The 47,246-nt window shown below is 56.9% G+C and carries 49 protein-coding genes and 4 pseudogenes; 16 read left to right on the top strand and 37 right to left on the bottom strand.

The window, feature by feature from the left end; translation table 11 throughout:
* Nucleotides 1-33: 33 nt before the first annotated feature.
* The 6 genes from DSM25558_RS29505 to DSM25558_RS29495 all read right to left on the bottom strand — a co-directional run bounded on the left by DSM25558_RS29505 (nucleotide 34) and on the right by DSM25558_RS29495 (nucleotide 2,783).
* Nucleotides 34-570: an MDR/zinc-dependent alcohol dehydrogenase-like family protein gene (locus DSM25558_RS29505; RefSeq protein WP_244554293.1), complete on the bottom strand. Its 537-nt coding sequence runs from the start codon at nucleotides 568-570 to the stop codon at nucleotides 34-36.
* A complete protein-coding gene (locus tag DSM25558_RS29860) occupies nucleotides 519-719 on the bottom strand; it encodes a hypothetical protein (protein ID WP_371480481.1) in 201 nt (66 codons plus the stop codon). Before DSM25558_RS29860 ends, DSM25558_RS29505 begins: the two co-directional genes overlap by 52 nt.
* Nucleotides 720-1,008: 289 nt before the next feature.
* A complete protein-coding gene (locus DSM25558_RS23770) occupies nucleotides 1,009-1,407 on the bottom strand; it encodes a DoxX family protein (RefSeq protein WP_077107129.1) in 399 nt (132 codons plus the stop codon).
* 31 nt (nucleotides 1,408-1,438) lie between these two features.
* On the bottom strand, nucleotides 1,439-1,819 hold the full coding sequence (locus DSM25558_RS23765; RefSeq protein WP_077107128.1) for a glutathione S-transferase N-terminal domain-containing protein: 381 nt from the start codon (nucleotides 1,817-1,819) through the stop codon (nucleotides 1,439-1,441).
* 13 nt (nucleotides 1,820-1,832) lie between these two features.
* Nucleotides 1,833-2,153, bottom strand: a complete 321-nt coding sequence (locus DSM25558_RS29500; protein WP_244554292.1) for a class III extradiol ring-cleavage dioxygenase family protein — start codon at nucleotides 2,151-2,153, stop codon at nucleotides 1,833-1,835.
* Between the two features lie 288 nt (nucleotides 2,154-2,441).
* Nucleotides 2,442-2,783: a hypothetical protein gene (locus tag DSM25558_RS29495; protein ID WP_244554291.1), complete on the bottom strand. Its 342-nt coding sequence runs from the start codon at nucleotides 2,781-2,783 to the stop codon at nucleotides 2,442-2,444.
* A 26-nt stretch (nucleotides 2,784-2,809) separates the two neighbouring features.
* Between DSM25558_RS29495 and DSM25558_RS23755 the strand changes: the two genes are divergently transcribed.
* Nucleotides 2,810-3,706, top strand: coding sequence for a LysR family transcriptional regulator (locus DSM25558_RS23755; protein ID WP_200800794.1), 897 nt, complete (start codon nucleotides 2,810-2,812; stop codon nucleotides 3,704-3,706).
* A gap of 146 nt (nucleotides 3,707-3,852) precedes the next feature.
* On the opposite strand, the gene DSM25558_RS29490 is transcribed toward DSM25558_RS23755, so the two are convergent.
* Nucleotides 3,853-4,011, bottom strand: coding sequence for a helix-turn-helix domain-containing protein (locus DSM25558_RS29490; RefSeq protein ID WP_256387092.1), 159 nt, complete (start codon nucleotides 4,009-4,011; stop codon nucleotides 3,853-3,855).
* Nucleotides 4,012-4,057: 46 nt separating this feature from the next.
* On the opposite strand from DSM25558_RS29490, the gene DSM25558_RS28625 reads away from it, so the two are divergent.
* Nucleotides 4,058-4,261, top strand: a complete 204-nt coding sequence (locus DSM25558_RS28625) for a hypothetical protein (RefSeq protein WP_077107127.1) — start codon at nucleotides 4,058-4,060, stop codon at nucleotides 4,259-4,261.
* Nucleotides 4,262-4,383: 122 nt separating this feature from the next.
* Here the strand turns inward: DSM25558_RS28625 and DSM25558_RS23740 are convergent, their stop codons facing one another.
* Nucleotides 4,384-5,196: an NYN domain-containing protein gene (locus DSM25558_RS23740; protein ID WP_077107126.1), complete on the bottom strand. Its 813-nt coding sequence runs from the start codon at nucleotides 5,194-5,196 to the stop codon at nucleotides 4,384-4,386.
* Between the two features lie 301 nt (nucleotides 5,197-5,497).
* Nucleotides 5,498-5,701, bottom strand: a complete 204-nt coding sequence (locus tag DSM25558_RS23735) for a cold-shock protein (protein ID WP_011654114.1) — start codon at nucleotides 5,699-5,701, stop codon at nucleotides 5,498-5,500.
* A gap of 145 nt (nucleotides 5,702-5,846) precedes the next feature.
* Here DSM25558_RS23735 and DSM25558_RS23730 point away from each other — a divergent pair, with 145 nt between their 5' ends.
* Nucleotides 5,847-6,233 (top strand): type II toxin-antitoxin system RelE/ParE family toxin, encoded by a 387-nt coding sequence (locus DSM25558_RS23730; protein ID WP_077107125.1) that lies wholly within the window; start codon nucleotides 5,847-5,849, stop codon nucleotides 6,231-6,233.
* 30 nt (nucleotides 6,234-6,263) lie between these two features.
* On the opposite strand, the gene DSM25558_RS29485 is transcribed toward DSM25558_RS23730, so the two are convergent.
* Nucleotides 6,264-6,950, bottom strand: a complete 687-nt coding sequence (locus DSM25558_RS29485; protein WP_244554290.1) for a helix-turn-helix domain-containing protein — start codon at nucleotides 6,948-6,950, stop codon at nucleotides 6,264-6,266.
* 187 nt (nucleotides 6,951-7,137) lie between these two features.
* Here DSM25558_RS29485 and DSM25558_RS23720 point away from each other — a divergent pair, with 187 nt between their 5' ends.
* A complete protein-coding gene (locus DSM25558_RS23720) occupies nucleotides 7,138-7,317 on the top strand; it encodes a hypothetical protein (RefSeq protein ID WP_077107123.1) in 180 nt (59 codons plus the stop codon).
* 305 nt (nucleotides 7,318-7,622) lie between these two features.
* Here DSM25558_RS23720 and DSM25558_RS23715 read toward each other — a convergent pair whose 3' ends face one another.
* On the bottom strand, nucleotides 7,623-7,925 hold the full coding sequence (locus DSM25558_RS23715; RefSeq protein ID WP_077107122.1) for a putative quinol monooxygenase: 303 nt from the start codon (nucleotides 7,923-7,925) through the stop codon (nucleotides 7,623-7,625).
* Between the two features lie 71 nt (nucleotides 7,926-7,996).
* Nucleotides 7,997-9,013, bottom strand: a complete 1,017-nt coding sequence (locus tag DSM25558_RS23710; protein WP_077107135.1) for an NADP-dependent oxidoreductase — start codon at nucleotides 9,011-9,013, stop codon at nucleotides 7,997-7,999.
* A 105-nt stretch (nucleotides 9,014-9,118) separates the two neighbouring features.
* Between DSM25558_RS23710 and DSM25558_RS23705 the strand changes: the two genes are divergently transcribed.
* Nucleotides 9,119-10,009 (top strand): LysR family transcriptional regulator, encoded by an 891-nt coding sequence (locus tag DSM25558_RS23705; protein ID WP_077107134.1) that lies wholly within the window; start codon nucleotides 9,119-9,121, stop codon nucleotides 10,007-10,009.
* Between the two features lie 532 nt (nucleotides 10,010-10,541).
* Here the strand turns inward: DSM25558_RS23705 and DSM25558_RS23700 are convergent.
* On the bottom strand, nucleotides 10,542-11,453 hold the full coding sequence (locus tag DSM25558_RS23700; RefSeq protein ID WP_077107121.1) for a LysR family transcriptional regulator: 912 nt from the start codon (nucleotides 11,451-11,453) through the stop codon (nucleotides 10,542-10,544).
* A gap of 147 nt (nucleotides 11,454-11,600) precedes the next feature.
* On the opposite strand from DSM25558_RS23700, the gene DSM25558_RS23695 reads away from it, so the two are divergent.
* Both DSM25558_RS23695 and DSM25558_RS23690 read left to right on the top strand, forming a co-directional pair.
* Nucleotides 11,601-12,179 carry a flavodoxin family protein gene (locus DSM25558_RS23695; RefSeq protein WP_077107120.1) on the top strand — a complete coding sequence of 193 codons (579 nt, stop codon included), beginning with the start codon at nucleotides 11,601-11,603 and terminating at the stop codon, nucleotides 12,177-12,179.
* 104 nt (nucleotides 12,180-12,283) lie between these two features.
* Complete coding sequence (locus DSM25558_RS23690) at nucleotides 12,284-12,604, top strand: DoxX family protein (protein ID WP_077107119.1); 321 nt, start codon at nucleotides 12,284-12,286, stop codon at nucleotides 12,602-12,604.
* 67 nt (nucleotides 12,605-12,671) lie between these two features.
* On the opposite strand, the gene DSM25558_RS23685 is transcribed toward DSM25558_RS23690, so the two are convergent.
* The 11 genes from DSM25558_RS23685 to DSM25558_RS23635 form a co-directional block, all read right to left on the bottom strand.
* Nucleotides 12,672-13,028 carry a cupin domain-containing protein gene (locus DSM25558_RS23685; RefSeq protein WP_077107118.1) on the bottom strand — a complete coding sequence of 119 codons (357 nt, stop codon included), beginning with the start codon at nucleotides 13,026-13,028 and terminating at the stop codon, nucleotides 12,672-12,674.
* 21 nt (nucleotides 13,029-13,049) lie between these two features.
* Complete coding sequence (locus tag DSM25558_RS23680; RefSeq protein ID WP_077107117.1) at nucleotides 13,050-14,123, bottom strand: tartrate dehydrogenase; 1,074 nt, start codon at nucleotides 14,121-14,123, stop codon at nucleotides 13,050-13,052.
* Nucleotides 14,124-14,152: 29 nt separating this feature from the next.
* The gene (locus DSM25558_RS23675) at nucleotides 14,153-15,622 is read right to left on the bottom strand and encodes an NAD-dependent succinate-semialdehyde dehydrogenase (protein WP_077107116.1); all 1,470 of its coding nucleotides are present in this window, start codon (nucleotides 15,620-15,622) and stop codon (nucleotides 14,153-14,155) included.
* Between the two features lie 91 nt (nucleotides 15,623-15,713).
* Complete coding sequence (locus DSM25558_RS23670) at nucleotides 15,714-17,141, bottom strand: aldehyde dehydrogenase family protein (RefSeq protein WP_077107133.1); 1,428 nt, start codon at nucleotides 17,139-17,141, stop codon at nucleotides 15,714-15,716.
* 18 nt (nucleotides 17,142-17,159) lie between these two features.
* On the bottom strand, nucleotides 17,160-18,854 hold the full coding sequence (locus DSM25558_RS23665; RefSeq protein ID WP_077107115.1) for a GMC family oxidoreductase: 1,695 nt from the start codon (nucleotides 18,852-18,854) through the stop codon (nucleotides 17,160-17,162).
* Entirely contained in the window at nucleotides 18,851-19,648 is a 798-nt protein-coding gene (locus DSM25558_RS23660) for an ABC transporter permease (protein WP_077107114.1), read from the bottom strand. The genes DSM25558_RS23665 and DSM25558_RS23660 overlap by 4 nt, the downstream gene beginning before the upstream one ends.
* A gap of 3 nt (nucleotides 19,649-19,651) precedes the next feature.
* Complete coding sequence (locus DSM25558_RS23655) at nucleotides 19,652-20,524, bottom strand: ABC transporter permease (RefSeq protein ID WP_077107132.1); 873 nt, start codon at nucleotides 20,522-20,524, stop codon at nucleotides 19,652-19,654.
* Between the two features lie 25 nt (nucleotides 20,525-20,549).
* Nucleotides 20,550-21,590, bottom strand: a complete 1,041-nt coding sequence (locus DSM25558_RS23650) for an ABC transporter substrate-binding protein (RefSeq protein WP_077107113.1) — start codon at nucleotides 21,588-21,590, stop codon at nucleotides 20,550-20,552.
* Nucleotides 21,591-21,649: 59 nt separating this feature from the next.
* Entirely contained in the window at nucleotides 21,650-22,957 is a 1,308-nt protein-coding gene (locus tag DSM25558_RS23645) for an NAD(P)/FAD-dependent oxidoreductase (RefSeq protein ID WP_077107112.1), read from the bottom strand.
* 15 nt (nucleotides 22,958-22,972) lie between these two features.
* Nucleotides 22,973-23,704 carry an HAD-IA family hydrolase gene (locus tag DSM25558_RS23640; protein ID WP_077107111.1) on the bottom strand — a complete coding sequence of 244 codons (732 nt, stop codon included), beginning with the start codon at nucleotides 23,702-23,704 and terminating at the stop codon, nucleotides 22,973-22,975.
* 42 nt (nucleotides 23,705-23,746) lie between these two features.
* Entirely contained in the window at nucleotides 23,747-24,838 is a 1,092-nt protein-coding gene (locus DSM25558_RS23635) for an ABC transporter ATP-binding protein (protein ID WP_077107110.1), read from the bottom strand.
* Nucleotides 24,839-25,071: 233 nt separating this feature from the next.
* Here DSM25558_RS23635 and DSM25558_RS23630 point away from each other — a divergent pair, with 233 nt between their 5' ends.
* The gene (locus DSM25558_RS23630; RefSeq protein WP_077107109.1) at nucleotides 25,072-26,031 is read left to right on the top strand and encodes a LysR family transcriptional regulator; all 960 of its coding nucleotides are present in this window, start codon (nucleotides 25,072-25,074) and stop codon (nucleotides 26,029-26,031) included.
* 193 nt (nucleotides 26,032-26,224) lie between these two features.
* Here the strand turns inward: DSM25558_RS23630 and DSM25558_RS23625 are convergent.
* Nucleotides 26,225-27,212, bottom strand: a pseudogene (locus DSM25558_RS23625) (LysR substrate-binding domain-containing protein).
* Between the two features lie 102 nt (nucleotides 27,213-27,314).
* Here DSM25558_RS23625 and DSM25558_RS23620 point away from each other — a divergent pair.
* Nucleotides 27,315-28,286, top strand: coding sequence for an MBL fold metallo-hydrolase (locus DSM25558_RS23620; protein ID WP_077107108.1), 972 nt, complete (start codon nucleotides 27,315-27,317; stop codon nucleotides 28,284-28,286).
* Nucleotides 28,287-28,656: 370 nt separating this feature from the next.
* Here the strand turns inward: DSM25558_RS23620 and DSM25558_RS23615 are convergent, their stop codons facing one another.
* Nucleotides 28,657-29,379, bottom strand: a complete 723-nt coding sequence (locus tag DSM25558_RS23615; RefSeq protein ID WP_200800793.1) for a ketopantoate reductase family protein — start codon at nucleotides 29,377-29,379, stop codon at nucleotides 28,657-28,659.
* Nucleotides 29,380-29,449: 70 nt separating this feature from the next.
* On the opposite strand from DSM25558_RS23615, the gene DSM25558_RS23610 reads away from it, so the two are divergent.
* Entirely contained in the window at nucleotides 29,450-30,043 is a 594-nt protein-coding gene (locus DSM25558_RS23610; RefSeq protein ID WP_244554289.1) for a helix-turn-helix transcriptional regulator, read from the top strand.
* An 84-nt stretch (nucleotides 30,044-30,127) separates the two neighbouring features.
* On the opposite strand, the gene DSM25558_RS28875 is transcribed toward DSM25558_RS23610, so the two are convergent.
* The 6 genes from DSM25558_RS28875 to DSM25558_RS23580 form a co-directional block, all read right to left on the bottom strand.
* The gene (locus DSM25558_RS28875; RefSeq protein ID WP_159442523.1) at nucleotides 30,128-30,412 is read right to left on the bottom strand and encodes a hypothetical protein; all 285 of its coding nucleotides are present in this window, start codon (nucleotides 30,410-30,412) and stop codon (nucleotides 30,128-30,130) included.
* Nucleotides 30,413-30,450: 38 nt separating this feature from the next.
* The gene (locus DSM25558_RS23600; protein ID WP_077107106.1) at nucleotides 30,451-31,230 is read right to left on the bottom strand and encodes an SDR family oxidoreductase; all 780 of its coding nucleotides are present in this window, start codon (nucleotides 31,228-31,230) and stop codon (nucleotides 30,451-30,453) included.
* Nucleotides 31,223-32,086, bottom strand: a complete 864-nt coding sequence (locus tag DSM25558_RS23595; protein ID WP_159442522.1) for an aldose 1-epimerase — start codon at nucleotides 32,084-32,086, stop codon at nucleotides 31,223-31,225. Before DSM25558_RS23595 ends, DSM25558_RS23600 begins: the two co-directional genes overlap by 8 nt.
* Nucleotides 32,083-33,030 carry an L-arabinose ABC transporter permease AraH gene (gene araH / locus DSM25558_RS23590; RefSeq protein ID WP_077107104.1) on the bottom strand — a complete coding sequence of 316 codons (948 nt, stop codon included), beginning with the start codon at nucleotides 33,028-33,030 and terminating at the stop codon, nucleotides 32,083-32,085. The genes DSM25558_RS23595 and araH overlap by 4 nt, the downstream gene beginning before the upstream one ends.
* Nucleotides 33,027-34,559 carry an L-arabinose ABC transporter ATP-binding protein AraG gene (araG, locus tag DSM25558_RS23585; RefSeq protein ID WP_077107103.1) on the bottom strand — a complete coding sequence of 511 codons (1,533 nt, stop codon included), beginning with the start codon at nucleotides 34,557-34,559 and terminating at the stop codon, nucleotides 33,027-33,029. The genes araH and araG overlap by 4 nt, the downstream gene beginning before the upstream one ends.
* A 67-nt stretch (nucleotides 34,560-34,626) precedes the next feature.
* Entirely contained in the window at nucleotides 34,627-35,610 is a 984-nt protein-coding gene (locus DSM25558_RS23580) for an arabinose ABC transporter substrate-binding protein (RefSeq protein ID WP_077107102.1), read from the bottom strand.
* 206 nt (nucleotides 35,611-35,816) lie between these two features.
* On the opposite strand from DSM25558_RS23580, the gene DSM25558_RS23575 reads away from it, so the two are divergent.
* Together DSM25558_RS23575 and dgoD are read left to right on the top strand one after the other, a co-directional pair.
* Entirely contained in the window at nucleotides 35,817-36,578 is a 762-nt protein-coding gene (locus DSM25558_RS23575) for a FadR/GntR family transcriptional regulator (RefSeq protein ID WP_077107101.1), read from the top strand.
* A gap of 28 nt (nucleotides 36,579-36,606) precedes the next feature.
* Nucleotides 36,607-37,755, top strand: coding sequence for a galactonate dehydratase (gene dgoD / locus DSM25558_RS23570; protein ID WP_077107100.1), 1,149 nt, complete (start codon nucleotides 36,607-36,609; stop codon nucleotides 37,753-37,755).
* A gap of 104 nt (nucleotides 37,756-37,859) precedes the next feature.
* On the opposite strand, the pseudogene DSM25558_RS23565 reads toward dgoD, so the two are convergent.
* Nucleotides 37,860-38,018, bottom strand: a pseudogene (locus DSM25558_RS23565) (integrase core domain-containing protein); the annotation flags it as partial.
* 399 nt (nucleotides 38,019-38,417) lie between these two features.
* Here DSM25558_RS23565 and DSM25558_RS23560 point away from each other — a divergent pair.
* Together DSM25558_RS23560 and DSM25558_RS23555 are read left to right on the top strand one after the other, a co-directional pair.
* A complete protein-coding gene (locus DSM25558_RS23560) occupies nucleotides 38,418-39,617 on the top strand; it encodes a GGDEF domain-containing protein (protein WP_077107099.1) in 1,200 nt (399 codons plus the stop codon).
* A gap of 207 nt (nucleotides 39,618-39,824) precedes the next feature.
* Nucleotides 39,825-40,013, top strand: coding sequence for a hypothetical protein (locus DSM25558_RS23555; protein ID WP_077107098.1), 189 nt, complete (start codon nucleotides 39,825-39,827; stop codon nucleotides 40,011-40,013).
* A gap of 72 nt (nucleotides 40,014-40,085) precedes the next feature.
* Here DSM25558_RS23555 and DSM25558_RS23550 read toward each other — a convergent pair whose 3' ends face one another.
* Both DSM25558_RS23550 and DSM25558_RS27940 read right to left on the bottom strand, forming a co-directional pair.
* Nucleotides 40,086-41,300, bottom strand: coding sequence for an IS701 family transposase (locus DSM25558_RS23550; protein WP_083716636.1), 1,215 nt, complete (start codon nucleotides 41,298-41,300; stop codon nucleotides 40,086-40,088).
* 6 nt (nucleotides 41,301-41,306) lie between these two features.
* Nucleotides 41,307-42,370 (bottom strand): annotated as a pseudogene (locus DSM25558_RS27940) (transposase).
* A 264-nt stretch (nucleotides 42,371-42,634) separates the two neighbouring features.
* Here DSM25558_RS27940 and DSM25558_RS23535 point away from each other — a divergent pair.
* Entirely contained in the window at nucleotides 42,635-45,775 is a 3,141-nt protein-coding gene (locus tag DSM25558_RS23535) for a PAS domain-containing protein (protein ID WP_083716635.1), read from the top strand.
* A 60-nt stretch (nucleotides 45,776-45,835) separates the two neighbouring features.
* On the opposite strand, the pseudogene DSM25558_RS28615 reads toward DSM25558_RS23535, so the two are convergent.
* Nucleotides 45,836-46,120, bottom strand: a pseudogene (locus DSM25558_RS28615) (IS701 family transposase); the annotation flags it as partial.
* Nucleotides 46,121-46,588: 468 nt separating this feature from the next.
* On the opposite strand from DSM25558_RS28615, the gene tnpB reads away from it, so the two are divergent.
* Nucleotides 46,589-47,026: an IS66 family insertion sequence element accessory protein TnpB gene (gene tnpB / locus DSM25558_RS28610; protein WP_077107094.1), complete on the top strand. Its 438-nt coding sequence runs from the start codon at nucleotides 46,589-46,591 to the stop codon at nucleotides 47,024-47,026.
* Here the strand turns inward: tnpB and DSM25558_RS23515 are convergent.
* Nucleotides 47,001-47,246: helix-turn-helix domain-containing protein (locus DSM25558_RS23515; protein WP_143240229.1), on the bottom strand; the 246-nt coding region annotated here is incomplete at its 5' end. The two genes, tnpB and DSM25558_RS23515, sit on opposite strands and share 26 nt — an antisense overlap.

Raw genomic sequence — 47,246 nt, 5'->3', positions numbered from 1 at the left:
AAGTCGTTGACAGGCAGGCGCTGTCTTGATCCCTCAGTGCTTGAGCACGACTTTGCCCGGTGCTCCCGCTGCTACGGTATTTTGCGCCAGACCAATCTCCTCAAGAGGAAAGATATGGGAAATCGGGATAATCAACAGACCGCGCAGGGCAGCATCAAGCACGGCGTCGAGCGTCACTGCATCGGTGCGGTGGAAGAGTTCATGAATGGTGACACGCTCTCCGTTTTTGGCGGCTTCCGGCACCGGAACGATGCTTGCAATCGTGCCGCCATCGCGCACATGACTGATCAGGTTGCCAGCCACCGGGCCGGCAGTGCTGATGGCATAGCTAAAAACCGGGCTTGCGGTGGGGAGAGTGATATCAAGCGCATCGCCCGCCAGTTCCCGGCCTTCGTTCAATCGCTCGGCACGGACGCCGGCAACCGGCTTCGCGCCAATCTGCTTGAGATATTGGATGGCGGAACGGCCGACGGCACCGAGGCCGCCGGAGACAAGAACCCGGTCGCCGGCCTTGACACCTAGTGCCTCGACGCCTGCCGCCCGGTCAACCGGCCTTGACCAGCGACGCACCCTGTTCGAAGCTCAGGCCAGCCGGAGTTTGGCGACGGATGTGCGGGAAGCACACCATATTCGCATGGGCCCTTTGCCGTTTGCCGCGAAATCAGCGACAACTCGCCCCCCGACTCAAAACCGGTGACGCCGTCGCCAAGTGCCGCGATGGTGCCGGCCGCGTCTCCCCCGAGTACGGCCGGTAGCGGAAGCGGGATGAGTTGGCCATGAACCCCTGGCGGAGAATAAGTCGAAAGGATTAACAGCGGATGCCTCGATCTTGATCAAGATCTCGCCCGGTCCAGGCTTCGGCGTCGGGATATCGCCGATCTCGAACGATCGATATCGCCGTAGGATTTGAGAAGGGCCGCTTTCATTTTGATCTCCAGATTTTCTCGTGCGTTTGTGTGCGGGACAGGGCTGCCATGTGCAGCCTGGTATAGGCCGACTCCTATCGCCTCATGCCTTAGCAGAACGACGCGTGGTATCGAGCGCCCATGCCCCGCCACCAGCAAAGGCAATGTAGAGGAAGATGAAACAGAAGAGGATCGCAACTTCGCCCATGTTCAGCGCCGGCCAGAAGCCATAGGGCAGGTGGCCCATGAAGTAGGCAGCCGCCATTTCGCCCGAAGCGATGAAAGCGGCGACGCGGGTTCGAAAGCCGACCAGCATCAGAGCGGAGGTGATCACCTCAATTGCACCTGCGATGAGCATGATGGTGGGAAGTGGATAGGGCACGCCTGGAACCGGACCCGGAAATTGCAGGAATTTCATGGTCGCGTGTTCTAGAAAGAGAAGCGCGGTAATGATGCGCAAGATTGCGAGGACGTATGGCGTCCATTTACTGTTATCGGTCATCGAGAGTTTCCAATGTGGGTTGTGTGAGAAATCAGGTGGCGGGTGCCGCCTTCTTCAGTTCTTGGTTTTCTTTCCAGAGCTTCATCGACATGGCGAAGACGCCGTCGACATAGTTCCGATAAACCGTCATGCTGGCCGGATCACGGCCTGCCTTGGCTGCAAGGAATGCGACGATGTCGTCGGATTCCGTGACGTATAGGCCGGGCTCAAGCTGAGCGGCGGGAAAGGTAACCTTGTCGAGATGCGGCTGAAGCTCGGCGCGGATCGTCTCTTCGTGTTCGCTGTCTGAAACAAAGTCGCGGGTTTCGACGTCTGAGGCCAGTCCCGCTTCCAGCAGGAAGAGGCGAACCTTGAGGCAGAATGGGCAGTTTTCCTTGAGATAGACGATCGGCCTGAATAGTGCGCTGGTCATTGCGCATCTCCTTTTAGTTGAGGGCTGAGGGAACATCGCCGAAGCGGAAGCTCGATGCGGTTAGGCCACCGGCGAAGTCGTTCTGGTGATAGGTAACAAAGCCCGGCTCGTCCTCGGCCGCACCCACCGCCACCATCAACGGGATCAGGTGATCTTCACGTGGATGGGCCGCGCGGGCAGCGGGCGCCTTCTCCCATTCGACAAGCCGCTCGGTTCGCTTAGCGAAAGCGAGGGACCAACGTTTCCTGCAGCCAGGCGTCAAAATGACGGGAGGGGCGATGTCCTTCTGTGCCCTGCATGGCCGACAGGTTGTGGTAGCTGAGACCGCTGCCAATGATCAGCACGCCTTCGTCGCGCAGCGGCGCGAGGCCCTGCCGACCTTGAGATGCAGCGCCGGATCGTAGCGGGCATCCAGAGAGAGCTGAACCACCGGAATATTCTCGTCTGGATAAAGCGGCTTCATGAGGCTAAACGTGCCGTGATCGAAGCCGCGGTTGGCGTCGGGCCTGGCGTCGATGCCGGTAGAGTGCAGAGATCAATCAATGACGCGCGAGCTGGGGGGAGCCCGGCGCGCCATATTTGATCTGATAGAGATAGTCGGGGAAGCCGCTGTAGTCGTAAATCATGCCTGGGTTGCTGCCCGAGGAGACGGCAAAGCCTTTTTCCTCCCAATGGCCGGAACAACTAGCACAGCCTTGGGCTGGTATTGAAGTTCCGCCCGCATCTCGATCAAGGACTGCTCAAGTTTGTCGAAATTGCTGCGAAAGCCACCGGTCATATAGGGCCAGGGGCCGCCGCCATGGCTGAGGAAATAAGTAGGTAATTTCGATGTCGTCACGTCGCCATTCCTTTCTGGGCCCCGCCGCTGCAGTCGGACGTTGGGCGGGTCAAGCACTTCCATCCGCCAGTCTTCCCCGCAACTGTTCTTGTTTTCCCTGGACTGATCAATAAGCTTTACCAACATGCATCATTTCCTCTATGTTGATGATCATGGATACGATGTTGAGCCTGCGGGTTTTTTGCCTGGTCGCCGAGTTCAAGAGCTTCACTGGGGCAGCAGGCCGTTTGAACCTGTCGCCAGCAATGGTGAGCAAACACGTTATGCGCCTAGAAAAGCGCCTAGGAAGCCGGCTGCTTAATCGGACCAGCCGGAGTGTCACGCTCACGGAAACCGGCGCGCTGTATTTCAGCCAAACCAAGCAAATGCTTGAAGGGCTCGACGAACTGGAAGCGTCGATCGGTAATGTCACGGTTGCGCCGCGCGGAACGCTCAAATTCAGTGCGCCGGTGTGGGCGGCCAGTTCAGGCTTTGTTAACCTTCTGGCCGAATACAACCAGCGTTATCCGGAAGTCAGTCTGGACATGGATCTGAGCGGCCGGATCACCAACATGGTCGACGAAGGCTTTGATCTTGCACTGCGAGCAATGTCTTCCGACCGGCTCGATCCGGGTCTCGTTGCGCGGCCACTCGCCACGATAGAATTCCGCCTGATGGCATCGCCGGATTATCTCAATCATGCCGGGCGACCGCAGACCATTGCGGGTTTGAACGGCCATGCGATGCTTCGCTACAATGGTACCAGTGTCAGCGACAGCATCCTCTTCGGCAGTCACAACGAACGCCTTAGAGTCACTGTCCGCAACGTGCTGCTGAGTAGCAACGAGACACTTCTGCACTTGGCGGCTTTACGGGGAATGGGCATGGTCTTCCTACCGGAATGGCTAGTGGCGGAAGATTTGAAAGCAGGCCGGCTTGAACTGCTGTTTCCGGATACGCTCGGCGTCAGCAACACCCTCCATGCCGTTTACCCAAGCAGGAAATATCTTTCCGCGAAAGTCCGCACGTTCATCGATTTTCTCGTGCTGCGCTCACCCCAGTTATTCTGACGTTCAACCACCGACGTCTTCCGGGCCCATACACATCTGTCGGTCATCACCCGTTTTGATGGTTTCCTGCCGTTTGGCAGTTAAACGGCCCAATCGGCCGGAAACTGCGATTTTGGCCAGCTAAGAGAACGAATAGCGAACGTGCATCATGTCGAAGCTGACTGCGAACCTTGACCTTCCAAGGCGCAGTAGACAGTCATCCTGGAAATGTTCAGTTCACGAGCGACGGCGGCTTTCATTGCGCCAGCCGCGATCCGCCTGCGGATTTCCGCGTCATCATCATTCTTTTTCCTACCCGTGTAGATGCCGTCAGCTTTTGCCGCGTCGATACCCGTTCATTGCCTGCCTTTGATGAACTTGAGTTCCATTACCCGCATCTTCATCACTAATTATCTGCCGGGTCTGCTTATCTCAGTGGCTATCGCCATCACCGTTGCCATTATGTCCAAGAAACGCAACTACAAGCCAAGCCGCGACAAGCGTGCGACCTGGCGCGAAATCGGTATCCGTCGCTCGATTCCAGCTGGGCGCTGTTTCTTCCTATCGTCATTCTAGGCGGTCTTCGTTACGGCCTCTTATACCCCTGCTCGCCGAGACGGGAATTAAGGGTTTTCCGCTGGACCTCGATCCGGGAGAGGCGTTCCTCGATGCTCTCGCGTGCCATCGGAATACTCCTTTCACCTTTTGGTCGCGGTCGATGCCGATTTGAGATGGATAAGGACGCCTTTCTGCGCCTTGCCGGATCGGTCGATGTCAAATTTCCCCGTCGCCTCGACGAGCTCACTGAGACGGGCAAAGCCGTAGTTTCTGGAATCGAATTCGGGTGACTGCTTTGCGACATGACTGCCGACAGCACCGAGATTGACCCAGCCGTCTTCGTCGGCGGTGGCGATGACGGCTTTGGTCAGCATATCGATCAGGGTCTTGTCGATCTTGCTCTTAACGGGAGTGACCGGGACAACAGGTGCCGCGCCTTGGACCGGGGTGTCCTTCTTGGCGACTTTTCGAACGGGATCTGCTGCTGCAACGACGGCAGCCGGTTCGTCGACCGACGCATTGAGGACGTCGAAATAGACGAACTTGTCGCAGGCAGTGATGAAGGGACGAGGGGTCTTGCGTTCTCCGAATCCGTAGACGGTCACACCCTGTTCGCGGATCCTCGCTGCAAGTCTGGCGAAATCACTGTCACTGGAGACGATGCAAAATCCGGAGAAGCGTCCGGTGTAGAGAAGATCCATGGCGTCGATGATCATCGCGCCATCGGTGGCATTCTTGCCGGTGGTATAGGCGAACTGCTGGACCGGCTGGATCGAATGTTCGAGCAGGCATTCCTTCCAGCCGTTGAGATTGGGTTTGGTCCAGTCGCCATAGACACGTTTGACGCTGGCGGTTCCGTAATTGGCGATCTCGGCGAGTAGGCCTTTGACAATTTTGGGCGTTGCGTTGTCGCCGTCGATGATCAGCGCCAGTGTTGCGTTTGCCTCTGCCATCGGATCGTTCCTTTTCCATAAATTCATTCGAGAGCCTAGCGGAAATAGACGACACGGATGGTTTCGACGACGTCCTTGTCAGCATCAGTCTGGTGCATCGTCTGTTCTGATACCAGCGTCCGACCGGAAATCTCGCGTCATAGGGAGCGGGCTCGGCATAGTCTCCAACTCGGGACAAGTGCCCGACTTGCACATCGATACGTTGAAGGTGACGAGCCGTAATCTTCAGTAAGCCCGGTTGAGCGCGGACGAGACCAGCTTGCCCAGATTTGACGAACAGGCTGGCCTCGCGGCCCGCAGGTCAGAGCACGCTAACGTTCTCAGCCTTCGATTTTCCGGTCTTGCGGTCCTGGCCAACTTCGAAAGTGACTTTGTCACCTTCTCTCAGCGACCCGCCTTGCTGCAAGGCAGACACGTGAACGAACACGTCCGTTCCGCCTGTCTCCGGCGTGATGAAACCAAATCCCTTATCGTCGTTGAAAAATTTAACAGTACCGGTTGGCATGACAGTTCCTTTTCAATTTTTGCGGCCTTCTGACGCAAAGCTGTGTTAAAGTTTGCATGTCTGGGTGTGCTTTGCATCCAGGCAAATCCAACCCCGCTTAGCGGGAGAAAGAGAGTCCTATAAGCAATGAGGAATTTGAAACTAGATGTCCAAGAAATTTAAGTTTGTGAACGACGGCGCCAAGCGCGCCTTTATGGACCTGCCGACCGATATTAGAATCAATTTTTCAGGCGAGATCCGGAGAGTTCAGGAGGAAGAGGACCCGCTGGATGACTTCAAGGTTCTCAGAGGCGAATGGAAGGGCGTCATCGAACTGCGCGAAAACGGTTCGCCCGCCTATCGAGCCGTCTACTGCGCAAAGCACCTCGACACCGTCTACATTCTCCACGCCTTTACCAAGACCAGCGAAAAGGCTGATCAGAAGGAAATGGACACTGCACTGTCCCGCTACAAGGAAATGATGGCCGAGGTTCGGGAAGTGACCCAGGCTGAAGCGAAGGCGGCTAAAGACAAAAAACCGACGAAGAAATAACACTCCGAAATTGGAGCAAGGAGAGGCCGTTTATGCGGCCTCTTTTTGTTTTTCTTCGACACGGCAAACCACGTGATGGTTTCCATCAAGCGACGGCTTGAAGCGATAGCCGAGGATTGCCAGGTAGCCAAAAAGCTTCTGGACCGAAAGGACGGCGATCTTACCGCGCACGAGTTCACTGACGCGCGACTGCGGGATGTCGAGGGCAGTGCCGATATCGGCGTTCTTCCAGCCGCGCTCCTTGAAGATGGCGACAAGCGTGTTGACGAGATCCGATCGCAATGTCAGATCCGCTGCTTCGATCGGATCGTCCGTAATCGCTTCAAAGATGTTATCGTATTCAAGCTGAGTCATCGCACAATTCCGGACTTCAAAAATTACAGAATTCTGTAAATAGGTCAAAATGACGGAGCCGTCAAGTTGGCAACGCTGAATCGTGCGAACGAGTGCGGAACGCTGCAAGGCTGTCGCCCTTTGGGCCGGGCAGGTGGCTGAGCCAAAGTCTTGCTGCCACCAAGTCTCCACCGCGCGGGCTTTCATTCCTGGTGCCTGTCTTGGCGAGGGCGTTCGGAGCGCATCAGGAGCGACTTTGACAATTCCGCTGTCATACGGAAGGCAGAACTCACCCAATGCTATCCGGGGTTTTGTACGCCGACGGATCGAATGATCGGATGATTGGCCTGCAATTCGGACGGGATCGATGAACGCTCCAACCATTGGCGTTTCCGATCCCGCTCTCTTGTCTGGCATCCCTAATCCAGTCCCGTCCTTGGACGGTCAACCCACGAGGGGTTCGCAGTTCCTGCGACCTCTCTGGCTGCGCCGCCGAGGTGACCGCGGCCGGGCCTGGACCAAACGGGCGCCATCGAGCGGGGATCGGCCCCGCCAACGGATGGAGCCTCACATGTCGGATCTCAGCCTCGCACAAAACCACGCATTCGATCTTGCCCGGACCCTGATGGTCCCGGTCACCCTCTTCGAAATAGACGGCGAAATCGGCGTCATGCCTTCCGCCGAGTATGACGGCGACGAGGACGCCATCATCAATATCTATGACCCGTTTGCCTATGGATCGGCTCATTGAGCCGATCACCCCTTCGGGGGAGCGCGTGCCGCTTGCGCTGATGCGCGCGCAAGGGAGGCTTCGCCGAGCTTGCCTCGCAGATCTGCAAATTGCAAACCGCGCCCTGAGATACGACGGTAGGCCGCCATGAAGCGGCGCTCTTGATAACAGCGTCCTATTGCGCGGGCTCGACTACAATAGGGTTTGATCGTTGCACGCGTGGAGTTAGCGCGTGAGACGGCCTGAAGCTATTCGCGGGCGGATCGAAATTGTTTAGGCTTGGGTCACCCGTGACCTGAGACGAATTCGACAGCTTGACCTCGGCACTATCGATCCATCAGACCTCTCTCGTTCGAAGCGTCAAATTTGCGGACAGTACCCTGCATCCGACCCTGCCATCGAGCGACGAAGGCGACGGTATCGGCAGCATCAAGATGAGCGGTGAGCGCCTGCTGATCTGCCCAGCGTTCCGATATGAGCAGCCGTCCAGCAACTGGATCCTCTATCCCCGCATCATAGGCAAAGTTTCCGGGACGTTTTCGTGTGGCGATCGCAAGCTCCCTCAGATCTGCTATAAACTGCGCTACGTCAGTTGGATCAACCTGAACATATCCGATTATCAACAGCATCAAGCGTTCCTTCCAATGCTGGCAGCCCACGACTGCCGACTGATTTAGTGTGGGCGATCGTTATCGATGTCTCACACGACAGACAGAACGACTTTGCCTTGGATGCTCCCTCGGGAGGCGCGTTGGTGGGCAGCGGACGCTTCCGCCAATGGATAGACGCTGTCGATCACGACGCGGATAGTGCCGTCGTTAAGGAGGCGGCCGGCCTCAGCCAGTTGCGCGCCGCTCGAGCGCACCTGTGTCGACGACACTGTTATTCCGCGTTCGGCTGCCTCGGCGTGACCTGCGAAACCGAGGGGATTAACCAGAAAGAGGGCTCCGCCAGGCTTGATGACGCTTATAAAACGCTCGATGTGCGGACCGCCGACGGCATCGATCACAAGATCCACATCCCGTGCGGCCGCCTCAACAGAAGTAGTGGTGTAATCAACGAACTGCTCAGCGCCCAAGTCTCGCAGAAGCGCCTGGTGCTTGCTGGAGGCAACAGCGATCACACGCGCTCCTTTCACTTTCGCCACCTGAACCGCCAGATGCCCGACGCCGCCTCCCGCTCCGTTGACCAAAACAGTTTTGCCATCGAGTGGAATTGGTGCGTGATCGAACGATTGAAACGGGTTCGGTGCGTGATGGCCGAGGTCCACCAAAAACTGCCAGACCGTCAGCAACGACATGGGCGCTCCAGCAGCTTGAACGTGATCTATCCCAGCAGGCTTCATCGCCAGTTCTGATGCGGGCACACAGACATATTCAGCGTAAGCACCGCTACCTGTCATCAGGTCTTCGGGGAACCGCACCATAGCGTAGACTTCATCACCGAGGCCGAATTGCGAGACGTTATCGCCCACTGCAGCGACCACCCCGGAAACATCAGTGCCAAGGATCAGCGGAAAAGTGGCGTTGGGTCGCCATTCGGCAGGCAACGCCCGATAACCGTCACGCAGGTAAAGGTCCGGCGGGTTAAGGCTTGCGGCATGAACGCGAACGAGCACTTCGTCGCTTGCCCGAGTGGGTCGAGGAGCTTCCTCATATAGCAGAACCTCCGGGCCTCCGAATTCGTGGAGCTGAACCGCTTTCATCATTTCAGTCATCATAGTCTCGCTTTCTGGTATCGGTTATTCCCGCAACAGATAATGCCGGGATCGGATGTTGATAATTGCGCCGAAGTTCGCTTTAATAGTGCCATGAAGGAACAAATGGCTTTTGAGAGGCTAACCGGGCTTATCGCCTTCGCGAAAGCCGGATCCCTGGGGAGCTACACGGCTGCCGCTCGATCGCTGTCCATCTCCCCTTCGGCGATCAGCAAGAGCGTCCAACGGCTTGAACAGCATCTTGGCGTGTCGCTGTTCACCCGCACGACGCGTTCGCTAACGCTAACCGCCGAGGGACGCGACTTGCATGAGCGCGCGCTTCGTCTGCTGCGCGATGCAGAAGAGATCGAGCAGGTTGCAAAAGCGGCACGCGCGGTCCCGTCTGGCAGCTTGCGAATTGCAGCGTCCCTGCCCATCGGCTTGCATGTCATCGCCCCTGCGCTTGCTGGGTTTCGAAAGCTGCACCCCAAGGTGACGATCGATCTGCGGCTGAGTGACCACATGGTCGATCTCATCGAAGAAGGTATCGATCTGGCTGTCCGCATCGGCGAACTTGCCGACTCGCGGCTTCTGTCGCGCCGGCTTTCGCCGCATCGGCTCTGTTGCTACGCGTCGCCAGATTATCTCAGCCTGCACATAACTCCGAAGCACCCACGTGATCTGGAGTCGCACGAAACGGTTAGTATGCGCTATCAAAGCACGGGCCAGCTGTTTCGATGGCCATTCCGGATTGGCGATCGGGAGGTCGAGGTCGTTCCTAATTCCGGCGTCGTTGTCGATGCAAGTGAAGCCGTTATGGCCGCGATTGCTGGGGGCGCTGGCATCGGAATGGGCACGAGCTTCGCTGCTGCCGCATTGGTCAAGCGCGGGGAGTTGATCCCAATCCTGTCCGAATTTGCCGTCGACCGGAACAACATCACCGCGGTCTGGCCCGAGAGCCGACGGACCAACCCGTCCGTCCGTGCCTTTTTGGACATGTTGATCGAACTCGCCTAGCAACCTCTCACTGGAGCACGAAGACAAAGCTGTTCGTGTCCGCATGGAGGAAAATCTACGGAGCGTTTCGCCGGGGCAGTCGGTCCCGCCTTCCGCGTTGCGGCGCTTCGCCAAGGCTCCTGCGGCGGCCCGGTTTCCGGCGAAAACGCAACGAGAATTCCCGCTTTCCCGTCCTCTTCGGCCGGCGCTATGCTGAAAGCTCCGATACTCTTCAATCTTGCTGAAGGTTAAGCTTGTACCCCGCCAGCACGCGACCGGCGTCGGTTGGCGTCACGCTTCGGCCGAAGATACCTTCAGTGCGCAACTTCACAAATTGATCATTGCCAACCATCCAAGGCTTTTGACGACCCTGGTCCAGACAAGGACTTTCTGAACTTGGTCGGTTACCGCAAAAAAAATTGGAGAGGATGGACGTTGAGAACTCATGCTGGCTTCCGCGATGTCGGGCGATAGCAGCATCGAACGAATTGAACCTTCTCCGCTATCCGAACATGCCTCAGAATGACATTTGTGGCACTGAGCGGTCACCAAGCTATTCCAGATAAGGCCGGAGCACCTCTTCGATCCATCCCATGAATGCTCGGACACGGCGTGACAGGTTTTGGCGATGAGCGACCACAAGCGACACGTCCAATGGCTCCGGGCGGAAATCAGGCAGAATTTCAACGAGTGCTCCGCTCTCCAGGTGCTGGCGTATACCTGAATACGCAGCTTGGATCAGTCCCATACCTGCGAGACCGGCAGCCTCATAAGTCTGCACACTATTGACATGCAGAGCACCCGGAAGCGGAAGTGTCGCATAGTTGCCGTCACTCCCGTCCGGATACTCCCAGCCATAGGGCTTGGCACCGAGTGTCCTGCTGTAATGGATTGCGCGGTGCGTCTGCAGTTGCAGGTCTTCCAGAGTTTGAGGGATGCCGTGGCGTGCCATGTAGATTGGGCTCGCCGCATTCACCATACGCAGCCGGCCGAGCCGACGGGCGATCAGCGTCTCATCCCCAATCGGTCCGATCCGGAGAACACAGTCGAAGCCCTCCTGAACAAGATCGACCTGCCGATCCGTGCTCGATATCTCCAGCTCCAGCTCTGGATGGGAGGCCATGAATTCCGGCAGGGCTGGTATGATGGTCGTACGCGCGAGTTCTGTCGGCAGATCGACCCGCAGGCTACCTCGGAGCGCAACGCGATCTTTCGCAAACATCGATTGTAGATCGTCTACGTTGGCAAGAATGTCGCGAGCGCGCGCATGGTAGGCCCGTCCGTCTTCCGTGAGTTGCACACTTCGCGTCGTCCGGTGCAGCAATCGAACGCCGACCTCCTCTTCGAGCTTGCGAACGGCGGTGGAGGCGCGCCCCTTCTGTATGCCAAGGCTATCGGCCGCGCGAGTGAAGCTCCCCATCTCGGCAACCCGGATGAAGATGAGGATTGGCTCAAGGCTATGCATTTTAACACGTCTCAATTGGACCAGTTAGGAAGAACAATCTGTTCCTTATAGCGTGGTTTATCATCGAATGGCAAAACAGTAATTTTGGCATGGGCACGAACAATGCACCGTCGATACGACGGAACGCCCAAGCGCCAAGGACATACAATGACCCAATCAAGCACCAAGACCGTTGTCGTCTACCACTCCGGCTACGGACACACGAAACGGCTCGCAGAAGTCGTCGCCGAAGGCGCATCTGCGTTGCTGATCGCGATCGATGCCGAAGGCAACCTCTCGCAGGACGCGTGGGACGCTCTCGATGATGCGGATGCCATCATCTTTGGCTCGCCAACCTACATGGGCGGCCCTACCTGGCAGTTTAAAAAGTTTGCCGACACCTCTTCAAAACCGTGGTTCGGAGAAAAGTGGAAGAACAAGGTATTCGGCGGCTTCACCAACAGCGCCAGTATCAACGGCGACAAGCTCAACACCTTGCAATATTTCCTCCTCCTGGCAGGCCAGCACGGTGGCGTGTGGGTTAGCCTCGCTATGAAGCCTGCGAACGTCAAGGCGTCCAAACGTGACGATCTGAACAGAATGGGCTCGTATATCGGGCCGATGGCACAGTCCGACGCAGATGCAGCCCCAGGCGAAATGTCGGAAGGCGATCTTGAGACAGCCCGGCTTTACGGCGTTCGCGTTGCCGAAATTGCCAGCCGATTTGCAACGGCTCAGATAGCCTGAAAGCCAAACGATCAATTGCTGGTTTCTGATCTCCAAACCAGCTTTTATAGTTCAGGCGGCGAAACGGTCACCATGATTTCTGAAAACCATTCGGAAAAGCACCTATGCTGCACACAATTTTCATCTGCCTTGTCATCGCTGGATTCGCTGGTGCCGGGCTATTCAATGCTATTGGCCTGGCGGCCCAACAGGAAAGCTTTGTTCGCTGGGGTTATCCCCAATGGTGGTGCCGGGCGACCGGCTTGCTGGAACTGGCAAGCGCCGCGCTGATTGCCTTTCCTGCCACTCAGACGGCAGGCCTGGTTATCGGTGCGCTCGTTCTGGCCGCAGCGGCGTTCACTGTGGTGCGCCACCGGGAATTTTCGCATTTGGTGCCGATTGGTGTCTTCTTGGTTGGCCTCGTGGCAGCAAGTGTCACGTCGTAGGCGAAACAAACAATTTCATACCATCAGCATTTGATAGCCTTGGTCCAGCTCTATCAACGGCACGAGCCTAAGGCGACACGATGACCCAGAGTTTGCGGACCGTTTCGATTGTCCGCCAGGTTCCGGTAAAGCCGGGACGCAGGATGAACGTATCGCCGGCAACCAGGCGTCGCGGCTCCTTGTCGTCTTCGACAAGTTCGATGACGCCTGACAGAATGGTGCAATATTCCCAGGTCTCGCCCTTGATCGATCGGGTCGCGCCCGGTGTCGCCTCCCAGATACCGGAGCGAATTCGGCCATTCGCTACATTGTCCTGTTCCCATGTCTTGTAGGACGGGCTACCCTCGATAAGGCGTTCCGGAAGGGCCTGGCTTTCCCGCGCGATACCGGGATTCTGCAGATCGAAAACGATCATGTTCGACATACTATTGCTCTCCAATTTGCATCACGAAAGCGCGTCCGCGATTGATTTTCCGCAGGCCTGCGTACTGGCGGTTCCGCCGAGATCGTGGGTGCGCAGGGCGGGTTGCTTGAGCACCGTCTCAACCGCCGCCATGATACCAGCTGCGGCTTCCATTTCGCCGAGATGTTCGAGCATCATGGCAGCCGACCAGATTTGGCCGATCGGATTGGCGACGTTCTTGCCGGCTATATCAGGCGCCGAACCATGCACCGGTTCGAACAGGGAAGGGTGCTCGCCGCCTGGATTGATGTTGCCTGACGGGGCGATGCCGATCGTGCCGGCGCAGGCAGGGCCAAGGTCGGACAATATGTCTCCAAATAGGTTGGAGCCGACAACAACGTCGAAAATCTGCGGTTTGAGCACGAAATTGGCTGTCAGGATATCGATGTGAAACTTGTTCCAGCTTACATCGGGATAGTTTTTCGCGATTGTTTCGACGCGTTCATCCCAGTAAGGCATGGTGATAGCGATACCGTTGGATTTGGTGGCCGAGGTAAGGAGCTTGCGCGGCCGCTTTTGCGCCAGATCGAAGGCGAATTTGAGGATGCGATCGACGCCCTTGCGGGTCATGATCGTTTCCTGCAGCACCATTTCGCGGTCTGTACCCTCGAACATGCGTCCCCCGACGGACGAATATTCGCCCTCGGTATTCTCACGCACCACCCAGAAGTCGATGTCGCCGGGCTTGCGGCCGGCGAGCGGGCAGGGCACGCCCTTCATAAGACGCACCGGCCGCAGGTTGACATATTGGTCGTATTCGCGACGGAACTGCAGCAGCGAGCCCCAGAGTGATATGTGGTCGGGCACGATGTCTGGCCAGCCAACGGCGCCGAAGAAGATCGCCGAAGGCCTGCCGATCTCCTCCTTCCAGTTCTGGGGCATCATCCGGCCGTGCCGGGCGTAGTAGTCGCAGTTGCCGAAGTCATGCCATTTCTGCTTGATCGTAAAGCCGTAGCGACTGGCCGCCGCCTCCAGCACGCGGATGCCTTCGGGCATCACTTCCTTACCGATGCCGTCGCCGGCAATGACGGCAATATCATAGGTTCGCTCGGCCAATGGTTCTCTCCTTCTCGGCAATCGCAGTCTTACAGTGCTCTGGTCTTCAGGCCGCCCATGTGGAAGGCCTTGGTTTCGAGATATTCATCGATGCCGGTCGGCCCTCCTTCACGGCCAAGACCAGATTGCTTGATGCCGCCGAAGGGCGCGATCTCCATCGACACGCTGCCGGTATTGAGCCCCACCATGCCGAATTCCAAGGCTTCACTGACGCGCCAAGCGCGGTGCAGATTCTCGGTGAAAAAATAGGCGGCCAGGCCGAATGGCGTGTCGTTGGCGATGGCGATGGCCTCGGCTTCGTCGCCGAAGCGGAAGAGCGGCGCCACCGGCCCGAACGTTTCTTCGCTCGCGAGGCGCATAGCCATTGTGGCGCCTTTCAGCACCGTCGGTGCAACATAGCGGCTGCCTTCAGGAAGGGTGTCTCGCGGGGTTATGTTTTCGGCTCCCAGCGCCAGCGCATCGGCGACATGAGCGTGGATCTTGGCGACGGCGGCATCGTTGATCATCGGCCCGATATCGGTGCCCGTCTTGGTGCCGGGGCCAACTTGCATGGCGCCGACCCGCGCCGCCAACCGTTCAGCGAATGCATCGTGAATGCCATCCTGGACAAGCAGCCGGTTGGCGCAGACGCAGGTCTGGCCGCCATTGCGGAACTTCGAGGCGATCGCCGCCTCGACGGCGACATCGAGATCTGCATCGTCAAAGACGATAAAAGGTGCGTTGCCGCCCAGTTCCAGGCTGAGGCGTTTGACGGTCGGCGCGCTCTGCGCCATCAGCATCGAACCGATACCGGTCGAACCGGTGAAGGACACTTTGCGCACGTCCGGGCTTGCCATCAGCGTGGCGCCGATCGCTTGGGGCAGGCCGGTGACGATGTTGATGACGCCGGGCGGAATGCCGGCGCGCTGCGCCAGTACGCCGAGCGCCAGGGCGGAATAGGGGGTGAAGTCCGAAGGCTTGATGACAACGGTGCAGCCGGCCGCCAATGCCGGGCCACATTTTCGGGTGATCATCGCATTGGGAAAATTCCAGGGCGTGATGATGGCGGCGACACCGACCGGCTCCTTGGTCAGGAGAATACGGCGATCGGCAGAAGGGGCCGGCAATGTCATGCCGTAGGTGCGGCGCGCTTCCTCGGCAAACCACTTGATGAAGGATGCGCCGTAGAGTACCTCGCCGCGCGCTTCCGCCAGCGGCTTGCCCTGCTCGGCCGTCATGATCTCGGCCAGATCGTCGACATGTTCCAGCATCAAAGCGTGCCAGCGTTCCAGAAGGCGGGATCGCTCTCCAGGCGTCGTCAGACGCCATGTCCGCAAAGCCTCCGAGGCCGCCGCAATGGCTGCCTGCGTATCGCTGGCATCGCAATCGGGGATATGGCCAATGACGTCTCCGGTGGCGGGATTGTCGACGGCCACAGTGGCGCCCGAGCCGGCCGATAGCCAGGCGCCACCGATCAGCGCCTTTTCGACGAACAGGGTGGGATCTTTCAAATTCAGCATATCGTCTTCCTCAATGGTCCAGCTTTCTGTCGATCAGGGCGGGGCCGGTTTGCCCGCCGCCCCCTCTGTCCGGCTCGGGTCTGGAAATGACTCAATCGTCGGCGTAGCCGACGACGCCCTTGATTTCTGTGAATTCGTGCAGGCCGAACTTGCCGTATTCGCGGCCGTTTCCGGATTGCTTGTAGCCGCCGAAGGGGGCGGCGCCATCCCAGGCGGAGCTGTTTAGCCGCACGATGCCGGCGCGCAACTTGCGCGACAGGGCGCGCGCCTCGGCCGGATCTCCCTGGATATAGGCGGCCAGTCCATAGGGCGTGTCGTTGGCGATGGTTACGGCGTCGTTCTCGGTCTCGTAACCGAGAATGGCCAGCACTGGCCCGAAGATCTCCTCGCGGGCGATGGTCATATCGCTGGTGACGCGCGCAAACACGGTCGGGCGGACATAATAGCCGGCATTCAGGTGGGCTGGCCGATCCGGTCCGCCGGCAACGAGTTCGGCGCCTTCCGCGATTCCCTTGTGAATCAGGCGTTGTATTTTGTCGAATTGCAGTTGGCTGACCACCGGGCCGATATTGGTGGAGGGATCGGATGGCGCACCAACGGTGATGGCATCCGCCGTTCGGGCGGCGATGGCAATGGCCTCGTCCATGTGTTCCATCGGTACCAGCAACCGGGTCGGCGCATTGCAGGACTGGCCGGAATTGTCGATGCACCGTCGGACCCCGGCGCTGACGGCAGCGTCCAGATCGGCGCTGCGGAGCACGATATTGGGGGATTTTCCGCCGAGTTCCTGGTGGACCCGCTTGACCGTGGGCGCTGCGGCTTGCGCCACGGAAATGCCGGCGCGGGTGGAGCCGGTGAACGAGACCATGTCGATGTCGGGATGGCTGGCAAGCAGGGCTCCGACGGTCGGGCCGTCGCCGTTGACGAGATTGAAGACGCCTTTGGGGACGCCCGCCTCATGCAGGATCTCGGCGAAGAGAATGGCGTTGAGTGGCGCGATTTCCGAGGGTTTCAGCACCATGGTGCAGCCGGTGGCAAGCGCTGGGGCAACCTTGCAGGCGATCTGGTTGATCGGCCAGTTCCAGGGCGTGATCATGCCGACGACACCGACGGGTTCGTGAACGATCCGCGTGGTTCCTTGCATATACTCGAAATCAAAGGCTTCCATCGCCTTGATCGTTTCGGCGAAATGCGCAAGTCCGATGCCGGCTTGCTGGCTGCGGGACATAGCGAGCGGCGCGCCCATCTCCTTGGAAATGATATCGCCGATCTGATCGTTACGGCGTGTGAGAATACTGAGGATACGCCTCAGCAGTTCAAGGCGCTCCGCTTTGGAGATTTCGGAAAAGCTGGCAAAAGCGGCTCGGGCGGCGACAATCGCCTTCTCCGCATCTGCGGCGCTGCCCATGGCGATCGTCGCAAAAGGCTGTTCGGTGGCCGGATCGATGACATCAAGCGTGTGCTGGCCGATCGGCTCGACCCATTCCCCATCGATGTAAAATTTGCGCGCATTGTTCATGGCTGTCTCCGTCGCCATTTATTGCCCGTTGCGGATGAAATCTGCGATCCGCTCGGCGATCATGATTGTCGGTATGTTGGTGTTGGCGCAGGGAATGGACGGCATCAGCGACGCATCGCAGACCCGCAGTCCCTCGACGCCATAAACACGGCCGGATGGCGAGGTCACCGTCATCGGGTCGGCGGGGGCGCCCATGCGGCAGGTGCCGGAGGGGTGCCAAGTGCCGCCGACATGCCGCCGGACGAATTCGGTTAAAGCTGTATCGTCATCGAGCAATCCGTCAATGGTGGTCCCGAGTGTAACGGCGGAATGGACCAGCGCTGCACGCAGAGGCCCGGCGAGGTCAAGCATTGCCGACAGCGCTCCCCGCTGCAGCGCATTCCATGCGCCGGGAACGGCGACTTTTGCGACACGGGGGGAATAGCTGGAGGGAAATACCGTCCCTCTGTAGCCGTCCAAATGCGGGTCGCGCAGGGTTTGCGCGCCCATGCGCAGAGCCATTTTTAGCCGTTCCAGATCGCGTTCGTCGCTCAGCATCCGGAAATCGACTTCGGGCTCGACAAGCGGATCGGTAGAGGCAAGTTTGAGGGACCCACGCGAATAAGACTTGTTGACCCAGAAGAACAGGCTGCCCATCCGCAGCCCGACCGAATGCCAGCCGGAGCGCGACAAGATGGCGGCGTGCATGTCGCCCTGTGGCGTTTCCGGCAAGCCCGATGAAAAGCGCCAGATCGCCTGTTCGTGATGTTCTTCCCGATCGCGCACCCGCATCGATGGCGGCAGGTAGGCGGCGACCGCGATGGAAGGGTGCTCCATCAGGTTGCGGCCGATGCCGGAACGCGATGCAATGACCGGAATGCCAAGTGCCCTCAAATCGGCGCCGGGGCCAATGCCAGAGCGCAGCAGCAAGGCCGGCGAGTGGATGGCGCCTGACGCAACGATGACCTCCTTCGCCGTGATCGTCTGTGAGATGTTACCGGCAATCTCGGCTCCAACTGCCCTGACGCCGTCGAACAGGATGCGGGTGGCGGTGCTGTCGGTGATGATCCTGAGGTTCGGACGACGGCGGACGTCTGGCGTTAGATAGGCGATTGAGGTGGGCAGACGTTCGCCGGCGTCGCTGACGGCAATCGAGCCGCGAAAAGTGCCGTCCTGCCAGGGGCCGTTCTGATCGGTACGGATCGGGTGACCACGCGCCTCCAACGTCTGCATAACGCGATCGACGAAGGGCGATATCTTCTCACTGGCGATCCGCCGGATCGTCAGCGGCCCATCGGTTCCATGGAGCGGCCCGTCGAAATCGCGGTCGGTCTCGATCTTGCGGAAATAGGGCAAGCAGTCTTCCCAACCCCAGCCCTCGGCGCCCAGCGCCTGCCATTCCGCGTAGTCGGAGGGCGCGCCGCGATTGGCCATCAACGCATTGATCGCCGAACCGCCGCCGAGGATTTTCGCCTGTTCGTAGCGGCGCGGTGTCGGTGGCGCGCTGTTGGACCTGGAATAGCCCATCAGCGAAGTGAGCGAGGACCAGATGTTGCGGGTGTCGAGATAGGCACGGCCGGGATAACGGCTGCGCACCGCGTCGGGCATATCACCTGCGGCGATATTGCGTCCGGCCTCGACAAGAACAACCGTCCGGTTTGGATCTTCCGACAGCCGTGCTGCGAGCACGCAGCCTGCCGAGCCGCCGCCAAGGATCAGGTGATCGGGGATCATGCCACCTTGCCTTGCTTGCGATCGGAGCTACGGGCATTGAGCGCCACCAGCATTACCAGGATGAAGGAAATCGCTGTCAGCAATGAGCTGATTGCCGCGATCGTCGGGTCGATCTCGTCACGCAGTGCCGTGAACATGCGCTTGGTCAGCGTCTGGTATTCGCCGCCAGCAATGAACAGCGACACGACGGTCTCGTCGATGGCGGAGATGAAGGCGAACAACATGCCGGAAATCACGCTCGGGCGGATCTGCGGCAGGGTGACCACGAAGAAGGTGCGCAGCCGGTTCATGCCGAGGCTGCGCGACACCATTTCCTGCGTCGGATCGAATTTCCTCAGGCCCACCAGAACGGAGATGACCACATAGGGAAGGCCGAGCATCATATTGGCGAGGATCAGCCCAGTCATACTGGCGAGCAGACCGACCTGGGCATAGACGAGGAAGACGCCGACGGCGGTGATGACGATCGGCACGACGAGCGGCAGCAGCAACAGCATCTGCAGGCTGCGCACCAGCCGGGAGGATGTCATGTTCAGCGCATAGGCTGCCGCCGTGCCGAAAATGGTTGCCAGGATAGCACTCGAAACTGAGACGATCAGACTGACCCGCGTGGCTTGCATCCAAACTGGGTTGCCGAGATAGGCCTCGTACCAGCGCAACGACAAGGACGGCGGCGGAAATGTCAGGAAGCGGGCGCTTGAAAACGACATTGGCACGATGATGACGATCGGGATGATCAGCCAGGCGAGAATGAGCGCGACAAAGCTGTAAAGCAGAATGTTGGATATGCGCATGCGTCACCTCGTTCCCATGATGCGTTCAAACGGAATAAGCATGCTTGCGAGCCTGAAGATCAGGAAGACGCAGAGCATCAGCACCACGCTAATCGACGAAGCCGCGCCCCATTCGTTGTAGACCTGGATATTGCGGGACACGAGCATGGAAACCATATAGGTCCGTCCGCCGCCCAGCAGTTCCGGCGTGATGTAGAAGCCGAGGGTCAGCACGAACACCAGCACCACGCCGGCGATCACTCCAGGCAGCGACAAAGGCAGGAAAATCCGGGTGAAGACATGCGATGGCGAGCCACCGAGGCTGGCACCTGCCATAGTGAGTTCAGGCGGGATCTTCTTCATTGTGGCATAGAGCGGCAAAACCATGAATGGCAAGAGGATATGGATCGTCGCCAGTACCGTGCCGAATTCATTGTTGATCAGCAGCAACGGCGTGTCTATCAGCCCGGCCTTCTTGAGCGCGGAATTGACGATGCCGGTTCGCTGTAACAGGATGAGCCACGCATAGGCCCTGACCAGCACGCTGGTCCAAAAGGGCAGGAGCACCATTGCTAGAACCAGCACGCTCCACCGTTGGGGCAGGGCCGCCGCCACGTAGGCGACGGGATAGCCAAGCAATAGCGTCACGAGCGTCACGACAATGGCGATGCGGAAGGTCTGCAGGAACGTCATCCAGTAGACGGAATCGGTCAAAAACCGTTGGTAGTTTATAACGGTGAACCCGCCGTCCTGCCAGATCGACTGCCAGGCGAGCCAGACAAGCGGCACGATCAGCAGCGAGACGATGACGAGGAGCGCCGGCGCGAGAAGCAACAGCATCAGCCGTTGCTCCTTGCGATCATGCTGCATCGATGGATTGTTCGTCGACGTGGTCATCATGACACTCCTCAATTCACCGAAATTACTGCTGGATGAAGGACGCCCAACGCTTCTGCGCTTCCTCACCAGCCGGCGATGTCCACCATTCGTCCGACACCAGCACCTGCTTTTCGGCGTTTTCAGGTGAACTTGGCATTTCTGCCGCACGTTCCGGCGAAATCTTGCCGGTGTTGTAGGCTTCAGGGTTACCCGGGCCGTAATCGATGTAGGTCGGGAAATTGGCCTGGATGTCGGGCGTCATGGCCGCGTTGACGAACTTGACCGCTGTTTCCAGATTGGGCGCACCCTTCAGAATGCAAAGCGACGTATATTGCAGGAAGCCCTGGTTGAAGGTGTAGCTGATCGGAGCGCCTTCCTTGGCCACTGCCGTCACACGGCCGTTCCAGGCCATTTCCATATCAACCTCGCCGTCAGCGAGAAGCTGCGCCGACTGAGCGCCCGACGTCCACCAGACGGTCACGTACGGTTTAATTTCTTCAAGCTTCTTGAAAGCGCGATCGACATCCAGTGGATAGAGCTTGTCGGCTGGAACGCCATCGGCAAGAAGGGCTGCTTCAAGTGTAGCCAGCGGGTGGTTGCGCAGCGCGCGCGTTCCTGGAAATGTCTTCACGTCCCAGAAATCCGCCCAGGTTTGCGGCGGCTTGTCGCCAAACTTGTCCTTGTTGTAGGCAAGAACGCTGGAATAGAACTCATAGGCGACGGAGTAGGCGCTCTTGTAAGCGGCAGGCATCTTGTCGGCATTGGGGATCTTGGCGAAATCCAAAGGCTCGATCATGCCCTGCTGGCCGCCGCGGATGCAGTCTTGTGTCGGTGTATCGATCACATCCCAAATTGGCTTGCCCGTTGCGGTCTGGGTCTTGATGACGGGCCATGCGTCGGGCGCGCTGTCCTGATTGACAGTAATGCCGAGTAGCTTGGCAACCGGATCGAGGATGGCCTTGGTCTGCGCCTCCTGATAGGCGCCGCCCTGTGAGACGAAAGTGATCTGTTCCGCCGACGCGATACCGGCGGAAAAAGCGATGGCTGAAGCGGAAAGCACGAGTGTGGAAAGTTTGTGTATCATGTCCGTTCTCCTCTTGTGGCGGGGCTTTGAGCCCCGTTTTAATGGTTGAATGCCGGGTCTTAACGCCCGATTGCATCGAGGAACTGGTACCAGCCGGCGACAAGCCGGACAGCAGGCTCCCTGACGGGATAGAAAGGAACGGGTTTGAGCCGTTCAGAAGTCAAAAGCCCGAGATTTGGACTTTCACCAGCGACGATTGCCGCAATGTGCTTGCCCATGTTGGAGGCCAATGCCACCCCGGTACCGTTGTAGCCGATTGCGTAGACGATACGGTCATCCAGCCTACCTGCATGCGGTATGCTGTCCATCGTCATGGCAACCAGACCCGACCACCGATGTGTGATGGCAACGCCCGCAAGTTCCGGGAACTGCCGCACCATCGCCCGGTGCAGCGCCGCAAACGCGGCCCCAGAGTCTGTTTTTCCGAAGGCGCCGCGACCGCCTGCTTTATGGCGGTCGCCCGCCTTGCGGAACCAGCGCATCATCCGACGGGTTTCGGTGTAGCTGCGGCCCTGCGCCAGCAGCTTTCTACCCGACATTCCGGAAAGCGGCGCTGTGGCGATCATTGCCGAACGGAAGGGTATGATGGCCTTGCGTACCGCTGAGGTGGCAGGGGTCAGGTCCGAATAGGAATTGGTGGCAATCACCACCTGCCGGGCCGTGACTGTGCCCCCCGATGTTTCCAGAAGCATGCCGGATCCCTCGCGGCGGAGTGCCGTCACCGGGGTGTTTTCGAAGACATCGATGCCCGACTTTTTTAGGCCGGCAGCGATCCCGAACACGAAATTGAGCGGATGGATGATGCCGCCATGGGTGTTGAGCATGCCGCCCAGAAAATCTCGCGAGCCGGTCTCCGCCTCCATTTCGGCCGCCGACAAAATGGAGCAGGCGCGATCACCGAGCGCCTGATGCAGCCACTCGACTTCCTTCTTCAGCGAAGTGAGCGAGACTGCATTATGCGCGCAGCGCAACGACCCCGTCGGCCGATAATCGGCTGCGGCAATACCGTAATCCTCGACAAGCTCCCCGACATGATCGATGGCCTCGATGCCGAGATCGTGCATGCGGCGGGCCGTGTCGATGCCGTAACGTGCGGAAATCTCAGAAAAGGCAAGCCGGAACTTGCCCGAGACCACGCCGCCGTTGCGTCCGCTTGCGCCCCAGCCGATGCGGCTTGCTTCCAGCACAACGGCCGATTGGCCCCGGCGGGCAAGGTAGCGTGCCGTCGACAAGCCGGTGTAACCGCCGCCGATAATGGCAATGTCGTAGTGACGACCGCCCGTCAGCGCACCGAAGACCGGGCGGTCGGCAGCTGTCTCCTGCCAGAGCGAGGCAATGTCAGGGAAAGGAGGATGGGCGGTCATCATTTTTGGGTTCCGTGATCAGGCTGCGCTGGCGGTCTGGATGCCTGCGGCCAATTCGGCATCAACCGCGTCAGCAAGCTGCTTTAGCGAAGAAAAATGGAAGTCCGGCTTGGTCAGCACCTTGGGTTCTGGCGTGCCGCCAAAGCCCTGCTGGCCTTGGCGCCGCTCGATCCAGCAGGTCGTGTAGCCCAGATCCTTGGCTATGCCGATATCGTGATGCTGGCTCTGGGCAACATGCAAGATTTCGGACTGCTTATAGCCGGAGGCTGATTGACGGCCCTTGTTGAAAGCGAAGAACTGCGGGTTGGGTTTGGCGCATCCGGCCTCATCGCAGGTAACGCTGTCATGGAAGGGATTGCCCAGCGTCGCCGAATAGGCCGAGAAGGCGGTACGGTCAGCATTGGTCATCGCAACCAGCCGGAAATTCTTGCGCAGACGGGCCAGGGCGTCGACCGAGTCGGAAAACGCTGGCCAGCGCAAGACGGCGAGTTGGAAGGCCTCCGCCGTCGCATCATCGCGCGTCAGGTCGAGTTCTGTTGCCAGCGACAGATAGACATCCTTCATTGCGAAGGAGGAACGACCGTAGAACTTGTCGCGGCCGCGCTTATAAGGTTCAAAGATCGCATCGTCAGAAGCGCGGGCGGCCTTTTCGCCGCCCAATGCCCGAACGGCATTCAGCACGCCCGTTTCGAAATCGATCAAAGTACCGACGACATCGAAGGTCATGACCTTGAAGTGGGTGAGGTTCATAGTCTTCTTTCCTTGTTGACTGTAAGGTTGGAACGGCAGGTTTTAGGACGCTTCCGGCACCACGATCGTATCTTCTGGATGCAACGCCACGGTTATGGCTTCGCCGGGCTTTTTAAGTTGCAATCGGCCGGCATGGTTGCTGGCAAGCCTGAGGCTGAGGTCGTCACCGGACGAGAGCTTCAGAAAAACCCGGATGCTTTCGCCCTGGTAGAGTGTCTCAGTCACGGTTCCGGTCAGTCGATTGACACCGGCCACTTCGTTGCCATCGGCGACGACGAGCTTTTCGGAGTGGACCGCGAGATGCAGACGGGTGTTCTGGGGGACGGCGTGCGACGTGCGCAGGACGACATCGCCGAGCCGGACCGTGTCTTCGCTGGCCCGCTCGACCGATAACAGTGTTGCTTCGCCGATGAAACGGGCAACAAAGGAATCGGCGGGGTGGTCGTGAAGTTGCTCCGGCGTATCGACTTGGACAAAGCGGCCTTTGTTCATGATGGCGACGCGGTCGCTCATCGTCAAAGCCTCTCGCTGGTCATGGGTAACGTAGATGATCGTCGCGCCGAGCTTCCGGTGAAGCCGCTTGAGTTCTATCTGCATGGATTCACGGAGTTGTTTATCGAGCGCCGAAAGCGGCTCGTCCATCAGGATCAGTCCCGGCTCGAAGATCATGGCACGGGCAAGCGCAACACGCTGGCGCTGTCCGCCAGAAAGTTCGTGGATGCGCCGCTGCTCGTATCCGGCGAGCTCGACCATATCCAGGGCTTCGCGCAGCATTCCGGGCCAGCTCGATTTCGGTAGGCGGCGCGCCCGCAGCGGAAATGTGATGTTCTCGGCGACGCTCATATGCGGGAAGAGCGCGTAGTTCTGAAAGACGATTCCGATATCGCGTTTGTGTGGCGGCTCGAATGTAATATCCCGTTCGCCGAGCCAGATGGAGCCCGACGTCGGTTGGACGAAGCCGCCGAGGATTCCCAAGAAGGTTGTCTTGCCGGAACCCGATGGCCCGAGAATGGAGACGAATTCTCCCGCCGCGACTTCCAAGCTAACATCGTCCAGGGCCTGAAAAGCCCCATAGCTCTTGTGTGCCGAGCGGATAGAAACGCCCACGCGTTCTGATTTTTTCAAAACAACCATCTGATCCCACTGCAAAATTAATGCGCGCAAAGGTTCGGATGACCGGCGCCGCATTTGCTGTTGAGCAGAAACCTGAACATATCTGTCGCGCTTGGGCTTCGCTTGCCCTAAGGCTTTATATGTTCTGTTCCCCGTTTTCGTCGAAGATCTTTTGCCTTCTGTGATTGGCACCAGACCAAAGAAAAGACGAACCCGCAATTGAAAAAAAGTTCAGAAGGCTGTTACATCATGTAATGAATAACTTGCGCCGCTCTTTGCCATCGATGAATGGGTTGTTTACTTTCGAGGCTGCTGCACGCTGCGGAAATTTTTCCAAGGCAGCAGACGAGCTCAATGTGACGCCCGCTGCCGTCAGCCGCATGATCGCACGACTGGAGGAGCATCTCGATACGGTGCTGTTTGTTCGGCAGTCTGGGGGCGTAGGCTTGACGGAATCCGGAGGATTACTGTTCGACGCGATTGCCCGTGGCTTTTCGGGAATCGAAAATGCCCTGCGAGAGATTGACGACCGGCGCATCGGGATCCAGACGGTCTCCCTCTCGGTTTCAACCGGCTTTACCACGCACTGGATGATGCCGCGCATGCCGGAATTCAAAAAGCAGTTTCCGACAGTGGATTTGCGCTTCCAGTTGGTGATGGGAGCGCTCGCGGGGCCGGTTAACGATGTCGATCTCGGGATGCGCTTTGTGAGCGGCTCGGATGAGCGGCATGAGGCTGCTTTTATCATGCCGGAAATCCTCATCCCGATCTGCAGCCCGTCCTATCGGGAAAGTCATGGACAGGATGGCGGCGAAGTCAAGCGAACCCCCGACACCACGATCAATCTCAGCGACGCCCAGCCGAACTGGTCCACCCTCTTTTCTCCGGCTAACGAGGGCGATGTGGTCAATTCGATGATCTTTTCCGACTATGCCATTGTGGTGCAGGCAGCGCTTCTGGGGCAGGGTGTGGCACTCGGCTGGCTGAACGTGGTTGCGCATTGGCTGCGAACCGAGACACTCGTGCCGGCGCGCGAGCATCTGATGACAACAGGCCGCCAATGCCATCTCGTCCGTCTTCGGGACAAGCCGGCGCGCGACATCGTCATGCAGGTTCGCGACTGGATGATCGCAGAGCTCAATGACGACATTGTTGCCGTGGACAGGCTCTATCCGGATCTCGGCCTCATGCCGGAGAGTTGGTCTAAGATTTGACTGCGGGTGATGCTTAGAAGGAAAGCAGAGATGCGCTGACCTCCTGAAATCTGATGATTAAAGAACTGCGTCGTTATGCGCTACGGCAAAATCGACAGGCACACGGGTTGAAGGTTCGTTTCCTTTCAAGGCGATATATTGTTATCTCTTATCGGTGTTAAAGCGACGTATCTTTGTGAGAACCATGACAATTTCACGAATGATGGGGAACGACGCTGTCACCGCTAACCGGGACATCTGAATTCTGGTGGCGGTCTACGGTGCTGCCAAGGATGTCGCGAATTTGATGCCGAAGCCAGCCGTTTGCAGGATCGCCATCGGCGTGGCTCGCCCAGACCATTTTCACTGCCGGAAAGGACAGGCTCACGGGTACCGGGCTTACCTCAAGACCGAGAAGTGCCGCGTAACGATCTCCAATCCGGCTCGGTACCGTTGGCAATTACCGGTGCGACCTGCGCCGCCGAAAGCACAGACATATAGCTGGGTGCGGCCGTGATCACGTTCAGTTCCACACCAGCCAATTCCAAGGCGTCCTTGATGCAACCCTGTAATGTCTCGTTCTGGGAGATGGTCGCATGCTCTGCTGATAAATAGTCCGAGAGTTCCACCGGGTTCGATAAGGCCAGCAACGCTGGATTATAGCAGCAAGCCATTTCCGGTTCGTAGAGTGTCTCAAAATACCGTCGGCTCGTCTTCGTGTAGGTACATCCGACCGCGACATCTATGCTGCCATCTTCGAGCGAAGGCTCCATCGCCTCATATGGAAAGACCCTGGCCAGAACCTTGATGCCGGGTGCGTCGCGTCGCAGGCGCATCGTCAGTTCGGGGATCAGCAGCAACTCGATTTCGGGAGACATGGCGATGCGAAACGTCCGTTCTTCCGTCGTAGGATCAAACGCAAAGTTGCCGGTCAGCGCCATCTGTGCCTGGCGAAGGGCATGGCGGACGGGAGCGGCCAAGCTGCGTGCCCGGGCCGTCGGCTGCATCACCTGACCTACCCGAATGAACAATTCGTCCTGCAGGAGAACCCGAAGCGTTGAAAGGGAATGGCTCATTGCAGGTTGCTGGATCTTCAGCCGTCGAGCCGCTTTGGTGACATTCCCTTCCGAAATAAGGGCGTCGAAAGCAACGAGGAGGTTTAGATCGAAAGAACGCAGATTGAAATGATCGATAGTCGTCATGAGCCACATCGATTTGATTGCTGGTGCCGCGATACATACGTGCTCTGAAGGTCAGTTCCAAGACCTTATCGTCAACAAGCCGCGCAGCGCCCAGGAGTTCCCATGCAGACCCGTCGTTCCCTTCTCATCAGCACAGCAGGCGCAGCCCTTGCTGCAGGTGCCATGACCAGCTTGCCAGCCGTCGCCTTGGCCAAGGTGCCAATGGTTGGTAAACAAGCCGCCAGCTTCTATCGCATGAAACTCGGTGACTACGAGATCACCGCGCTCTCTGACGGTACGGTGAAGCTGCCGATGTCGAAAATATACAAGCACATCACCGAAAGTGACGCAGAAACCTATCTCGCCGGTCATTTTCAGGCGGGTTCGGAAATTTCGGTCAACGCTTTTCTGGTCAACACCGGTGATAGGCTCGTTCTGATCGACGCTGGCACGGGTGATCTTATGGGACCGGCGCTTGGCAAACTCGTCTCCAACATCGAGGCCGCGGGTTACAGGGCGGATCAGATTGATGACGTCATCCTCACGCACATCCATGCTGACCATTCCGGCGGACTTATTGCCAATGGCAAGCGGGTGTTCGAAAACGCGATCCTGCACGTCAACCGTCGCGAAGCCGAGTTCTGGTTGAAAGCCGATGCCCAAGCCAAGGCTGGCAAGGTTTTGGGTCCGCAGATTGCTCAGGCCGAGCTATGCGTCAACCCTTACGTAGATGCAAAGAAGTTCAAAACCTTTGAAGATGATGCCGCCCCTTTACCTGGTTTTGGCTCGGTGCTGCGCGCTGGCCATACCCCAGGACACAGTGGCGTCTTCGTGGAAAGTCAGGGCGAGAAGATCGTCTTCTGGGGTGATATCGCGCATGGTGACGTGCTGCAATATGACCATCCGGAGGTCACCGTCGATTTCGACGTGGACCAGACGATGGCGGCCGCCGCACGCTCCGTTGCTTTTGCCGAGGCAGCCGATCAGAAATATCTCGTGGGCGGTGCCCATCACGCCTTTCCTGGCATTGGCCATGTCCGGCGCGACGAGGTGAACTACGACTGGGTACCGCTGGTTTACAGTGCCAATTACTGAGTTCGGATCAGGCTCCGTCTTACTGACGGGGCCAGATATCGTTTTGTCGGCGGGATGATGAATGGCGAGAGCTGAAGATCGACGCTTCCGCTTCTGTTCTATAGCACACGCCGTCCGAACTTGTGATCAAAGCCGAACTATTCACAGTTCAACCGTGGTGAGGTCTGCGCGCGCCCGGAATCAGCCATCAGCCGGTTTCATAGCCAGGATTTTTGCCACGGAAATTGCTTTATCGGAGCGGGGAGCCGCCTCTGCCATTATATCAATCAATGCGCGGCATTCTCCTGCGCCTGTGGCCAGAAGTTCGCGAAAAGAACGGATGCGCGAAAGGGACCATAGCATACTGGCGAGGACCCAAGCCGGGCTTCTATCAAGCCACGCCTTTCCCGAAGGATAAGAGCCTGTAACCGTGCCCTCTTACCAGCCTGAAGCTCTCGTAGACGCCATGCGCGATGTTCAAAGCTTCTTTCCACGATGCGCCTGTGCCACGCCTTACACCTGCGATGGAGATGCTTTCGAATGCGACGCAGAGCGGCGCGTGGCATCGAAGCCAAAGCAGCATGTCAGTTTCGAGCACGGCGGGGAGGCCCGCTTGCGAAAACAGGTCGACCCAGCGCTGGTCGCTCAGTTTCGTTTTCTGTCCGGCGGCCCCGACGACGGCTTTCAGTCTGCCATCAGTATCGAAACTGGCTTGCACAAAGGGCATTCCGAAGGCGCTGCGCTCTGTACCGATCGCGTCCTGCAGGCGTTCGGGTTCGAAATTGTTGAACATGAAGAGGATGTTTCGGGCCGCACTTCTTTGCAATGCCGGCAGCACCGCATCGACCTGATGGGCAAGCAACGTTACGATGACAAGATCGTAGGGCTGATCTTCGTCCAGTTTGTCACTGACGCCGACTGCAACATGCTCGCCCTTTGTACTGACAATCCCGCTATCGGTCAGCAGTTGTCCAAGGCGGTCGGAACCTGGTCTTGCAATGACCATAACCTCGTGGCCACCACGACTGGCCAGGTGAAAGGCGAAAGTGCTTCCGATGCCGCCAACGCCAATCACGGCGATGCGAAGTGGGCCTGAAGTAGAAAACGCGTTCATCGGTTATCTTTCTTGCGGAAGGAGGGTTCGCCGGATGCCTACCAGGGGGAGTAGTCTTTGATTATCTGACTTGCTTGCCGCTCGTTTGCCATGTCTCATGCACGTCGCTCCAATCAGGAACGCTCTCGGAATAGAAGCCAAGTGTCTTTCCTGTCGCGATGGATCCGAACGCTTTCATCGCTTTAAGGTGGGCGCCAGCGATGAGGGCGATTCACCGTTCCAGCAACTCGCGGGATCGCTGAATGCACGTTCTTCGGCCGTTGGAAATTTGGTCATTGATAGTTTCCTTTTAAACTATCCGAACAACTACACTCAAAAGCTGAAGGCACCTTTGCCATTGGTTGCACCAAGACAGGTGCCCCGGGCGATCGATTATATCCAAGCACATCCCGAGGACAGAAGCTCTCCCGAATTTCTTGCTAGCCTGAGCGCTGTCAGTGTCCGCGCTCTGCAGTATTCTTTCTTGCTCTTCGTAGGACAGTCGAGCAGCGAGTATCAGCGCGCTTTGCGCCTTCAAAAAGCTCGCGAGGACCTCGATCAAAACAGAAATCTCTCAGCGAAGGCGATTGCTGAGAAATGGGGATTTGCATCGCAAAGTGCCTTTACTCAAAGTCTCAAAAAAGCGTTTGGCGTCACTCCGTCCCAGGCCCGCAAGGGCTCTTGAACGTTCCAATCCTTTCAAGGCTTCCTATCTGGGATGATTAACCAGAACAACTGGACGAGGCCCCGCCACGTCCGCACCATGTCGTCAAGGGCTGACGTTATCTGGAGATACGCGTAGATCGTAAACAGCGTGAAAGCCAGCAATACCAGCCACGGCCATATCGGGCGCTTGCGCGTCGGTTTGTTTTCGATCTTGTTCAAGGCCGCGCCTGCTTTTTTTCTTCCTGCAAGATTTCATATTCAGCTTGTTGAAGCGCCACTTGATAACTTGATACGCCAGTTTGGTATCATCCAGCCAAGGTGGATCAGCACATCGCTGACAATGAAACATCGGTGTCGAAGGTTCGTATCCCCTCAAGAGCGCCGCCACTTCCCGACCTCTGTTTGTCGGCCCATCTATTGAATTATTTAAACAGGATGCTGTTGGACACTCAATCCACCGTCAACCGTCAGGGTGGTGGCGTTCATGAACGGGCACTCATCGGAGATCATGAAGACGGCTGCCATGGCGATTTCATCTGGTGTCGCAATTCGACCACCAGGATGCAGTTTGAGCGTTTCGGCCTTTGCGGCTTCAGGGTCCGCGAAGCCATCCCAATAGTCCAGCACCTTCTGCGTTGCGACATAGCCAGGCGCAAGCGCGTTGACCCTTATTCCCCGGCTTGCATATTCCAGGCCGAGTGATTTCGTCATGCCGAGAAGCGCATGCTTGGCGAGAGGATAGGGGAAGGTGTGCTCGATGATGGTGAATGCATGCGTGGAGGCAATGTTGAGGATGACGCCATGTCTGTTTTCGATCATCGCTGGCAGCACGGCACGACAGCAGTTCCACGCACCTTTCAGATTTATGTCGAAGCAACGATCCCATTCTTCGTCTGTCGAGGCGAGCGGTTCGGCAAAGACGTTCACGCCGGCATTGTTGATCAAGGCATTGATGGTGCCGATCTCTTTGCCCGCTTCGGTGACTGCTTCGTGGATTGCCTCACGGTGTGTGATATCGGCAGCGTGATGCAGGATACGGGCATCTGCCTGGCTGAGGCGGCTTACGGCTTCATTGAGAAGCACGCTGTCCCTGTCAATCAGCAGGAGGTCAGCGCCTTCCCGTGCGCAGGCTTCGGCAATCGCAAAGCCGATGCCCTGTGCCGCGCCTGTGATCATGATGCGCTTGCCGTTCAACCTGTCAGCCACGGGCTTTCCTCCGAAATTCTATTGTCATGCAGGAGTGGATTGTCATTCCCTGGTGCAAAAGGGCCAGTCCACCAAAATTCGTCATATGATGTCCGTTCGGCAGATGGGTCATCGGCTCCAGGCAGAAAAATTCCTGTCGATCGAGCGGTGCGTACAGCATTAAAACGTTGTGATGTGGTGTCGTGTCAATCTCGGCTGCAAGCCCCAAATCCACCCAGTCTATCGATGCGCGCCCGTTCCATCCGCCAAAGGCGTTGTTGAGGAAACGGTTCGGCAATGCACTTCCAGCGGTAAGGTTGAGGTCATGGGGCAGAGCATCTTTGCCGCCTGGCAGATGTCCATCCCGTTCCGACCAGCAATCAGCAACGGACGCTGTTATGCGTGTCAGCGGCGTGCGGATAAAAAACGGGTGATGCCCGAGGCCGAACGGCATGGGATCAGCCGCCATGCTCGTCACCGAAAGATCCAACCGTAGCGTATCGTTGTCGACAGAAATTCGTTGTCGTGCAGTATAATCATAAGGGGTTATGTGGTCTGGCTTTTGTCGCAATGTGAGATCGATTGCTTCGTCATCCACAGCCTCCACCTGCCAGTCCCGCAGCCAGCCATCTCCATGCAGATATAGCGGGTCAGTGCTGTTGGGCTGAAGCCAGTGGATCTGGTCACCGATTTGGAACCGGTTAAATTCGACCCTGTTGCCGAAGGGAACCAGTGGAAAGCTCGCCATGTCGCCTTGCGGGCCACCGGCGGCCATGAGGACGTCGATATCCTCATAGGAAGCGCCACGAATGGCACCTCCATGAGGCGAGACCTGAACGTGAAGTCTACCGCTTTTCAGGAAGAAGAGATCGCTCACCGACGTCCGGCCGCTGACGATCGTAGATTGTCGAGGAGGACGGCGAGCAACAGAATAAGACCTCGCACGACGTATTGATAGAAAGCCTGGATGTTGAGGAGGTTCATCACGTTTTCTGCAATGCCCATGATCAGCACGCCGACAATGACACCGCTCATGGCGGCACGGCCGCCTGCAAGCGAGACGCCGCCGAGAACGCAGGCCGAGATAACAGAAAGCTCAAGGCCGGTTGCGGCGTTTGGCTGACCAGAGGTGATGCGTGATGCAAGCAGAATGCCGGCAATGCCGCAAACAAGGCCCTGCGCCATGAAAATCCACACACGCATTTTGACGACATTGACGCCTGCCAAGCGCGATGCCTCCGGATTGCCGCCGATCGCGAGCGTGTTCTTCCCGAACACCGTGCGGTTGAGCAGAAAACCGAAGATGATGAACATGGCCAGCATCACCCAGATCGGCGTTGGAATGCCGATAAACCGTGAAAGTGCCAGCTGGTAGAAGGATGGATCATTGATGCCGACCGCACGGCCATCCGAGGAGATCAGGGCCAGACCGCGCACAATCTGCATTGTGGCGAGCGTAGTAATCAGAGCGTTGATCCTGAACCGGGCGATGACCAGACCATTGACCAGCCCCACGGCGCTGCCGCAGGCAATGGCCGCGATCAGACCCAGAAAGATGGAGCCGGTGGCATTGGATGCCATGACTGCAATCATGCCGGAAAACGCGACTGTCGAACCTACTGAAAGGTCGAAATCGCGCGAGGCAAGGCAGAACATCATGGTGCAGGCGACAATGCCGATGGTGACGACCGATTGCAGAAGGCCGAGCATATTGCGCTCGGTCAGGAAGTTGGGGACCGTCAGCGATACGATCAGGAAGGCTGCAGCAAAGAGGACAACAAGGCCCTGTTCGCCCAGAAGGATTTTTTTCAAGGAGGTCATTGTGACTGTACCTTCTGGTCTGGAAGTTCACTTGCATTTGCGATATCGGGCAAGGCAGCGGCAAGGATCAGCCGCTCGTCGAACTGCTCGCGCTCGACGATGGTGGCGATGCGCCCTTGACACATCACGGCGATGCGATCCGTGATGCCCATCACCTCCGGCAATTCGCTGGAAATGACGATGATGGCCATACCCTGGCTGGCGAGCTCATAAAGGATTTCATAGATTTCGGACTTGGCACCGACGTCGATGCCACGGGTTGGTTCGTCAATGATGAGAACCTTGACGCCCTGCTCGGAAAGCCAGCGGCCAAGGATCACCTTTTGCTGGTTGCCACCGGACAGATTGACGATGTCCTGCTTCCGCGAGGGTGTGCGAACACGCAGTTTGTCGATGAATTTTTCCGCGAGTTCAGCCTCCTTCTTCGGCTGAATAAGGCCGAAGGGAGAGAAATGTCGACGGGAGGAAATCGTCATGTTTTCTTCTATGGACCGACCTTGAACAATACCATCGGACTTGCGGTCTTCTGGACAAAGGACCATCCCGGCCCTGATGGAGTGAAGGGGATTGTTGGGCGGTAGTGTAACGCCGTCAATTGCGACCTTGCCGCCCGAGCGGATGTCGGCGCCATAGACAAGGCGGGCCATCTCGCTGCGACCGGCGCCGATGAGGCCAAAAAATCCCAGAATTTCGCCCTGTCTGACCGAGAAGGTGATCGGTACCGGTAGTTTGCTACCGGCAACATCTTTGATTTCCAAACGAGTGGGGCCATGTTCGCGCCCACGCCAGCCCCAAATGTTGCTGATCTCGCGCCCGACCATTTCGGAGATGATCTGGTCTCGTGTGACTTCGGGAACGCTTGGATGGTGGGCGGCAAGCTTGCCGTCTCTCAACACGGTCAGGCTGTCGCACAGACGAAAAATCTCGTCCAGACGATGCGATACGTAGAGAATGATGGTGCCCTTGGCCCGCAAACGGTCGATCAGGGCAAAAAGGATTTCGCTTTCCCGTGACGAGAGCGACGAGGTCGGCTCATCCAGTGCGATGACACGTGCATCAGCCATGATAGCCTTGGCGATTTCCACCATCTGCCGTTCACCGATCGACAGCGCCGCGACTTTGCTGGAGGGATCGACCTCGATGCCGATCTCGTCCAGCTTTTCCTTGACGACTGAGATCAGCTTGCGTCTGTCGATGACACCGGCCTTTCCCGGAAAACGGCCAAGCCAGAGATTTTCAGCAACCGTCAGTTCCGGCACCAGTTGCAGTTCCTGGTGAATGACGATGACGCCCGCATCAAAGGCATCGCGCACGGAACGATAGTGTTGGGTTCCACTATTGATGGCGATCTCACCTGCGTCGGCAGACTGATCACCCGACAGGATACGGATGAGCGTGGATTTGCCAGCGCCGTTTTCACCCATCAGTCCATGGACCGCGCCCTTTCGGACGGAAAAGGAGATATCCGACAGGGCTTGTACCCCTGGGTATCCTTTGGAAATGGAGCGGAACTCCAGAAAATCTTGCATTCACTTGCTCCGGAGGTGTTCCGGTAACGCCACGTCACCGGAACAATCATTCTGCGACGGGTCGTCGTTACTCGATGCCGAGATCCTTGCGCACCGCTTCGTAATTATCACGCAGAGCCACTTGGCCAGCCGTCAGGATCAGCTTTTCCGGCTGCTTGTCGTTGGCAACCCACTCATACATGTTGAGGGCCGTCTCATAACCATGGCGTTTCGGAGAAATGATAACCGTGCCAAAGAAGCCGGTAGCGTCCGCTTTCTTGAACTCGTTGATCGCGGACTCGGCACCGCCAATTCCAACGCCAATCACGCTGTCAGCCGCGATCCCGACGCTTTCCGTCGCGCGTACGGCACCTAGAACGGCTTCGTCGTTGAGGCCGACTGCAACCCACTTTTTGATATTGGCGTGCTTGTTGAGAACGACGGTTGCGGCGTTGAGCGCAGCTTCAGTGTCTGTCTTGGTCTGTGGCGCGTCAAAGATGTTGGCTTCCGGGAAGCCTGCGGCCTTCAATACAGAAAGTGCACCGTCCACACGGTCAACCGCTGTTGGAAGCTGATCGTAGGACACTCTGATGGCTCCGACTTCACTCGGGTTCCAGCCGCGCTTTTTGATTTCATCGACGATTGTCTGGCCAGCCGCGTCGCCAATCTTGGTGGCGGAGATGCCCATGTGCGCGACATCTTCCATAGGAGTGCCGTCTGCATTGACCAGACGGTCGTCAACGGTCATCAGCTTCAGATCGTTGGCGGCGGCCTTTGCGACGATGCCGGGTCCGAGCTTCACATCCGGCGTGCAGATGATGAAACCCTGAACGCCCTGCGCGCCAAGATTATCGATTGCCGACTGCACCTTTTCGCCATCTTCAGCGCCGATCTTGACGAGGGTGAAACCCTTTTCTTTGGCGGCAACATCCGCGAATTTCCATTCATCTTGGAACCAAGGCTCTTCCGGCTGTTTGACGATGAAGCCGATCTTGATGTCGGCTGCAAACACGGAAGTCGCAGCGAATACGGCGACGGTCCCAGCCAGGATGGCTGTTTTCAGAATTCCCATTGTCTCTCTCCCAGTTCACTGCTTTGGCAGGTCCATTCTGCATAAATCTTTTCATCATATCCGTCAATTTCATTTGTATGATGAAATAAAAATCAGTGTATGATAGAGGTTATGGTTAGAGACTGGGCAACACTCCTGCTAACATTGATACTGAAATGACAGACGTGTGCTTCGCTAAGCATCCGTCCCGTGAATGGAGAGACGATTTGGTTGAGGCAGCGCGTGAGGTCCGGCTCGAGGCAGGCGGTCCATTGAAGCGTCCCAGAGTGCAAAAGAACGTAACGCGCTCCATTGCATCAGACATATGCGCCGACGTCTTCCCGGTTGGCTCCATGCTGCCCACGGAGAACGAACTCTGTGTGCGATACGGCGTAAGCCGAACGGTTATCCGCGAATCTCTAAAAATCCTCGCTTCCAAGGGAATGCTCCGCAGTCGCTCGCGGGTGGGTACACAGATCTGTGAAAAGGAAGAGTGGAATATTCTAGATCAGCAGGTGCTGGAATGGATAGGCCCGCGCATCTTTGAACTCGATCTGCTGCAATGCGTGCTTGATGCGCGACGCGCCATCGAGCCCTATGCCGCAGAGCTTGCGGCAGAGCGGGCGTCGTTTCAGGAGATCGCGGACATTGAAAATGCATGGCAACGCATGAGTGACGTAGAAGGCGACGTGGCAGCCTTCACGCGAGCTGATGTCGCTTTCCACACCGGGCTTTTGAGAGCCAGCCACAATCAGGTTTTCATGCAGCTATCGAGCATCATTAGTGCTGCCCTGGAATTTTCGCTCCAGGCCTCGAACGAGGCCGTGGAAACGCGCAGCGAGGCGCTCGATGTTCACCGCGCTCTGATCGAGGCCTTGCGTATGCGTGACAAGGCTGCTGCCCGAGACTGTTCGCAGCGCATGCTCGCCATCGCCTCGCGCGATCTGGCGATTGCCATGCGCAAACAACCAAAATCGACAACTGCCTGAACAGGCCCTGCTGAGACGAGTATCCCTGATGAAAATTACCAAACTGACCACCTACATCGTGCCTCCACGATGGATGTTCCTGAAGATCGAAACGGATGAAGGCATCGTTGGCTGGGGTGAGCCGGTGGTCGAAGGGCGTGCGCTGACGGTTGAAGCCGCTGTGCACGAATTATCGGACTATCTCATCGGCAAAGATCCGATGTTGATCGAGGATCACTGGCAGGTCATGTATCGTGCTGGTTTCTACCGCGGCGGTGCTGTTCACATGAGTGCGATCGCTGGCATCGATCAGGCACTGTGGGATATCAAGGGCAAGGCGCTCGGGCAGCCGATCCACGCTCTGCTTGGTGGGCAGGTGCGCGACAAGATCAAGGTCTATTCGTGGATTGGCGGTGATCGTCCCTCCGACGTGGCCAACAATGCACGCGACGTCGTGGCGCGCGGCTTCAAGGCGATCAAGCTCAACGGCTGCGAGGAAATGCAGATCGTCGACACATGGGATAAAGTTGAAAAGGCGGTGGAAACCATCGCCGTCATTCGCGAAGCGGTAGGGCCGCATATCGGCATCGGCGTGGATTTTCATGGTCGAGTTCACCGACCCATGGCCAAAGTTTTGGCGCGTGAATTGCAGCAATTCAATCTGCTGTTCATCGAAGAGCCGGTGCTGTCCGAAAACCGGGAAGCCTTGAAGGAAATAGCCAACCATTGCTCCACGCCAATCGCGCTGGGCGAACGTCTGTACTCGCGCTGGGATTTCAAGTCGGTTCTGGCCGATGGTTACGTCGATATTCTCCAACCAGACCTGTCACATGCGGGTGGCATTACCGAATGCCGTAAGATAGCCACGATGGCCGAGGCCTACGATGTCGCGCTGGCGCCGCATTGCCCGCTTGGCCCTATCGCACTCGCTGCCTGCCTCCAGGTCGATGCTGTCAGCCACAACGCGTTCATTCAGGAACAAAGCCTCGGCATTCACTACAACAAATCCAACGATATTCTCGATTACATATCGAATAAGGAGGTCTTCCGCTATGCGGATGGCTTCGTCAGCATCCCACAAGGGCCAGGTTTGGGCGTTGAAGTAGATGAGGCATATGTGATTGAGCGCGCCAAAGAGGGCCACAGATGGCGCAATCCCGTTTGGCGGCACGAGGATGGCAGCGTCGCTGAATGGTAGGTGAGCCGAGGAGATCGTCCAAAGAGGGTTGGCATTTGCCGACAGAGCCGGTTTGGTTTGTCTGAACAGTTTCGGGCGTTTTGCTAATTGGATTTCCGCCTCGATTATGCCGCCACCATCATTGGTGCCAGCGCGTTGAAGTAGGCCTGATCCGGCGTCTGCCGGTCAAGGGATGAATGTGGGCGTCGGCTATTGTAGAAGGTCAGATATCGGCCAATGCCGACGCGGGATTCGGACACGGTCTTGTAGGCGTGGAGGTAGGTGAGTGGCGTAGGGCATCGCAGCCCCACGCTCTCCCAGAACCGGACGTGAACCTCTCGATTCATCCGGCTCCCATCATCCAGCCGCAGGTCCCATGGTCCAATGGGCGAACAGTTTAGAAGATTTCACTGGCGCTGCAGTAGTGCGATGGATGCCTTCGAGAAGGGATCTCTTGCAGTGGGTTGCCGTGCCTCAAGCACATGCTCATGCGTGATTGAAATCTGCTGCTGAACAGAATATCCTATAAATATAGTTATTTATTATTAAATATCGCCACGGCATATTACTTTAATAATTAAAATGTCGGATTTATAATCAATTTAATCAGAATAAAATACTTGATTCTTAAGAGTTGTGCACTACGCTGTTTCTAAGAGTAGCAGCGAACGAGGATCAATTTTGTGGCGGAAATCTCACGTGCGGATATCCGCAGCCGGATAGGTGTGGTTCTTTGGCTTCTCAATCCTGTGATAGATGCACCAAAAGAGGCGCGGACGTTGCTGCTGGGACAACTGCTGTCGTCACCTCTAGCCATTATTATGGGTTCGGTTAACAGCTCACTTGTAACAGCCATAGGCTTTTTCCGTCATGACGGTAATATTTTCGCGGTTTTCGTAACGCTCGAACTGTTAATGCTGACACTTCGCTTGATGGTCATGAGGTATATCAGTCACGTAAAGGCTGCTGGAAAATTGCCATTCGTTGACCTTTCTATACTATTTTCAATCTTGTGGTGTGCTCTTCAAGGCAGCTTCGCCTTCTTTATCATGCAAACAGGCGATACGGTACTAATGGTACTATCGGCGACTTTGATTATGGGAATCATTGGACCAATATGCGCGCGCAATTTCTCAGCGCCACGTCTCGCACTTTTGCTAGTATGCCTTTGTGATCTGCCATTCAAAACAGGTGCGGTTCTTTCTGGAGACCCTTGGCTCTTCGCCCTTGTCATAATGACGCCACCCTTTTTTCTTGGGGCAATGCAGGTTATTTTGACTTTTCAAAAGTCGTTGATATCGACACTCCAAGCTGAAATTCGAAACAACTTTCTCGCTAATCATGATGCCCTAACTGGACTGCTCAACCGACAAGGACTTGATGCTGCGCTCGCTGGGCTTTTGGAAAATAACTCAAGGGTTGCAATTCTAGGAGCTGACCTAGACGGGTTCAAGCAGGCCAATGACGAATTTGGTCACTTAGTTGGAGATAAACTTCTTCGCGAGGTTGGCGTCAGGCTCGCAAACAGTGTGCGCGCGGGTGATCTTGTCGCGCGTATTGGTGGAGATGAGTTCCTTATTGTTATCAAAGGTCTCCCCCCTGAAGATGTGATGCATATCACAGAACGTTTAATAGCAAGCGTTGCGGAAGAGCCGATAGAAATAGACGGGATTGTCGTGAAAGTTGGCGTCAGTATTGGCTATTCGTGTTATCCAGAAGATGCGAAAGAAATTGAGCAACTAAGGCTTTTTGCGGATAGCGCTTTGTACTCCGTGAAGAGGGCCGTGAAGGGGATCGCTCACCGCTTTATCGCTTTTGGCGAGACTACAGGCCGTCCGCGAATTGCCGAAACGACTGACCTTGTCATTGAGCCAACACTATAAGTTGGGCGATTGACGTTTGGCCTTTGAACAATGGCTGGCAGCGAAAGCCCTCGTCCCGTGACATTCCTTCGCGGATACGCCGTTCCAAAATGCCTTAAAGCCGATAGGGCCAAAACGTTCGTCGTGTAATCGGTCGGTTTGATGGTACAAGCAGTCCAGCCGAAGCAAGCAATGTCCGATACGCAGTGATTAATCCGAAACTTTCAGATGGCTAATACTGACAGCCAACTCGCCAAAAAAAGGAATGATATGACCAACATTATGTCGAATCACGGCGGGCAACATGAGCACGAAATACCCTCAAATCTTCCTAGCATTACAATTTCATTTTTGATTTCAAATGAGCGCGTCGTGCGGCAGCTTGATGCGCTCGTCTCCAACATGACCATGCGATGATGTAGGCGGGCTTTATACGCCTCTGGGCAAGCTTATTCGCAATGCGTCGGACCTCTTGGATGGACCAGCGGATCAGATCTTGATGGTCGGCATCCTCGGTCTTTTTTGGGGTGCCGCATTATTGGCGCGATAGCGGATCACAGCCATCATTGCGAAGGCGAGCATGACGAGCGAGACATGGCGATGCCAGCCATGCCGCGAGCGGGTCTCGTTATGATCGAGGCCGAGTTCGTTCTTGGCTGTCTCGAAGCTATCTTCGATTGCCCAACGGTGACCTTCGACGGATACGAGCGTCTGAATGCCTGTTCCGGCCGGGCACCAAGTCGTGAAGAATGCGAGATCGCCATCGCTGATATTGCGCCGGATCAACAAGCCACGCGTCCAAAGCCCGGTTTGCGTCTCACTGTATTCGTCGGCATCGAGATCGGCCAGTTCGCAGTAGGCCCAGTCATGCAGCCCCGCGCCTTTTGTGCCATCGCCAGCGGAAAGGCGCTGCCATGCAGCCGGATCGAGATCACGGGCAATCTCAAAAGCGGTTCCTGCGACGAAAGGCTTACCAGACCAAGCGCCAAAATGATGGTCGGATTTAACCCCAAGAACGTAACCTTTGCAGGCTCGGCGCAGCGCTCGTTCGACGTCTCCGACGCCATACACAGCATCTGCTGCCACCCATGAAAACGGCACTTTGGCTGTCAGCGCCCGCCGAATCATATCGACAGCGAGGGCAGGCTTGGTAGCGAAGGCTACCGCTTCAGGAACATGAGCGGCGGCAAGCCTTGCCGGATCGCTGGTCCAACTCTTTGGCAAGTACAAGGCTCGATCTATAAAGGCATGACCACGACCGGAAACATAGGCGGTGAACACACCGATTTGGCAGTTCGTTACCTTGCCTGCTGACCCTGTATATTGACGTGAAACACCGCAAGATGTCTTGCCCTGCTTGAGGAAGCCGGTCTCATCAATGACCAGGACCGCATCATCTGTGGCAAGGTACTCCACAACATACTCGCGCACAATGTCGCGAAGTCCGTCTGCATCCCAGCGTCCACGACCCAAAATGGCTTGCTGTCGCCACGGACCAGGATCGCCAGCCGCCTCAGCGCGCATCCAGCCTGTCTTACGGCGCTCATCACCTAACAAGCCGTCCAGGAAAAGGTTCGCAGATGCTGCAACGCGCTCCTGCGTAAACAATCCGCGCATACGCGCCTTAACGTCCCGCAGCGACGATGCCCAAAGTTCCAACGTTGTCTCGATCGATGCACCCATCATCCATGACCTCCGAATCATGGAGGCCTATAGATTCAGAAATCGTAAAAATACGAAACTGTAATGAATTGTTGATTTAGCGCTGATGAACTGCCGAGGGGAAGCCATCTTAAGCGCTGTTTGGGCGTCCGGAACTTGGGTTATGCGGATATAGTCTCCCTTCAGGGTTTTGACGAAGGCTCCCGACATGCCGTTAGACTGCAGGCTGGCGACCGGCGTGAAGCAGGGTATCAGATTGAGTGCCTGGGCGAGCAGCCTCGTGTCCCGCGCGGTATAAGCCGAGCCATTGTCAAAGAGATGCTCGATGGCTTGCGGGGCTCGGGTTGCGCGGAAGCGTTTCTCGACTTCCTCCAACATCATTTCGCGCACGTCAGAGCCGGAGATGCCTGCATTGGCGACTGCCGTCCAAGCGATGATCTCGCGGTCGAAGGCGTCGATGATGAAGGCGAGACGAATGACCTCGCCATTCCAGCAGGTGAACTCCAGACCATCCGAGCACCAGCGGAGGTTTGAGCGTATGACCATGACCTTGCCATCATGGATGCGGCCTTCGCGAACGGGCCGTATGTTTCTCCAGTCTGCGGATTATGGGCAGAAGCTCTGCATCCTTGGCCTTGTGGTAGGCTCCGCGTGGCTTTGATCTGCCTTTCAACCGCTCGACAAGGTTCGAGCGAGAGATGCCCAGAGTGTCTGCGACGGTCTTCATCGGGAACCGTCATTGGGCAACAAGATCGGCCGCGATATCCGTTTTTTTAGTTCGCTTTGGAACGGGCTTCGCGGACGATTTCGACCTCCATCGTCTTACGGCCGAGCATGCGCTCCAGCTCCCGGACGCGATCCTCCAGTTTCTTCACTTCAGAATTCCCGACAACCGGCTCGTCAGAATCCACGGCGGCAGCACCTCCCTCGCTCAAAAGCCTGCGCCACCGATAAAGCAAATTGGGCGCAACGCCATGGCGGCGAGCGGTGGACGATACCGTCTCGCCTGGTTCAAAACTCTGCTCAATCATTGTCAGCTTCTGCTCGGTTGTCCACCGCCTGCGGCGCACATCTCCCGTCAGCAGTTCAACGTGTCGATACTCGTTAGACATAAGCCTGTCCTCAAGCCTGTGCTTGAGCCTTTCTGCTTATGCCGACTGTCCGGTCGAAATGGGGTGCAGTTCAATTGGAAAAATCCTTGATCAGTTCCAAGCACCTATCGCGCTCGAATCAAGATCGTGCTCAATCGCTAACGGCTTACAAAATATTGTTATTCCCAAGTCGCACTTTCACCGTAAACCGGCCTTGTCATGGTGCCCACATGGAGCTCTCGGACATTTGTTGACACAACCGCCTAGAAGTGGCAGTGAGATTCTATGACCCAACGTCAATCCCGCAATGTTTCCCTAACCCCCGAACTTGAGGGGTTCATCAACGAAAGCTTGGCAACCGGCGACTATGCCAATGCAAGCGAGGTCGTTCGCGCTGCTTTGTGCAGCCTGCGCGACCGAGGCTCTGCACCTCCACCCATCGATGTGATAGTACTCAAGGGTGGGGGTGAGTGTGGCGAACTGATCCGCACGAAAGATTGGTATAAAAGCTTTGTAGGTCCAATTGATGGTTGGAGCGTAGAGATGCGCGCGACCGTTTCCAATATTATAAATTCTCCGGTCGCCAAGGTGCTGATGTGGGGACCAAGCCATGTTATGATCTATAATGATTCATACCGGGAGATAGCCGGTGAGCGCCACCCAATGGCACTAGGAGCGCCTGTCTCGTCAGCATTTCCAGAAGTTTGGGAATGGAATCAGGCTATTCTCAAAAGGGTCCTGGCCGGAGAAACGGTTTCACATCATGATCAGCCGATTGTTTTCAATCGCGCTCACGGAATACAGACGCTTTATCTCGATTTATTCTACACACCTGTCTATGACTTTGACGGAGACGTCGGCGGTGTGATGTGCACCATTGTCGACAATAGCGCGCGTGTTTCTGCAGAGACCCGCCTTGCAGAAAGTGAAGCAGAGTTACGCCGCGTCACGGACGCAGTGCCGATGCTCATCTCTTACGTCGATCAGGATTATGTTTACCGTTTCGCCAATGGCACTTATCTAGAGTGGTTCGGTGTGAAGTCGACTTCAATGGTCGGGCGCCACGTGCGCGATGTCCTCGGGGACGAGGCCTATCAAGATCGCCGCGCTTCGATCGCAAGAGGTTTGGCGGGCGAAGCACATATCGCGGAAACTGACATGTCTCATCGAAGCCGTGGGGTGCGTCGGTTGGAGATCCGCTATGTGCCTCATATTGAGCCCGACGGATCGGTCCCAGGTGTTTATATTCTGGGTATCGACGTGCAGGAGAGATCCCAGCGAGAAGCAGCGATCGCGATCAGCAACAGTCGGTTTCGCACGGCCATGGACGCCGTCAACGGTGTCCTTTGGACTAATAGCGCAGACGGCAGAATGATTGGCGAGCAGCACGGCTGGGCAAGGCTTACTGGGCAGAAATACGAAGAGTATCAGGGATACGGCTGGTCAAAAGCCCTTCATCCAGACGACGTGAGCGCTACTGTCGAAGCATGGCACCAGGCTGTCGGAACTAGAAGTATGTTTGTCCATGAGCACCGTGTAAAACGTCATGACGGCGTTTGGCGGCACTATACGATCCGCAGTATTCCGATTCTTGATGTTTCGGGCGATATTGTCGAATGGGTCGGTGTGCACACCGACGTGACGCACCAGCGTGCGGCTGAGGCCGCTCTGCGAGAGCAGGCAGACGTGTTAGTCCGCCAAGTTCGCCATCGCGAACGTGCTGAAGAGCAATTGCGCCATGTCAACGAGAATCTGGAGGCCCGCGTCATCGCTGAGATCGGCGAGCGGCGGATAGCAGAGGCAAAACTGGCTCAATCGCAGAAGATGGAAACCGTTGGTAAACTCACCGGCGGCGTTGCCCACGACTTCAACAATCTTTTGCAGGTTGTGTCAGGCAATCTGCAGCTTCTCGCCAAGGAAATCGCGGGTAATCCGCGAGCAGAAACGCGCATAGCGAATGCGATGACAGGTGTCTCGCGTGGGTCGAAGCTTGCCAGCCAGCTTCTGGCCTTCGGCCGCCGTCAGGCGCTGGAACCAAAAGTGATCAACATCAGCCGGTTTGTTCAGGGGATGGATGATATGCTGCGCCGCGCTATCGGCGACGCAATAGAAGTGGAAACCATTGTTGCCGGCGGTCTCTGGAACACATTTATTGATCCGGCTCAGGTCGAGAATGCACTACTAAATCTTGCGATCAATGCCCGTGATGCCATGGATGGACGCGGCAAGTTGACGATCGAACTCGGCAATGCTCATCTGGACGATGACTACGCCCGTTCGCATGATGAGGTTACTCCTGGCCAATATGTCATGCTCGCTGTCACCGACACTGGCTCCGGTATGTCTGCGGAATTGATGGAAAAGGTCTTTGAGCCATTCTTCACAACCAAAGCAGAAGGGAAAGGATCTGGACTTGGGCTTTCCATGGTCTACGGTTTCGTTAAGCAGTCCGGCGGACATGTCAAAATCTACTCGGAAGTCGGGGAGGGGACCACCATCAAGCTCTACATGCCGCGCGCGCTCGAGTCAGAAGATGTTGAAGTTGCTGTCGAGAACGGTCCAGTTGCTGGTGGCACGGAAACGGTGCTAGTGGTCGAAGATGACGACGCCGTTCGCGAAACCGTCGTCGCTCTACTTTCGGATCTGGGTTATCGGGTTCTCAAAGCAGTGGATGCGACGAGCGCACTGATTGTCATTGAAAGTGGTATCCCGATCGACATGTTGTTTACCGATGTTGTCATGCCGGGTAAACTCAAGAGCCCGGAACTCGCGCGAAAGGCAAAGGAACGCCTTCCCAACATCGCAGTCCTATTCACGTCAGGTTATACTGAAAACTCGATCGTCCACGGCGGCAAATTAGACACAGGTGTGGACCTTCTTTCAAAGCCTTACACTCGCGAGGCACTGGCCCGCAAATTTCGTTCGATCCTCGGTAAAACCGACGAGGGCGACAGCCAAGCTCAGCGGAGCAAGAATGACGAGCCCATGCGGCAGGAGAGAACTGAGACCAACTCCATGTTGACTGCGCAAATTACAGTCCTCCTCGTCGAGGATGATGCATTGATCCGGATGAACACAGCAGAGATCCTACAGGATGCAGGTTTCATTGTGGTGGAAGCAGCCAGTGCCGAAGAGGCGATGGCGGCACTCGAGACGGTACCGTTCGATATCCTTGTCACTGATGTCAATCTACCTGGTGCTTCTGGCCCAGAACTCGCCAGTCGCGCGCACACCTTGCGGCCAACCGCTGCGATTGTTTTTGCCACCGGTGATGTTTCCCGAGTTGACAACTATTTAGGAGCTGGGTTCCTGAGTAAGCCGTATGATGCCAACGCGCTCATTAGCACCATCAATTCAACATGGGCATCAACACTTAACTTCACTGAAGATACTCAGCAAGACAATTACTCATCAACGCCGGGTTAGCGCATAAAAATCTCGAAAGCGTTTACTACCAAAAATGCTGACGGTCATGTCTGTAAAAGCTCAACGGGGTGTCGCGTTATTGGCGCGATATCGGATCACAGCCATCATTGCGAAGGCGAGCATGACGAGCGAGACATGGCGATGCCAGCCATGCCACGAGCGGGTCTCGTTATGATCGAGGCCGAGTTCGCTCTTGGCTGTCTCGAAGCTATCTTCGATTGCCCAACGGTGATCTTCGACGGATACGAGCGTCTGAGTACCTGTTCCGGCCGGGCACCAAGTCGGGAAGAATGCGAGGTCGCCATCGCTGATATTGCGACGGATCAACAAGCCACGCATCCAAAGCGTGTGCGTCCGGCCAACACATTTCGCGAACTGAGCCAGCCAGGCGATGATCTGGCGTTAGTACCAGCATTAATGCTGGGATTAGATCGGGAACTTAGAGGTTGGTATGGCTCGCATGGAGATTATTTCAGGCATTGAACGCAGGCGGCGCTGGCCGTTGGAGGTGAAGCTGAGGCATCCTGGCGGAAGCATCTCGGCCAGGCTCGCGTGTCTGCGATGGGGCACGTCGGCATGACACGTTCATCCATCGCAAATTCTTGTCTGGCGCACAACTCTCTGCGGTCGAGATGACGCACCGCCGTTCTTGCCCGTCCGTCTTGTTGACAACGATCCTTCCCGGCAGGTGCCATCCACTGTGTCCCCGGAAACGTTTGTACGGATCTCGTTGCGCAACGGTCGCAGCCTGAAGGTACCGGTAAACATCGAGCGAGAGACTTTGGCATCATTGATTGCTTGTGTTGAAGCGGCATGATCGGGCCGTCAGGGAATGTGCAGGTTTATCTGGCCTGCGGAGTGACCGACATGCGTCGTGGTATCGACGGATTGTCTACACTGGTCGAGGGAGTGATCAGGCAAGTGCCTGGTTCTGGCGCGATCTTCGGGTTCCGCAGCAGGCTCGCCGACCGGATCAAGCTCTTATGGTGGGACGATCAGGGGTTTTGCCTGTTTCACAAGTCGAGAGCCTCGATACGCATCTCGGTCGGGTTGCAGTTCAGCGTGATGCTGAACTGGATCGACAAGCGGTGGGGTGATACCGGTTGGGATTTCGGCGCAAATGTCCGCCGTATCATGCGAGGGGGTAAACCAAGACCTTCGCAAGTAAAAATTGATCAGTTAATCGTCGCAAGCACAGTTTTCATGACGAAGTACACTCTGATCTCTACGACATCCCTTTGGCCAGGCTAATGGTTATTTCAGCATTCAGGCCATGTCCGAACCGTATACCACCTTGTTCCAAGGCTTTGCGGATTGCCTCCATATGAAGAAGCCTCGTCCTTTTACCGGCACCAAGCTCCAGGCGCCGGATTGTCGAGACGGAAACGGCTGCCTTCGCCGACAAGTCTTCTATGCTCCAGTCCAAAAGCGCCCGCGCCGCGCGTATGTAAGCGATGTCCACAGCCTCGAT

Source organism: Agrobacterium sp. DSM 25558, assembly GCF_900100825.1.
Classification (GTDB): domain Bacteria; phylum Pseudomonadota; class Alphaproteobacteria; order Rhizobiales; family Rhizobiaceae; genus Agrobacterium.
This window is presented reverse-complemented; position numbering and strand designations above follow the sequence as displayed.

Bases quoted from the DNA above. Each gene is read 5' to 3' on its own strand.
- DSM25558_RS23770 (WP_077107129.1), bottom strand. From the start codon at position 1,407: ATGACCGATAACAGTAAATGGACGCCATACGTCCTCGCAATCTTGCGC.
- DSM25558_RS23765 (WP_077107128.1), bottom strand. From the start codon at position 1,819: ATGACCAGCGCACTATTCAGGCCGATCGTCTATCTCAAGGAAAACTGC.
- DSM25558_RS29495 (WP_244554291.1), bottom strand. From the start codon at position 2,783: ATGTTGGTAAAGCTTATTGATCAGTCCAGGGAAAACAAGAACAGTTGC.
- DSM25558_RS23755 (WP_200800794.1), top strand. From the start codon at position 2,810: ATGGATACGATGTTGAGCCTGCGGGTTTTTTGCCTGGTCGCCGAGTTC.
- DSM25558_RS28625 (WP_077107127.1), top strand. From the start codon at position 4,058: ATGAACTTGAGTTCCATTACCCGCATCTTCATCACTAATTATCTGCCG.
- DSM25558_RS23740 (WP_077107126.1), bottom strand. From the start codon at position 5,196: ATGGCAGAGGCAAACGCAACACTGGCGCTGATCATCGACGGCGACAAC.
- DSM25558_RS23735 (WP_011654114.1), bottom strand. From the start codon at position 5,701: ATGCCAACCGGTACTGTTAAATTTTTCAACGACGATAAGGGATTTGGT.
- DSM25558_RS23730 (WP_077107125.1), top strand. From the start codon at position 5,847: ATGTCCAAGAAATTTAAGTTTGTGAACGACGGCGCCAAGCGCGCCTTT.
- DSM25558_RS29485 (WP_244554290.1), bottom strand. From the start codon at position 6,950: ATGGTTGGAGCGTTCATCGATCCCGTCCGAATTGCAGGCCAATCATCC.
- DSM25558_RS23720 (WP_077107123.1), top strand. From the start codon at position 7,138: ATGTCGGATCTCAGCCTCGCACAAAACCACGCATTCGATCTTGCCCGG.
- DSM25558_RS23715 (WP_077107122.1), bottom strand. From the start codon at position 7,925: ATGCTGTTGATAATCGGATATGTTCAGGTTGATCCAACTGACGTAGCG.
- DSM25558_RS23710 (WP_077107135.1), bottom strand. From the start codon at position 9,013: ATGACTGAAATGATGAAAGCGGTTCAGCTCCACGAATTCGGAGGCCCG.
- DSM25558_RS23705 (WP_077107134.1), top strand. From the start codon at position 9,119: ATGGCTTTTGAGAGGCTAACCGGGCTTATCGCCTTCGCGAAAGCCGGA.
- DSM25558_RS23700 (WP_077107121.1), bottom strand. From the start codon at position 11,453: ATGCATAGCCTTGAGCCAATCCTCATCTTCATCCGGGTTGCCGAGATG.
- DSM25558_RS23695 (WP_077107120.1), top strand. From the start codon at position 11,601: ATGACCCAATCAAGCACCAAGACCGTTGTCGTCTACCACTCCGGCTAC.
- DSM25558_RS23690 (WP_077107119.1), top strand. From the start codon at position 12,284: ATGCTGCACACAATTTTCATCTGCCTTGTCATCGCTGGATTCGCTGGT.
- DSM25558_RS23685 (WP_077107118.1), bottom strand. From the start codon at position 13,028: ATGTCGAACATGATCGTTTTCGATCTGCAGAATCCCGGTATCGCGCGG.
- DSM25558_RS23675 (WP_077107116.1), bottom strand. From the start codon at position 15,622: ATGCTGAATTTGAAAGATCCCACCCTGTTCGTCGAAAAGGCGCTGATC.
- DSM25558_RS23670 (WP_077107133.1), bottom strand. From the start codon at position 17,141: ATGAACAATGCGCGCAAATTTTACATCGATGGGGAATGGGTCGAGCCG.
- DSM25558_RS23665 (WP_077107115.1), bottom strand. From the start codon at position 18,854: ATGATCCCCGATCACCTGATCCTTGGCGGCGGCTCGGCAGGCTGCGTG.
- DSM25558_RS23660 (WP_077107114.1), bottom strand. From the start codon at position 19,648: ATGCGCATATCCAACATTCTGCTTTACAGCTTTGTCGCGCTCATTCTC.
- DSM25558_RS23655 (WP_077107132.1), bottom strand. From the start codon at position 20,524: ATGACCACGTCGACGAACAATCCATCGATGCAGCATGATCGCAAGGAG.
- DSM25558_RS23650 (WP_077107113.1), bottom strand. From the start codon at position 21,590: ATGATACACAAACTTTCCACACTCGTGCTTTCCGCTTCAGCCATCGCT.
- DSM25558_RS23645 (WP_077107112.1), bottom strand. From the start codon at position 22,957: ATGATGACCGCCCATCCTCCTTTCCCTGACATTGCCTCGCTCTGGCAG.
- DSM25558_RS23640 (WP_077107111.1), bottom strand. From the start codon at position 23,704: ATGAACCTCACCCACTTCAAGGTCATGACCTTCGATGTCGTCGGTACT.
- DSM25558_RS23635 (WP_077107110.1), bottom strand. From the start codon at position 24,838: ATGGTTGTTTTGAAAAAATCAGAACGCGTGGGCGTTTCTATCCGCTCG.
- DSM25558_RS23630 (WP_077107109.1), top strand. From the start codon at position 25,072: ATGAATAACTTGCGCCGCTCTTTGCCATCGATGAATGGGTTGTTTACT.
- DSM25558_RS23620 (WP_077107108.1), top strand. From the start codon at position 27,315: ATGCAGACCCGTCGTTCCCTTCTCATCAGCACAGCAGGCGCAGCCCTT.
- DSM25558_RS23615 (WP_200800793.1), bottom strand. From the start codon at position 29,379: ATGAACGCGTTTTCTACTTCAGGCCCACTTCGCATCGCCGTGATTGGC.
- araH (WP_077107104.1), bottom strand. From the start codon at position 33,030: ATGACCTCCTTGAAAAAAATCCTTCTGGGCGAACAGGGCCTTGTTGTC.
- araG (WP_077107103.1), bottom strand. From the start codon at position 34,559: ATGCAAGATTTTCTGGAGTTCCGCTCCATTTCCAAAGGATACCCAGGG.
- DSM25558_RS23580 (WP_077107102.1), bottom strand. From the start codon at position 35,610: ATGGGAATTCTGAAAACAGCCATCCTGGCTGGGACCGTCGCCGTATTC.
- dgoD (WP_077107100.1), top strand. From the start codon at position 36,607: ATGAAAATTACCAAACTGACCACCTACATCGTGCCTCCACGATGGATG.
- DSM25558_RS23555 (WP_077107098.1), top strand. From the start codon at position 39,825: ATGGCTAATACTGACAGCCAACTCGCCAAAAAAAGGAATGATATGACC.
- DSM25558_RS23550 (WP_083716636.1), bottom strand. From the start codon at position 41,300: ATGATTCGGAGGTCATGGATGATGGGTGCATCGATCGAGACAACGTTG.
- DSM25558_RS23535 (WP_083716635.1), top strand. From the start codon at position 42,635: ATGACCCAACGTCAATCCCGCAATGTTTCCCTAACCCCCGAACTTGAG.
- tnpB (WP_077107094.1), top strand. From the start codon at position 46,589: ATGATCGGGCCGTCAGGGAATGTGCAGGTTTATCTGGCCTGCGGAGTG.